Genomic DNA, 56,404 nt, shown 5'->3' with positions numbered 1-56,404 from the left:
GCGATCGTCGGCGCGGTGCTGGCGCTGGTGCTGAGCCGCTCGAGCCTGTCGGTGGTGGTCTTCATCGGCCTTATCCTGCTGGTGGGCATCGTGGTGAAGAACGCCATCATCCTGATCGACAAGGTGAACCAGCTGCGCATCGCCGGCGTGCCCAAGCACGAGGCGATCCTGCAGGGCGCCAAATCGCGCCTGCGCCCGATCGTGATGACCACGCTGACCGCGCTGCTGGGCTTCCTGCCGCTGGCGCTGGCCAGCGGCGAGGGCGCCGAGGTGCGCGCCCCGATGGCCATCACCGTGATCGGCGGCCTGGCGGTGTCCACGCTGCTGACCCTGCTGGTCATCCCGGTGGTCTACAACCTGATGGACCGCCGCAGCGACGAGAGCTACGTGGCCCGCGCCCGCCCGATCGACCTGGGCGACGCCGGCGAGCCCCAGGGAGCCCACGCATGACCATCGCCGAACTCAGCCTGCGCCGTCCGGTGACGGCGATCATGTTCTTCGTGTCAATGCTGGTCATCGGCCTGATCGCCGCCTTCCGGCTGCCGCTGGAGCAGTTCCCCGAGCTCAACGCGCCCTTCATCGCGGTCGAGCTGCCGTACCCGGGCTCGACCCCGCAGGAAGTGGAGCGCAGCCTGGTGCGGCCGGTGGAGGAAGCCCTGTCCACCCTGCAGGGCATCAAGAACCTCAATTCGCTCAGCCGCGCCGACGGCGGCAGCGTCTGGATCGAATTCTCCGACTGGGACCGCGACGTCGAGGTGCTGGCCTCCGAGGCCCGCGAGCGCATCGACGCCATCCGCGACGACCTGCCGGACGATTTCCAGCGCTACCAGGTGATCAAGTTCTCGACCAGCGACGAGCCGATCCTGCGCATCCGCCTGGCCAGCGAGCGGGACCTGACCGGCGAATACGACCTGATCGACGTCAAGCTCAAGCGCCAGCTCGAGCGCATGCCCGGCGTGGCGCGCGTGGAGATCTCGGGCGCCACCCCGAACGAGATCGAGGTGGCCATCGACCCCGACCGCCTGTCCGCGCACGGCCTGAGCCTCAACACCGTCGCCCAGACCCTGCAGGGCGTGAACTTCTCCGTGTCGGCCGGCACCATCGAGGACGGCGAGCGCCGCCTGCGCGTGCAGCCGGTGGGCGAGCTGCGCGACATTTCCGAACTGCGCGAACTGGTGGTGGGCCCGAACGGCCTGCGCCTGGAGCAGATCGCCGACGTGCGCCTGAAGCCGGCGCGCATGGACTACGGCCGCCGGCTCGAAGGTCGCCCGGCGGTCGGCATCGACGTCTTCAAGGAGCGCAACGCCAACCTGGTGGACGTGGCGCGCAACGCGCTGGTCGAGATCGACCGCATCGGCCAGCAGCCGGAGTTCAAGGGCATCCGCTGGACCCTGATCGACAACCAGGGCGAGAACGTCACCAGTTCGCTGCTCGAGCTCACCGAGGCCGGCATCATCGGCCTGGTGCTGTCGGTGGCGGTGCTGTTCTTCTTCCTGCGCCACTGGCCGTCCACGCTGATGGTGAGCCTGGCCATCCCGATCTGCTTCGTGATGACCCTGGGCTTCATGTACTTCCTGGACGTCACGCTCAACGTGCTCACCATGATGGGCCTGCTGCTGGCGGTGGGCATGCTGGTGGACAACGCGGTGGTGGTGGTGGAAAGCATCTACCAGGAGCGCGAGAAGAACCCCGCGAACCCGGCGCTGGCTTCCATCGTCGGCACCAAGCAGGTGGCCATCGCGCTGTCGGCGGGCACGCTCTGCCACTGCATCGTGTTCGTGCCGAACCTGTTCGGCGAGACCAACCAGATCAGCATCTTCATGGTGCAGATCGCCGTCACCATCACCGTGTCGCTGCTGGCGTCCTGGCTGGTCGCGATCAGCCTGATCCCGATGCTGTCGGCGCGCATGAAGACGCCGCCGGCGGCCACCGCCCGCACCGGCCTGATCGCCCGCATGCAGGACCGCTACGCCGCCTTCCTGGAGTGGACGCTGCGCCACCGCGGCGCCAGCGTGGCCGGCATCCTGCTGATCGTGGCGGTGAGCGTCATCCCCATGACCCAGACCAAAACCGACTTCTTCTACCAGGAGCCGAGCCGCGAGCTGGACATGTTCTACCAGTGGAAGGGCGCCTACTCGCTGCCGCAGATCTCCGAGGAAGTGGCCAGGGTCGAGCGCTACCTGGACGAGAACCGCGAGGAGCTGCAGATCGAGCAGATCTACTCCTGGTACAGCGAGCAGGGCTGGGCCGGCACCAAGGTCACCCTGCGCAGCGAAGGCCGCGGCCTGCGCGACCCGCTGGAGATCATGGAGCAGATCCGCAAGGAAATGCCCAAGTCGGCGCGCGGCACCGTCGGCTTCGAGCAAGGCGGCGGCCAGCAGGGCGGGCAGGGCGGCAACGACACCATCCAGGTGGGCCTGATCGGCGACTCGTCCGAGCAGCTCAAGCTGCTGGCCGAGGCCATCATCCCGCAGCTGGCCACCCGCAAGGAGCTGCGCGACGTGCGCGTGGACACCGGCGACCAGAACTCCGAGCTGGCGATCAGCGTCGACCGCGAGCGCGCCCTGTCCTACGGCTTCAGCGCCCAGGAAGTGGCGCAGTACGTCGGCATCGCCCTGCGCGGCACGCCGCTGCGCGAGTTCCGCCGCGGCGAAACCGAGGTGCCGGTGTGGGTGCGCTTCGACGGCGCCGAGCAGTTCGGCATCGAGGACCTCTCGGGCCTGAGCCTGCGCGCGCCGGACGGCACCGCCATCCCGCTGCTGTCGGTGGTGAACGTGGACATGCAGGCCTCGTCCACCCAGGTGTTCCGCCAGAACCGCCGCACCACCCTCAACATCCAGGCCAACCTGGCCGACAAGGTGACCGCGCCGGAAGCCCGCAAGGCCATGGAGGAGGTGCTGTCGGGCATGACCATGCCGGCCGGCTACCAGTGGAGCTTCGACGGCATGTTCCGCCAGAACGACGAGGCCGGCGCCCAGATGGCCTTCAACACGCTGATCGCGCTGGTGATGATCTACGTGGTGATGGCGGCGGTGTTCGAGTCGCTGCTGTTCCCGGCGGCGATCATGAGCTCGATCGTGTTCTCGATCTTCGGCGTGTTCTGGTTGTTCTGGATCACCGGCACGGTGTTCACGATCATGGCCTCGATCGGCATCCTGGTGCTGATGGGCGTGGTGGTGAACAACGGCATCGTGATGGTGGAGCACATCAACACGCTCAGGCGGCAGGGCCTGGACCGAACCGCGGCACTGGTGCAGGGCAGCCGCGACCGCCTGCGGCCGATCCTGATGACCATGGGCACGGCGATCCTGGGCATGGTGCCGATCGCGCTGAGCACCACGCAGATGGCCGGCAGCGGCCCGCCGTACTACCCGATGGCGCGCGCCATCGCCGGTGGCCTGGCGTTCTCGACCCTGGTGAGCCTGCTGTTCCTGCCCACCATCTACGCCATCCTCGACGACATGCGCGAGGCGGTGTCGGCGCGCATGCGCAAGGCCCGCGAAAAGGCGCCGCTGGCCGGCGCCGTGGCCCGGGCGGACTGACGCCCGGGTCTCAGGACAGCTTGCTGATCAGGTTGGCGCCGCCGATCCACACGGCGACGGCGGTGCCCAGGCTGGTGAGGAAGAAGTTCACCAGCACGCGCGCGACGCGGTTCTTCCACCAGCCGGAAAGATGGCCGGTGTCGTCGCGCAGGCGCAGGAAATCAGCGTAGGTGGGCTTGCGCGCCCAGGCTTCGACCAGGGCGCTCACGGTACCCGAGGCCAGCGCCGGGTGCAGCGGCGTGAGCGGCGAGGAGATGGCCGCCGCCAGGATGCTCAGCGGGTGGCCACCGGCCGCCAGGCAGCCCAGCGCGCCGCCCGCGGCGGTGATCAGCGCCCACTGCAGCACCAGCTCGCCACCCAGCTCGGCGCCGCCCTGCCAGTAGCCCCAGGCGAAACCGCCCAGCAGGAACACCGCCAGGAAGATCGTGAACCAGGGGACGTCGCTGGACTTGGGCAGCGCGTTGAGCGCGTCCAGCGCCGGCTGCGGCGCGTCCTGGTCGTTGCGCAGGTGTTCGGCCAGGCCCTTGAGGTGGCCGGCGCCAACCACGGCCAGCACTTCCTTGCCGCCTTCCGCGCCTACCTGGCGCAGGCGAGAGGCCATGAACCGGTCGCGTTCGGCGATGACCGCGTTGTACAGCGGCGGGCTGCCGGCGGCGAATTCGCCGAAGCTGGCCTCGAGGAAGTCGCCCTTCTTGAGCCGTTCGATCTCGTCCGCCTCGACGGTTTCGTCCGCCAGCAGGCTGGCGCCGAGCCCGGCAATGAGCTTGGTGCGGCCCCAGAAGCCCAGGCCGCCGAACGCGCGGCGCAGGGTGATGCCGACGTCGCGGTCGACCAGGGCCAGGCGCAGGCCGCGCTCGGTGGCGCCGGTGGCGGCGGCCTTGAGCTCGGCGCCGGGTTCCACCTTGAGCTGTTCGGCCAGCCGGCGCTGGTAAGCGGCCAGCGCCAGGTTCGCGGCCACCAGGCCGGTCTTGCCCTCGCGCAGGATCTGGAACAGGTCCAGCTTCGACAGCGCGTCGGGGTCGGTGAGGGCGCGGTGGCGCTGCTCGTCGAGTTCGACGGCGATGGTGTCGTAGCGGCCGCTGGCGAGCGCGGCGTTCACCGCGTCCACGCTGGCCTGCGACACATGCGCGGTGCCAAGCAGGGTGTAGCGCACGCCGTCGCGTTCGACGATGGCGTGGGGCTGGTCGTGCAGGCCGTCAGCCACGGCCGGGTCGGGAGCGTTCAATCGCGGTACCGCTTGAGCAGGTCGCCGTAGGCATCGATGCGTCGGTCGCGCAGGAAGGGCCAGATGCGGCGCACCTGCTCGCTGCGGCCCAGGTCCACCTCGGCCACCAGGATCGTGGCCTCGTCGGTGCCGGCCTCGGCCAGGAATTCGCCCTGCGGGCCCAGCACGTGGCTGCTGCCCCAGAAGCGGATGCCCGAGGCACCGAGCGGCGAGGGTTCGTGGCCGACGCGGTTGCAGCTCAGCACCGGCAGGCCGTTGGCCACCGCGTGGCCGCGGTGGCTGAGCATCCAGGCGCCGCGCTGGCGGTCCTTTTCATCCTGTACGTCGTCCGGGTCCCAGCCGATGGCGGTGGGGTAGAGCAGCAGGTCGGCGCCGGCCAGCGCCATCAGGCGCGCGGCTTCCGGGTACCACTGGTCCCAGCACACCAGCACGCCCAGGCGGCCGACCGAGGTGTCGATGGGTTCGAAGCCGAGGTCGCCGGGCGTGAAGTAGAACTTCTCGTAGAAACCCGGGTCGTCGGGGATGTGCATCTTGCGGTACTTGCCGGCGATGGAGCCGTCGGCTTCGAAAACCACCGCGGTGTTGTGGTAGAGCCCGGCGGCGCGGCGCTCGAACAGCGAGGACACCAGCACCACGCCGTGCTTCTTCGCCAGCGCGCCCAGCCTTTCGGTGCTGGGGCCCGGGATGGGTTCGGCGCGGTCGAACTCGGCGGTGGCCTCGTGCTGGCAGAAGTAGGCGCCGTTGTGCAGTTCCTGCAGCAGCACCAGCTTCGCGCCGCGGGCCGCGGCCTCGGCGACGCGGGCCTCGATGTTGGCCAGGTTAGCCTCGACGCTGCCGTGGTCGCGGTCCTGCACCAGGGCGACGCTCAGGGTTTTCTTGTTCATGCCAGCAGGCCTTCGGGAAGTTGCATGGTGACGCAGTGCAGGCTGCCGTTCTGCCAGATCAGCGGGCGGCAGTTCACCGGCACGATCTCGCGGCCGGGGAAGGCGGCGGCCAGCACCGCGGCGGCGGCGCCGTCGGCCGGGTCGCCGTAGGCCGGCATCAGCACCGCGCCGTTGATGATCAGGAAGTTGGCGTACGACGCCGCCAGGCGCCGTCCGTCGTCCAGGATGGGCTTGGCCCAGGGCAGCGGGAACAGCCGGTAGGGCTGGCCGTCGCGGGTGCGCAGCGCCGCGATTTCGCCGGCCATGGCGGTGAGCTCGTGGTAATGGCCGTCGGCGGGGTCGTCGCAGGCCTGGAACACGATGGCGTCGGGCGCAGCGAAGCGCGCCAGCGTGTCGATGTGGGCGTCGGTGTCGTCGCCCTCGAGGTAGCCGTGTTCGAGCCAGAGCGTGCGCGACTGCGCCAGCGCCTTCTCGAGGATGGCGGTGATTTCCTCGCGCGACTTGTCCGGGTGCCGTTCGTGCAGGCAGCGCCAGGTGCTGAGCAGGCTGCCCTGGCCGTCGGTCTCGATGCCGCCGCCCTCGAGCGCGAAATCGATGCGCTGGTGCGTGGCGGCGCCGAACACGCCGGCGGCGTGCAGCTTGCCCACCAGCTGGTCGTCCAGCCCGGCCTCGAACTTGCCGCCCCAGGCGGTGAAGTGGAAGTCGAGCAGGCGGAAGCCGGCGCCATCGCGCAGGGTGATGGGGCCCGAGTCACGCAGCCAGGTGTCGTCGTACTCCACCTCGAAGAAACGGACCCGGGCCAGGTCCACCCCGGCCGAGCCGAGCAGGCGGGCGGCGCGTTCGCGCAGGGACGGGCCGGCCACGCAGACCAGCGCCTGCTGGAAGCGGGTGACGGCGGCCACGAGGGCGACGTAGGTCTGTTCGACCTGGGCGAGCCGTTCGGCCCAGTCGGTGCCTTCGTGCGGCCACGCGATCAGGACGGCGGACTGGGGTTCCCATTCCGCCGGGAAGCGCTGGAGTTCGGACATGCTGGTTTACTGGACGGGCTTGGGGCCGATCTCGTTCGGGTTGGCCTTGGCGGCCACCGCGTCGATGACGTGGCTGTGCTCGAAGTACACCGAAAAACCGGCGTAGTCCCAGCGGGTGATCGGCGGGTTGTGCTTGCTGTCGCCCGGGCCGGCGATGGCGGCGTGCTTGCGCTCGGGGGCGCCGAAGCTGGCTTCGACCTGGGCCATGGACTGGCCCCGGGCCGGCATGGCCTGGGTCTCGGCCTTCACGCGGTCCACGAGCAGGGTGTCGGCGGATGCCGGCGCCTGCAGCAGCAGGCCGGCAGCGAGCGCCAGGGAAAGGGTCAGGGCCTTCATGGTGCACCTCCGCGGGTGCCGTCGGAATGACGGCTGGGCCCGGAATCATCGCAAAACCCGCCGGGGCGCGCCATGGCGGCTTCCCGGGGGCCACAACGGAAAACGCCGGCTTTCGCCGGCGTCTTCGCGGTAACCCGGTGGCGGCCTGCGCTCAGCGCTGGCGGGCCTTGAAACGCGGGTTGGACTTGCAGATCACGAAGACCTTGCCGCGACGGCGCACGACCTTGCAGTCGCGATGGCGGGTCTTCGCCGACTTCAGGGACGAAAGCACTTTCATGGCAATTCCTTAAAGGGGTTGGGGCGATAAAGAAGCGGAAGTATAGCCGAGTCCAAAACGGCTTGCAATACAAGCGTTTGGGCAGGCGCCGGGCGCCCGGCGGCTCAGTCCAGGTAGGCCTGGGTGAGGTTGTTGAGGTGCAGGCGCTCGGCGTCCCGGAGCAGGGGCGAGAGCAGCATCATCACCTGCACGATGCCCCGGCGGATGGCCTCGTGCTCGTCCCGGTCGCCGCGCACGCTGGCGTAGTTGAGCCAGAAGGTGGCCAGGACCAGGATGTTGGTGGCCGTGGCCTCGACTTCGGCGGCCGAGGCCCGCATGACCCCGGCCTGGACCAGCCCGCGCATGCCCGAGGTGGCGTTGTCGGCGGCCCGCTTGAGGATGCGGGCGAAGCGCAGGCGCAGGCGCCGGTTGCGGCTGAGGATGTCCACCAGGTCGCGGTAGAGGAAGCGGTAGTCCCAGATGGCCTCGAACACCAGGTGCAGCTGCAGCCAGATGTCCTCCAGGTCCCGCAGCCGGCCCTCGGGCGCCACCAGGGCGGTGTCCATGCGCTCTTCATAGCGCGCGAACAGTTGCTCGATGATGTCGTCCTTGTTGCGGAAGTGGTAGTAGAGGTTGCCCGGGCTGATTTCCAGCTCGTCGGCGATGTGGTTGGTCGTGACGTTCGGCTCGCCCTGTTCGTTGAACATGGCGAGGGAGGCGTCGAGGATGCGTTGGCGGGTCTGCCTGGCCATCGGCGGCGTCAGCCGCGCAGCTTCTTCACGAGGTCGACGTACTTCTTCATCGCGTCCTCGGGCTTGGTCCCGGCCAGCTTTTCCCAGGCCTCGTACTTGGCGGTGCCGACGAAGTCGAAGAACCCCGGCTTGGGGCCGCTTACGTCGCCCTCCGAACCCTGCTTGTAGAGGGCGTAGAGGCGGAGCATGGTGTCGTTGTCCGGCCGGTCCGGCAGGCTCATCACGTCCTGGGCGGCTTTCTGGAACTCGGCTTTCAGGTCGGCCATCTGGTGTTTCCCCACGGTTGGACCCGAGGTGATATCACGCCCCCCGGGGACGGTCAACGCGATGTTTGCCGGCGCACGGGCGCTCTGGCAAGTTAGTCGCATTCGCCCGGCCGCCCAGGCCGGCGCTCATCCAAGGGCAGGGGAGTTGTCATGGCATATTTCGTCACCGGCGCCACGGGTTTCATCGGGCGTTTCCTGGTCAGCAACCTGCTCAAGCGCAGGGGCACCGTGCACGTGCTGGTGCGCAAGGGCTCGGAGAAGAAGCTCGACGCCATCGCCACCTCGATGGGTTGGGACCGCAAGCGCATCGTGGTGGTCACCGGCGACCTGTCCAAGCCGAAGCTGGGCCTGGCGCCGGCCAAGATCAAGGCGCTGCAGGGCAAGATCCAGCACTTCTTCCACCTCGCCGCCATCTACGACCTGTCGGCCGACGCGGCCTCGCAGCAGGTGGCCAACATCGACGGCACCCGCAATGCGGTCGAGCTGGCCGCCGCGCTCAAGGCCGGCTGCTTCCACCACACCAGTTCCATCGCCGCCGCCGGCCTCTACCCGGGCGTGTTCCGCGAGGACATGTTCGAGGAAGCCGAGGGCCTGAAGGATCCCTACCTGCGCACCAAGCACGAGTCGGAAGGCATCGTGCGCAAGGAGTGCAAGGTGCCGTTCCGCATCTACCGCCCGTCGATGGTCATCGGCCATTCGAAGACCGGCGAGATGGACAAGATCGACGGCCCCTACTACCTGTTCACGCTCATCAAGAAGATGCGCCAGGCGCTGCCGCAGTGGGTGCCCACGCTGGGCATCGAAGGCGGTCGCATCAACGTGGTGCCGGTGGACTTCGTGGCCGACGCCATGGACCACATCGCCCACAAGAAGGGCCTGGACGGCCAGTGCTTCCACCTGGTGGACCCGGAGCCTATGCGCTTCGGCGAGCTGATGAACACCTTCTGCCGCGCCGCCCACGCGCCCGAGATGACCATGCGCCTGGACGCCCGCATGCTGGCCGTGGTGCCGGGCGCGGTGCGCAGCGCGGTCACCAACCTGCCGCCGGTCAAGCGCTTCACCAACATGATGCTGCGCGACCTGAAGCTGCCGCCGGCCACGCTGGCCTTCATCACCTACCCGACGCGCTTCGACACCCGCGTGGTCGAGCGCGCCCTCAAGGGCAGCAAGATCACCGTGCCGGCGCTCGACAGCTACGCCTGGCGCATCTGGGACTACTGGGAGCGCCACCTCGACCCGGACCTGTTCATCGACCGCACGCTGCGCGGCCACGTGGCGGGCAAGGTGGTGCTGATCACGGGCGGCTCCTCGGGCATCGGCAAGGCCAGCGCCATCAAGGTGGCCGAGGCGGGCGCCAAGGTCATCATCGTGGCGCGCGGCGAGGAAGAGCTGTTCAAGACCCGCGACGAAATCATCGCCGCCGGCGGCAAGTGCTGGGCCTACACCTGCGACCTCACCGACATGGCCAGCTGCGACCAGCTGGTGGCCACGGTGCTGGCCGAGCACAAGGCGGTGGACATCCTGGTCAACAACGCCGGCCGCTCGATCCGCCGCTCCATCGAGCTCAGCTACGACCGCTTCCACGACTTCGAGCGCACCATGCAGCTGAACTACTTCGGTTGCCTGCGCCTGATCATGGGCTTCCTGCCGGCCATGACCCATCGCCGCCGCGGCCACGTCATCAACATCAGCTCGATCGGCGTGCTGGCGAGCTCGCCGCGCTTTTCGGCCTACGTGGCCTCGAAGGCCGCGCTCGATGCCTTCAGCCGCTGCGCCCAGGCCGAGTTCAGCGGCAAGAACATCGCCTTCACCACCATCAACATGCCGCTGGTGAAGACGCCGATGATCGCGCCGACCAAGATGTACGACTCGGTGCCCACGCTCACGCCCGAGGAAGCCGCCGACCTGGTGGTCAAGGCCATCATCGAGCGGCCCAGCCGCGTCGCCACCCGCATGGGCATCTTCGCCGCCACGCTCAACGCGCTGGTGCCGAAGGCCTACGAGGTGATCATGAACACCGCGTTCGAGATGTTCCCGGATTCGGCCGCCGCCAAGGGCGACCGCAAGGCGCTCAAGGACGAGAAGCCGACCAACGAACAGGTGGCGTTCGCCGCGCTGATGCGCGGCGTGCACTGGTAAGGCTTACTGGCACTGCCTCCACCGCACGGGGGCGGTGGAGTCGCCGGGCGGCTCGAGCTGCAGGCGGGTGTAGCGCAGCTCCTCGTACTTGACGAGGATGGCGCAGGCGTCGTTCACCAGGCCGGTGTCGATGCCGTCGGCCTTGGCCATGCGGATCACCAGGGTCGACTGGGTGGACCAGATCGCGCTGTCGGCCTGCTCGAGTTCCGAGACTTCGGTGGCGGCGGCCAGGCGGCGCTGCATGCGCTCCTGTTCGGTGAGCTTGGCCACTTCCTCGAGTTCGCGCAGGGCCGCGTCGGCCTGCTGGGAGGCTTCGTCGGCGAAACGCGGCTCGGTTTCTGCGGGCGCCGCGGTTGCCGGCGCGTCTTCGGCGCTGGCCGCTGCGTCATCGGTGGTGGCGGGCGCGGCGGCGGCATCGGTGTCCGTGGCCACGGCAGGCGCGGGCGATTCGACCGAGGCCGGCGCCGTGGCCAGGTAGCCGCCGATGAAGACCACGATGCCCAGCAGCACGCTGCCGGCCATGCCGATGCGCTGGCCCTTGCGGATCTCGCGGGCGGCCTGGTCGCGGATGGAAGCAACCATGGCGGGCGGCGCGAAGGGCTCCACCTGCGGCCACAGGCTGCGGCCGTCCAACAGGTCCACGCCATAGCGGCGGGCCAGGTCGCGGGCGAAACCCTCGGCGCTGCCCAGGGTCACCAGGATGCCGCTGCCGGCGCCCTGGAGCTGCACGGCGTTGGCGAAATCGCGCACGTTCGCTTCGCCCAGGCGGTAGGCGGTGCCGTGTTTGTAACCCAGCAGGCAGCGCTCGTCGTCCTTGACCAGCAGGAACTCGGCGCCGCCGTCGCCGGGCTGGCGGCTGGACGGCAGTTCGGCATACCCCTTCTCGGCCATGGCCTGCAGCACCAGCCCGGCGCATTCGCGCCACTTCATGCCCGCCAGGGCCTGCACGCCGGCCCGCGTTTCCGCCAGGCGGCGACGATGCACGCCGAACCACCAGCTGCTCGCGAGCAGGGCGGCCACGGTGGCGACGACGGCGGCGATCAGGGGGCTGGAACCGAACATCCGGGAACTCCGCGCGGGGGCGACTGGGGGTGCCAGAGGATAACGCGGAAAGCCGCCGGCCAAGGCCCGGAAAAACAAAGGGCCCGGCGAGTGCCGGGCCCTTTGCCTGGATAAATTGTCCGCCAGCCGGAAACCGCAAGGGGAGGGAGCGAACGGGTTCCGTCAGTGGCTGGCGGACAAGAAGGGGCTCACTCGCCCTGCGGCGCCACCGGCTTGGGTGCCTTGGGCAGCGCGGCCTTGCGCGGCTTGGCCGGCTTGCGAGCCGCCGGCTTCTTCGCGGCCGGCTTCTTCGCAGCGGGCTTGCGGGCCGGCTTGGCGGCGGCCTTGGCCGGGCGCGAGGCGGCGGGCTTGGACAGCTTGCGCAGCTCGGCGTTGAGTTCGTTCACGCGCTTGGTGAGTTCGGCCAGGTCCTCGCGGCCCGGCACGCCGAGGCGGTTGAGGGCGCGCTGCACGCGGGTCTCGAACACGTTCTCGAGGCGATCCCAGGTGTCGACGGCGCGCTCGCGCACCACGCCCACGCGATCCTCGACGGCATCGCGCACGGCATCGACCTTGCCGGTGGCCAGCTTGCGGGTGGTCTGCTCGATGCTCATGCCTTCCTTGACCAGGGCCTCGAACATCTTCGAACCCTCGCCCTGGGCGCGGTGGAAGGCACCCATGCCGGCCATCCAGATCTGCTGCGCGGAGCCGACGATCGAACGCGACATCTGCTCGGCCTTGGCCTGCAGGTCGGCGGGCTTGGCGGACTTCGGGCGCTTGGCGCTGGCGGCCTTGGCACGGACGGTCTTCTTCAGCTTGGCCATGGTGTCTCGACTCCGGGGTGTCTGGGGTGGGCGAAGATGCCCGAGTGGCGCCAATCTGCGCGCCGTGTCTAGAGTTTTCACACCATTGCGCGGCGGTTCTGCTCAGCGCCGGCGGGGCGTGGCGGCGCGCCGGCGGTTCGGCCGGCGGGTGCGCAACAGCACTTCCACGTCGTCGAGCGCGCGGCGCAAACGGGCGGTGGTTTCGGTCGGCGCGGGCGCCAGGCCCAGGCCGTCCATGATCGATGCGGCGGGGTTGTCCAGCACCTCGTCGCGCAGGCGCAGGCCGTGCCTGGCCAACACCGGCGCCAGTTCGGCGCGGCGCTGGCGCAGGTCGTTGAGGGTGGAGCGGAAGGCGTGTTCGCAGACGCGCTGGCGCGAGGAGTAGCTGAAGACGTTGGTGAAGAACATCTCGCCGTCGTCCTCGTTGGGCTCGAACACCACCTGGTCCACGTCGGGGTAGCGCTCGGCGTACTTCTCCAGGCCCACGCGCATGCGCGACTGCAGCAGGGTGCGGAAGGTCTGCGACAGCACCACCGGAAGGCCGCCCTCGGACAGCTTGGCCATGCCCTCGGGCGGGCGCCCGGCGGTCTTGGCGTTGAAGGGCACGAACGGGTTCACGCCCAGCATCAGGTCGATGCCGTGGTCGAGCACCACGGAGGCGTGCATGGTCCGGCGCAGCGCGCCGTCGACGAAATGATGGCCGCGGATGTCCACCGGCGGGTACAGGCCGGGCAGGGCGGAACTGGCCTGCACGGCGAGCGAGATGGGCACGTCGTCCCAGTCCTTGCTGCCGAAACGCACGGCTTCGCCGCTGTCGAGGTCCACCGCCACCACGTAGAGCCTGGCGGCCAGTTCGCGGAAGTCGTTGCTGCGGCCGCGGATGGTGAACACCTGGCGCAGGAAGCGCTCGATGCCGCGGTTGTCGAACAGGCCCGTCGGGATCACGCCGCCGAAGCGCCCGACCAGCTCGCTCAGGTGCGAGCCGGTGGGGTCGGTCAGCAGGTCCTTCCACCAGTCGAAGGCCAGGCGCGGCACGGCGGCGGCGCGGCGAACGTATTCCATGAAGGCCGGGCGCAGGAACATCTGCGGCTGGAACTTCACCTGGTCGCTGTCGCCGGTGATGAAGATGCGGCACATCTCGGCCGTGTCGAGCCGGTTGGCCAGGCCGGCGGCGAGGAAGGCGCCGGAGCTGACGCCCACGTAGACCTCGAGCCGGGTCAGGTCCAGGCCCTCCAGGGCCACGTCCAGTGCGCGCAGCGCCCCCAGTTCGTACATGCCGCCGATGGGACCGCCGCCGGCGATGGCCAGGCCGATGCGGCCCTGGCTGGGCGGTTGGCGCTTCCGGGCGGGCTGCAGAACAAGCATGCTAGGGGGAACTCCTGCGAAGGCGCGGCGATTGTAGCCGCTCCGGCCATTCCCCAAGTGTGAACCCTTCCGACGCTTCCGTGACCATGACGTTCCCGGCGAGACGGCCATGAGCCATGCCCTGCAGCGCCACCGCCTGGGCCAGCGCCTGGCCTGGCAGCAGGCGGTCAACGACCCGCTGCGCGAGCCGCGCAACCGCCTGGCCACGCTGCCGCCGCTGCGCGCCTGGCAGGCGAAGCGGCTGGCCGACAGCTTCCGCGACTTCCTGGCCAGCCCGCGCATGCGCCCGGCCGCCGAATTCTTCCTGACCGACCTCTATGGCGAGCGCGATTTTTCCGCCCGCGACCGCGACGTGGCGCGCATCCTGCCGCTGATGGCGCGGCTGCTGCCCGACACGCTGCTGGTGGCGGCGACGGACGCGATCGAGCTGGCGGTGCTCAGCCATGCCTTCGACCTGCGCATGGCCGAAGCGCTGGCGGCGCGCCCCCGGCCCGGGGCGCCGATAACGGTGGACGACTACGCCGCGGCTTACCGCGCCGCCGGCTGCCCGCGCCTGCGCCGGCACCAGATCGAATTGATCCTGGGCGTGGGCTGGACCCTGGACGCGGCGGTGCGCAAGCACGGCGTCTACAAGCTGCTGCGGGCGTCGCGCCTGCCGGCGAAGGCGGCCGGGCTGTCCGAACTGCAGGGTTTCCTGGAACGCGGCTTCTCCGCCTTCGACGCGCTGGGCGGGGCGGGGGAGTTCCTGGAGGCGATCGGCCGCCGGGAGCGGGAGGTGTCGCGGCGGCTGTTCGCCGGCGAACCCGATCCGTTCGGCGAGGGGCCTAGCCGAACTCGCGGTCGAGGTACTGGTGGATCTCGCGCTCGATCGGACCCTTGATCGCGCCCAGCAGGAAACCCAGCTGCGCCGTCACGTGCACTTCCTTGGCCGACAGCGCGATGTGACCGTCGACGCCGCCGCGCGAGAATTCCATGGTGTTGCCGTCCCAGCCGTATTCGACGTCGAACTTCTCGGCCAGGTGCTCGGCGACGCGCTCGATGGCGGCGCGGGCGTCCTTGATGCTGCGGGTGTGCTTGCGGCGGATGTCGATGTGGGACATGGGGTCCTCCTGGACGGCCTATTCTGCTTGGCTTTGCCGTATCCACCAAGGGTGCGCGCGATGGCAGCCATGCTAGATTCGCGGGCGGAGGACCCCGGATGCAACTGACGTTTCCCAACGGCGAACACCCGAACGTGCCCCTGCAGGGCGAGGTCGCCGTGGGCAGCCGCGCCGGCCTGCGGGTGAGCCTGCCGGGCAGCGGCCTGGCCGCGCACCACGCCAGTTTCACCAGCGACCGCCGCGGCCTGTGGCTGCGGGTGCCGGCCGGCGCGCCCGGCGTGCACCTCAATGCGCGGCCGGTGCAGCGCCTGGCCCAGCTGCGGCCGGGCGACCTGGTCTGCCTGGACAAGCTGCGCGTGGTGGTCCGGGCCGACGACGAGCCCGCCATCGAACGCCGCATCCCGGCCTCGGCCCCGGCCGCCATGAACGAGGCCCAGCGCGTGGCCGCCGCCCGCGTGGTGCTGCGCGGCCTGAGCGGCCAGCATTTCGGCCGCAGCTACACGCTCACCGAACCGCGCACGCTGGGCCGCGCGCCCTCGGCCGACATCCGCCTGGACGACCCGGCCGTCGCCGACCGGCACGCCGTGGTGGAACTGCATGGCGACCGCGTGGTGCTGCGCGCCATCGGCAACGGCGGCGAATCGAGCCTGGTGAACGGCGTGCCGGTGCGCGACGCGGTGCTGTCGCCGGGCGACCAACTGGTGGTGGAACAGCACCGCTTCGTGCTCGAGGCCCCCGGCTTGCCGCTGCGCGGGCAATCGGGCGCGGGCAAGCCCGCCGCCTCCACGCATACGCAAACGCTGGCCGCGGTGAACGTGCCCGTCGCCCGCGACCCGGCCCCCGGCCCCGAACCGACGGCGCCGGTCCCGCCGGCCCGCGACCCCGGCGCGCTGTGGTGGTTGATCGCCGCGGCCACCGTGCTGGCGGCGGCCATGACGGCGCTGCTGGTCTACGCGCCCTGAGGCGCCGGGCGGCGCAGCCGCCACCACAGGCGCAGCCCCAGGAGCACCGCCAGGATCGCGGCGTAGATCGCCGGTTCGCGCAGGTCCGACTTCACCAGCCACAGGAAATGCAGCACCGCCAGTGCGCCGGCCAGGTAAACCGCCCGGTGCAACTGTCCCCAGCGCCGACCCAGCCGGCGCATCCAGCCGCGGGTGGACGTGAGCGCCAGCGGCAACAGCAGCAGCCAGGCGGTGAAGCCGGCCGTGATGTAGGGCCGCTTGGCGATGTCCTCGAAGACCTGCGCCCAGAAGCCGCCCAGGTCGAGCACCAGGTAGGTGGCCAGGTGCAGGCAGGCGTAGAAGAACGCATACAGTCCCACCAGTCGCCGGAACCGCAGCGGCCAGGGCTGTCCCAGCAGCCGCCGCAGGGGCGTCAGCGCCAGGCCCAGAAGGAGCAGGCGCAGGGCCCAGTCGCCGGTGAAGTGGGTGATGGCGGCGACCGGGTCGGCGCCCAGGCCGTCTTCGACCACCGCCCGTACCAGCCAGGCCAGCGGCCACAGCGCCAGCGCGTGCGCCAGCGCCTTCAGCCCGACCCAGCGCGCGTCGACGCGGCGGGCCGCTAGAACCATTTGCGCAGGTCCATGCCCGAATACATCGCCGCCACCTGCGCGCCGTAGCCATTGAAGGGCAGGGTGGCGATGCGCTCGGCGAACACCCGGTTGCCCTCGCCGGCGATCCGGCGCTCGCTGCGCTGGCTCCAGCGCGGGTGGTCCACGTCGGGGTTCACGTTCGAGTAGAAGCCGTATTCCGAGGGCTGGGCCAGGTTCCAGCTGGTGGCGGGCATCCGTTCGGTGAAGTCGATGCGCACGATCGATTTGATGCTCTTGAAGCCGTACTTCCACGGCACGACCAGGCGCAGCGGAGCGCCGTTCTGGTTCGGCAGCGGCTTGCCGTACAGGCCGGTCGCGAGCAGCGTGAGCGGGTTCATGGCCTCGTCCAGGCGCAGGCCTTCGCGGTAGGGCCAGTCCAGCGCCGGGAAGCGGATGCCGGGCATCTGCACGGGGTCGGCCAGCGTGGTGAAGGCCACGTACTTCGCCCGCGAGGTTGGTTTGAAGCGCCGGAGCACCTCGCCCAGCGGTACGCCCTGCCAGGGCACCACCATCGACCAGCCTTCGACGCAGCGCAGGCGGTAAATGCGGTCCTGCACCGCGTGCGGCCGCAGGAAATCCTCGAGCCCGAAGGTGCCGGTGAGCTCGGCTTCGCCGCCCACCACCACGGCCCAGGGCGAGGGCTTGAGGGTGTGGGCGTTGCGGGCCGGGTCGGCCTTGCCGGTGCCGAACTCATAGAAGTTGTTGTAGCTGGTGACGTCCTCCCAGCGCGTCGGGGCCTCGCGGGTGCGGAAACCGTCGGGGCTGTCGGTGGCCGCGACGGCGGTCGCCACGGGAGCGGCGTCTTCGGCCCCGGCGCAGCCGGCCAGGGCCAGCAGCGGGCTGGCCAGGCCCAGGCCCAGCAACTGCCGGCGGGCGCGGTAGACCGGTTCGGGCGTGATTTCCGACGGCGGCGGGGCGGGGTAGTCGAATCGGCGCATGGCGGGCTCCGGGGCCCCGTCTTGGGGGGCGAATGGGGTGGCTATACTCCGGACTGAGGGGTCCTGGGGGAAAAAGGATGCGCCTGGCCGAGGCGTTCGAATCATCCACCAGCGTGGTGGCGGTGATGCGCGGCAGCGATGGCGTCTTCCTCGGCGTCAACGCCGCGTTCGAGCGTAGCACCGGCTACCGTCGCGAACAGGTGATAGGCCGGCTGCCGATCGAAATCGGCCTGTGGCCCGACCCCGCCTTCCGCGCCCGGATCTGGAGCGTGCTGCGCGCCGAGCAGCGGGCCGTTGCGCTACCCATGAGCCTGGCCTGCGCCGACGGCCGGCTGCGCCCGGGCCACCTGAGCGTGGAGTTCGCCCGCGACGGCGGCGAAACGGTGGTGTTCTGCCTGGTGCACCTGGACCCCGACCAGGCGGCGCCGCCGACGGACGAGGCCGTGGTGCCCGACGGCTTCTACCGATCGCTTTACCTGGCGGCGTCGGAAGGCATCTACCGCAGCCTTCCCGGCGGCGGTTTCCTCGACGTGAACCCGGCGATGGCGCGCATCCTCGGCTTCGCCTCGCCGGCCGAACTGCTGGCCGAGCGGGGGCGCGACGCGGCTTCGATGTACGTCGACGCCGCGCACGGGGCGCGCGTGCACGCGCGCCTGCTGGCCGGCGAGCGCCTGGAGCGCGAGCGCGCCCGGGTGCGGCGCCGCGACGGCGCGGTGATCTGGGTGAGCGAGAACAGCCGCGCCATCTTCGGCGAGGCCGGCCAGGTGCTGTTCTTCGAAGGCTCGCTGGTGGACATCACCGCCCAGGTCGAAGCCGAGCAGGCGTTGCTGCGTTCGGAGAGCAAGTACCGCACCCTGGTCGAGCACAGCCAGGTGGGCGTGTTCATCATGGCCGGCGATCGCTACACCTACGCCAACCAGGCCTTCGCCCAGATGCTCGGTTACCGCGAGGACGACCTGGTGGGGCGTGGCTACCGCGAAATCATGGCGCCCGATGCCGTGCCGCAGTCCGAGCGCCGCAACCAGGACCGGCTGGCCGGCCGTCCCGTGCCGCCTGATTTCGAGACCGTGCTGATCCATCGCGAAGGCCGCCGCGTGCACGTGAAGGTGAGCATCGGGCCGGTGCTGCTGGACGGGGTGGAGCACCTCACCGGCACCGTGCTAGACATCACCCGCCAGCGCGAGGCCGAGGAGCGCCTGCGTTACCACGCCACCCATGACCCGCTCACCGGCCTGCCGAACCGCATGCTGTTCAACCAGCGGCTGGCCGGGGCCATGCTGGAGGCCAGCCGCGGCGGCGACCCGTCCTATGCCGTGCTCTTCCTCGACCTGGACGGCTTCAAGTGGGTCAACGACAGCCTGGGCCATGGCGCCGGCGACCGGCTGCTTGTGCAGATCGCCCGCCGGCTCGAGGACTCGCTGCTCAGGGACGTGCTGATCGCCCGCTACGGCGGCGACGAGTTCACCCTGCTGCCCGACGGCCGCTGCGACCGCGACCGCGCCATGGCGATCGCCCGCGCCGTGATCGGCCTGTTCGAGCAGCCCTTCGACGTGGGCGGCCAGCAGGTGTTTTCCTCGGCCAGCGTGGGCATCGTCGTGGGCCGCCGCGAATACGAATCGCCCGACCAGGTGCTGCGCGACGCCGACACCGCCATGTACCGGGCCAAGGCCGTCGGCAAGTCGGGCTTCGTGGTGTTCGACGAAGGCATGCACCAGGAGGCGCTGAGCCGCCTGCAGCTGGAAACCGACTTCCGGCTGGCCTTCGAGCGCGCCGAATTCCGCCTGCATTACCAGCCCATCGTCGAGCTGGCCAGCGGGCGGCTGGTGGGCGCCGAGGCGCTGGTGCGCTGGTGGCACCCCCGCCGAGGCCTGCTCACGCCCGCCGACTTCCTTCCGCTCGCCGAGGAGACCGGCCTGATCGTCGACCTCGATGCCTGGGTGCTGCGCGAGGCCTGCCGCCAGCTCGGCGACTGGCGCGCGCGGGTGCCGGACTTCGCCGCGCTGTCGATGAACGTCAACGTGGACGAGCGGCAGATGGTGTCGCCCGGCATCGTCGAGGAGGTGTTCACCTTGCTGCAGTCGCACCGCATCCCGCCCGACCGCCTGCGCCTGGAAGTGACCGAAACCGCCTTCCGCGCCGGCCGCGGCCAGGCCGAGCAGCGGCTGCTGTCGCTCAAGGCGCTGGGGGTGGGGCTGGTGGTGGACGACTTCGGCACGGGCTATTCGTCGCTGGAATCGTTCGCGGCCTCGCCCTTCGACGCCCTGAAGATGGACCAGGTGTTCATCCGCGACATCGAAACCAACCCGCGCCACCGCGCCATCGTGCGAACCATCACCAGCTTCGCCGACGAACTGGGCCTGGCCCTGACCGCCGAGGGCATCGAAACCCCGGCCCAGCGCGAGCGCCTGCGCGCCATCGGCTGCCAGTACGGGCAGGGGTATCTGTTCTCGCCGGCCCTGCCGGCCGACGAGTTCGAGCAATTGCTCTCCGGGACCGCGCGCATCGTCGGTTGAGTCGTCTTCCGAGGCGCGGCGACGCCGTGCTAATTTGCCAACGCATTCCCGCGAGGTGTTCCCCCATGTCACGCGCCTTCAACTTCAGCGCCGGCCCGGCCGCGCTGCCCGAACCCGTGCTTCGCCAGGTCCAGGCCGAACTGCTCGAGTGGCAGGGCGAGCGTGCCTCGGTCATGGAGGTCAGCCACCGCGGCAAGGCCTTCATCGACTGCGCCGCCGCCGCCGAGCGCGACCTGCGCGAGCTGATGGCGATCCCGGACGACTACTACGTGCTGTTCCTGCAGGGTGGCGCCACCACGCTCTCGGCGCTGCTGGCCCTGAACCTGGCCGGCCCCGCGCAGGGCGCCGACTTCGTGCTGACCGGCCACTGGGGCGAGAAAGCCCTGGAAAACATGAAGCCCTCGCTCAAGGCCCGCGTGGCCGCCAGCGCGAAGGACGGCGGCTATACGTCCATCCCCGACCGCGCCGGCTGGCAACTCGACCCCAGCGCTGCCTTCCTGCACTACACCCCGAACGAAACCATCCACGGCGTCGAGTTCCACGACATCCCCGACGCCGGCGGCGTGCCGCTGGTGGCCGACGTGTCCTCGAACTTCCTGTCGCGGCCGATGGACGTCTCGCGCTTCGGCGTGCTCTACGGCGGCGCCCAGAAGAACCTCGGCCCCTCGGGCCTGGCCATCGCCATCGTCCGCAAGGACCTGCTGGGCAGGCACGGCCGCGAGCTGCCGCCGATCTTCGAGCTGCTCAACCAGGCCAAGAACGATTCCATGTTCAACACCCCGCCCACCTTCGCCTGGTACGTGCTGGGCCTGGTGCTGCAGTGGGTGAAGGCCCAGGGCGGCGCGGCCGCGATGGGCGAGCGCAACGGCCGCAAGGCGGCCCTGCTGTATTCGGCCATCGACGGTTCCGGCGGTTTCTACCGCAACACCGTGCAGCCCTCGGCGCGCTCGTGGATGAACGTGCCCTTCTTCCTGCCCGACGAGGCCCGCGAGAAGGCCTTCCTGAAGGAGGCCGAGGCCGCCGGCCTGCTGGGCCTGAAGGGCCATCGCGCGGTCGGCGGCATCCGCGCCTCGATCTACAACGCCATGCCCGAGGCGGGCGTGCAGGCGCTGGTGGACTTCATGGCCGACTTCGCGCGGCGCCACGGCTGAGCCATGCCCAGCCGCAAGCCACCACCGGGCAAGTCGCGCAAACCGCCCGCCCCCAAGGCGCCGCCGGTGCTGTCGGAGGTGCGCGAGCGCATCGACGGCATCGACCGCCAGATCCAGGCGCTGATCGCCGAGCGCGCCCGCTGGGCGCACCAGGTCGGCAAGGCCAAGGGTCCGCTCAAGGCGGCGGTGGACTACTACCGCCCCGAGCGCGAGGCGCAGGTGCTGCGCCAGGTGCTCGACCGCAACGACGGCCCGCTCAGCGACGAAGTGCTGCTGCGCCTGTTCCGGGAAATCATGTCGGCCTGCCTCGCCCAGCAGGAGCCGCTCAAGGTCGGCTACCTCGGGCCCGAGGGCACCTTCTCGCAGCAGGCGCTGCACAAGCACTTCGGCCATTCGGCCAAGGGCCTGCCGCTGGGCAGCATCGAGGAAGTGTTCCAGGAGGTCGAGGCCGGGCATGCCGATTTCGGCGTGGTGCCGGTGGAAAACTCGGGGCAGGGCACCATCCAGTCCACGCTGGACATGTTCCTGACCTCGTCGCTGAAGATTTGCGGCGAGGTCGAACTGGCCGTGCACCAGTACCTGATGTCGCGCACCGGCCGGCTCGAGGACATCGAGCGGGTGTATTCGCACCCGATGTCCCTGGCCCAGTCCAAGGCCTGGCTGCGCCAGCACCTGCCCAAGGCCGAGAAGATTGCGGTCTCGAGCAATGCCGAGGCGGCGCGCCGCGCCCGTGGTGCCGACGACTCGGCCGCCATCGCCGGCGAAAACGCCGGCCATGTGTACGGCCTCAAGTCCATCGCCGGTCCCATCGAGGACCGGCCGGACAACACCACGCGCTTCCTGGTGCTGGGCCGAGAACTGTTCCCGCCCAGCGGCCATGACCGCAGCTCGCTGCTGGTGTACGTGCGCGACCAGCCCGGCGCGCTCTACAACGTGCTCAGCCCGTTCGCGCGCCACGGCGTCAGCATGAACCGCATCGAATCGCGCCCCGCGCACACCGGGCGCTGGCAGTACGCCTTCTTCATCGACGTCGGCGGCCACGTGCAGGACGGCCCCGTCGCCGATGCGCTGGCCGAGCTGGGCGAATACGCCACCGACATCAAGGTCCTCGGGTCCTACCCGGTGGCGCTGCTCTGAGCATGGACGAGGCCGCCTTCGCCGCCCTGGCCCAGCCGGGCCTGCAACGCCTGCGGGCCTACGACCCGGGCCTGGACCTGGTGGCCCTGCGCCGCGCCCACGCCAGCCTGGTCGAACTGGGCTCGAACGAAAACAGCCTGGGCCCCAGCCCGGCGGCGCGCGCCGCCGCGGCGGCCGCGCTGGCCGACATCCACCGCTACCCGGACCCGCTGGGCGGCGACCTCAAGCGCGCCATCGCGGCCCACCATGGCCTGGAGCCGGCGCGCGTGCTGCTGGGCAATGGCTCGCACGAATTGCTGATGATGCTGGCCCAGGCTTTCGCCGGCCCGGGCCTGGACGTGGTGGCCTCGCGCTATGGCTTCGCCGTGTACGCGCTGGCCGCGCAGGCGGCGGGGGCGCGCCTGGTGCTTGCCGAGGCCCTGCCGGCCGGGCACGCCATGGCCCGCGGCCACGACCTCGAAGCCCTGGCCGCCGCCATCACGCCGCAGACGCGCGTGGTCTACCTGGCCAACCCCAACAACCCCACTGGCACCTGGTTCACCGGCGCCGCCTTCGAGGGCTTCCTGGACCGGGTGCCGCGCACGGCGCTGGTGGTGGTGGACGAGGCCTACCTCGAATACGTCACCGACCCGGCGCTGCCCTCCGCGGTGCGGCTGCTGCCGCGCTTCCCGAACCTGGTGGTCACGCGCACCTTCTCCAAGGCGCACGGCCTGGCCGGGCTGCGCGCCGGCTACCTGCTGGCCGCGCCCGGCCTGGTGGCGGTGATGGAGCGGCTGCGCGAGTCGTTCAACGTCAACGGCCCCGCGCTGGCGGCCTGCGAAGCAGCGCTGGCCGACACCGCCCACGTCGAGTACGTGCGCCGCGCCAATGCCGCGGAACGCGAGGCCCTGGCCGATGCGCTGCTGGCGCGCGAGCTGGCCGTGTCGCCGTCCCAGGCCAACTTCCTGCTGGTGGATTTCGGCCGCGATGCGGCGCCGCTCGAAGCCGGCCTGGTCGCCCGCGGCGTCGTGCCACGGCCCATGGCGGGTTATGGCCTGCCCACCTGCCTGCGCCTGACGGTGGGCACGCGCGAGGAAAACCGCCGGCTTCTCCAGGCGCTCGACGAGGTGCTGGCGTGAGCGGCGCGCCGCTGGACTGGCTGGCCGGGCAGGGCAAGGCGCTTACCGGTGAAATCACCGTGCCGGGCGACAAGTCGGTCTCGCACCGCGCGGTGATGCTCGCGGCGATCGCCGAGGGAGAATCGTCGGTCGAAGGCTTCCTTGAAGGCGAGGACACCCGGGCCACCGCCGCCATCTTCGGCCAGCTGGGCGTGCGCATCGAGGCGCCCAGCCCGAGCCGGCGACGGATCCACGGCGTCGGCCTGCACGGCCTTCGCGCCGCCGCCGGCCCGCTCGATTGCGGCAACGCCGGCACCGGCATGCGCCTGCTGGCCGGGCTGCTGGCTGGCCAGGCCTTCGACAGCGAGTTGGTGGGTGATGCCTCGCTTTCGCGCCGGCCGATGGGCCGCGTGATCGAGCCACTGCGCCGCATGGGCGCCCGCATCGAGGCGCGCGAGGGCGGGTTGCCGCCACTTAGAATCCTCGCTAACAATGGCTTGCAAGCCATTGATTATGAATTGCCTGTTGCCAGCGCGCAGGTGAAATCCGCGGTCCTGCTGGCGGGCCTGTACGCCCGCGGCGAAACCGTGGTGCGCGAACCGCACCCCACCCGCGACTACACCGAGCGCATGCTCTCGGCCTTCGGCTGGCCGGTGCGCTTTTCGCCCGGCCTGGCCCGCCTCGAAGGTGGCCACCGCCTGCGCGCCACCGACGTGCAGGTACCGGCGGATTTCTCCTCGGCCGCGTTTTTCCTGGTCGCCGCCTCGCTGGTCCCGGGGTCCGACCTGCTGCTGCGCCGGGTCGGCATGAACCCGCGGCGCACCGGCCTGCTGGCCGCGCTGCGCCTGATGGGCGCCGACATCAGCGAATCCGGCGCCGGCGAGCAGGGCGGTGAACCGGTGGCCGACCTGCGGGTCCGGCACGCCCGCCTGCGCGGCATCGCCGTGCCCGAAGCCCTGGTGCCGGACATGATCGACGAGTTCCCGGCGCTGTTCGTGGCCGCCGCGCTGGCCGAGGGCGAAACCCGGGTCAGCGGCGCGGCCGAGCTGCGCGTGAAGGAGTCGGATCGCATCGCGGTCATGGCCTCGGCCCTGCGCGCCCTGGGCGCCGACATCAGCGAAACCCCCGACGGAGCCCATATCCGCGGCGGCCGCCTGGCCGGCGGGCAGGCCGACAGCCACGGCGACCACCGCATCGCCATGAGCCTGGCCATCGCCGCCCAGCTCGCCTCGGGCGAGGTGCGCATCGGCGACTGCGCCAACGTGGCCACGTCCTTCCCCGGTTTCGTCGAATTGGCCCGCTCGGCCGGCTTCGGCCTGCGGGCGGCCCCGCCCATCCTCTAGAATCCCGGCCATGCCCCGCATCCCCGTGCTCACCATCGATGGCCCCTCCGGTTCCGGCAAGGGCACCATCAGTCGCGCCGTGGCCGAACGCCTCGGCTGGCATTACCTCGATTCCGGCGCCCTGTACCGGGCGGTCGGCCTGGCCGCAGCTTGGGAGGGGGTGGACCTGAGCGACGCCGAGGCGGTGGCCCAGTGCGCCGCCCGCACCGAGATCCGGTTCGAGACCCAGGGCGCCGGCGAGCCCCACGTGATCGTCAACGGCAAGGACGCCACCCGCCAGCTGCGCATGGAAACGGCCGGCGCGGCGGCCTCGGCCATCGCCGCCCACCCCCCGGTGAGGGCCGCCCTGGTGGACCTGCAGCACCGGTTCCGGCGCGCCCCCGGCCTGGTGGCCGACGGCCGGGACATGGGCACCGTCATCTTCCCCGACGCCCCCTACAAGGTCTTCCTGACGGCAAGCGCCGAGGAAAGGGCCAAAAGGCGGCATAAGCAGTTGAAGGAAAAAGGGGTTTCGGTTAATCTTGACAGTCTGCTGCACGAAATCGCCGCTCGCGACGAGCGCGATGCCGGGCGTGCGGTGGCGCCCCTGAGACCCGCGGACGACGCGGTGGTCGTGGACTCCACCGGCACGCCCATCACCGAGGTGATCGAGCGCGTGTTGGCTGTGCTGCCGGAAAAACTCCGCCAGCCCCGCCAGGACTGATCCCCCGGCGCATCCCGTCCCCACGGGGGCGACTTCCCAGGCAGAAACGGTCCCGCGCCCGATGGCGCGGGGTATTCCCACGCGCATCCAGCGCCAACAGGTGGGTCGCGGCGGAGCCGCCGGCCCGTGTGTCCAACCGAGTATCCAACAATGACTGAATCTTTCGCTGAACTGTTCGAGCAGAGCCAGAACGCCCTCTCCAAGCTCAAGCCGGGCGCCATCGTCTCCGGCACCGTGGTCGAGGTGCGTTCGGACGTGGTCGTCATCAATGCCGGCCTGAAGTCCGAGGGCATCATCCCCATCGAGCAGTTCCGTAACGAAGCCGGCGAGCTCGAAGTCGCCGTCGGCGACACCGTCAAGGTCGCCCTCGAGTACCTCGAGAACGGCTTCGGCGAGACCGTGCTGTCGCGCGAGAAGGCCAAGCGCGCCATGGTGTGGGACGAACTCGAGGCTTCCATGGAAGCCGGCGAGATCGTCACCGGCCGCATCTCCGGCAAGGTCAAGGGCGGCTTCACCGTCGACATCCGCGACGTCCGCGCGTTCCTGCCGGGTTCGCTGGTCGACGTGCGCCCGGTCCGCGACCCGGGCTACCTCGAGGGCAAGGAACTCGAGTTCAAGATCATCAAGCTCGACCGCAAGCGCAACAACGTCGTCGTCTCCCGCCGCGCGGTGGTCGAGTCCGAGTCGAGCGTCGAGCGCGAGCAGCTGATGGAGCGCCTGCAGGAAGGTGCCGTCATCAAGGGTGTCGTCAAGAACCTCACCGATTACGGCGCGTTCGTGGACCTGGGCGGCATCGACGGCCTGCTGCACATCACCGACATGGCCTGGAAGCGCGTGCGCCACCCGTCCGAAGTCGTCAACGTCGGCGACGAGCTCGACGTGCGCGTGCTGAAGTTCGACCGCGAGCGCAACCGCGTCTCGCTGGGCCTGAAGCAGCTGGGCGACGATCCGTGGGACAACATCGCCCGTCGCTACCCGACCGGCGCCCGCCTGTTCGGCAAGGTCTCCAACGTCACCGATTACGGCGCGTTCGTCGAGATCGAGCCGGGCGTGGAAGGCCTGGTGCACGTGTCCGAGATGGACTGGACCAACAAGAACGTCAACCCGTCGAAGGTCGTCCAGCTGGGCGACGAGCTCGAGGTGATGGTCCTGGACGTCGACGGCGAGCGCCGCCGCATCTCGCTGGGCATCAAGCAGTGCACCCCGAACCCGTGGGAGGCCTTCTCGGCCCTGCACAAGAAGGGTGACAAGGTTTCCGGCCAGATCAAGTCGATCACCGACTTCGGCATCTTCATCGGCCTGGACGGCGGCATCGACGGCCTGGTGCACCTGTCCGACATCTCCTGGAACACCACCGGCGAAGACGTCGTCCGCAACTTCAAGAAGGGCGACAACCTGGAAGCCGTCGTGCTGGCCGTCGACCCCGAGCGCGAGCGCATCTCGCTGGGCGTCAAGCAGCTCGAGCAGGATCCGGTGGGCCAGTACATGGCCGGCACCCAGAAGGGTTCGATCGTCAACGGCGTGGTCAAGGAAGTCGACGCCCGCGGTGCGACCATCGAGCTCGAGGGCGGCGTCGAGGGCTACATCCGTGCCAACGACATCGCCAAGGAGCGCGTCGAGGACGCCACCCAGTACCTGAAGGTCGGCGACAAGGTCGAAGCCAAGTACATGGGCATGGACCGCAAGGGCCGCACCATGCAGCTCTCGATCCGCGCCAAGGACGAGGCCGAGCTGCAGGAGACGATGGCGGAGGTCAACAAGTCCTTCGACGCGTCCTCCGGCACCACCAAGCTGGGCGCCCTGCTGCGCGAGCAGCTGAACAAGGGCGAGTAAGCCCGCTGTACCGGCGCGTGGCCCGGGGAAACCCGGGCCACGCCGCCACCCCAGAACCGACCGAGGGACCGCCCGGAGATGACCAAGTCCGAACTGATCGAGGTGCTGTCGCGTCGCCAGGCCCATCTCAAGGCCGACGACGTGGACCTGGCCGTCAAGACCCTGCTCGAGATGATGAGCGGTGCCCTGACGCAGGGGGAGCGCATCGAGATCCGCGGCTTCGGCAGCTTCTCCCTGCATTTCCGTCCGCCGCGCCTGGGCCGCAATCCCAAGACCGGCGACTCCGTGGCCCTGCCCGGAAAGTACGTCCCGCATTTCAAGCCCGGCAAGGAACTGCGCGACCGGGTCAACGGCGCTCCGGTGGCCTCCGAAGGCTGAGCTTGGGGCCCGCAATGGGCTAAGCTTGCCGGTGCCCGGAACCGGACTTCCCGCGGATGCGACTGATCAAGGCCATTCTCGCGCTGCTCTTCGTTGCCTTCGGCGTGCTGTTCGGCGCGCTCAACCGCGACCCCGTCCGCATCGACCTGGGTTTCCTGAGCATCGACACCCTTTCCCTGGGCACCAGCCTGCTGCTGGCCCTGCTGGCCGGCGCCCTGCTGGCCGGCTTCGTGCTCACCGCCACCGTCATCTGGCCGCTGCGCCACCGCCTGCGGCGTGGCCAGCCCCTGGCCGCCACGCCGGCCTCCGGCACGGAATCCCATGACTGAACTGGCCTGGCTGTTGCTCCTGCTGCCGGTCGCGGCGGGTGGCGGCTGGCTGGCGGGCCGCCGTGGCGGCGAGCGTCGCGGCGGCGCCCGCGTCTCGCGCCTGTCGAACACTTATTTCCGGGGCCTGAACTACCTGCTCAACGAACAGCAGGACAAGGCCATCGAAGTCTTCCTGCAGATCGCCGCCGTGGACAAGGACACGGTGGAAACCCAGTTCGCGCTCGGCCACCTGTTCCGTCGCCGCGGCGAAGTGGATCGCGCGATCCGCCTGCACCAGAGCCTGGTGGCCCGGCCCGGGCTGAGCGACGAGCAGAAGACCCGCGCCGTGCTGGCCCTGGGCGAGGACTACATGCGCGCCGGCCTGCTCGACCGCGCCGAGACCCTGTTCACCGACCTGGTGCGCATGGGCGTGCTGGCGCCGCAGGCGCTGCGCCACCTGATCTCGATCTACCAGGCCGAGCGCGACTGGGGTAAGGCGATCGAACACGCGCGCCAGCTGGAAAGCGCCGGCGGCGAACCGATGGGCAAGCTCGTCGCCCAGTTCCACTGCGAACTGGCCGAGAAGGCGCGGCTGGCCGGCGACATCGACCAGGCGCGCCAGCACGTGGCCGATGCCTACGCCGCCGACAGCCACTCGGTGCGCGCGGGCCTGGTCGAAGGCCGCCTTGAACTGGCCGCGGGCAACGACGCCGCCGCCATCCGCGCCTTCGAACGCGTGGCCCGCCATGACATCGAATTCCTGCCGGAAATCCTGGAACCGCTGCTCGGCTGCTACGAGCGCCGCGGCGAAGGCGCGCGCGCCCGCGGTTTCCTGATGGAGATGATCGAACACTACCCGGGCGTGTCGCCGGTGCTGGCGATCTCGCGCATGATCGAGCGCGAGGAGGGCAAGACCGCCGCGCTGGCCTTCCTGTCGCGGCAACTCAAGGAGCGGCCCTCGGTGCGCGGCGAGGCGGCCTTCATCGAACTGAGCCTGCGTGACGCCGACACCGACCCGGCCGTCGCGCTCAAGACGCTCAAGCAGATCACCGAACAGCTGGTCGTGCGCACGCCGGGCTACCGCTGCCAGCGCTGCGGCTTCGGCGCGCGGGCGCACCACTGGCAGTGCCCGGGCTGCAAGTCCTGGGGCAGCATCAAGCCGGTGCACGGCGCGGTCAGCGAGTGAACCCCATGCCGCCCCTGTGGATGCTGGCGATCGCCTCGCTGGCGGCCTCCTTCCTGCTGGCCTGGGGCTGGCGCGGCTGGGCGCTGCACCGCGGCCATGTCGACCACCCGGGCGAGCGCCGCCTGCACCAGGTGCCCACGCCGCGCGGCGGCGGCATCGGCATCGCGGTGGTGCTGCTGCTGGCGTCGGCCTGGCTGGGCGAGGGCAGGGAGGCGTTCGCGCTGGGCCTGGTGCTGTGCGCGGGCGCCGGCCTGGCCGACGACCTGAGGCCACTGCCGCCGGCATTGAAGCTGCTGCTGCAGGCGGCCGGTGGCCTGAGCCTGGCCTGGGCGTTCCCGCTGCTGCCGGAATGGCTCGGGCATCCGCTCGGCACCGCCGTCGCCCTGCTGTTCGTGGTCGGCCTGGTGAACGTCTGGAACTTCCTGGACGGCAGCAACGGCATGGCCACCACGCAGGCGCTGCTGGCGGCACTGGGGCTGGCCTTGCTGGCGCCGTCCGCGCCGGGCCTGGGCTGGCTTGCCGTGGCCCTGGCCGCGGCGTGCCTGGGTTTCCTGCCGCTGAATTTCCCGCGCGCGCGGCTGTTCCTGGGCGACGTGGGCAGCCATGCGCTGGGTTACGGCGTGGCGGCGCTGGGCCTGGTGGCCGCGTCGCAGCTTGAAGCCGGGCAGGCCTGGCTGCTGCTGTTGCCGCCGTCGGTGATGCTGATCGACGCCGGCCTCACGCTGGTGGCACGGGCAGGCCGCCGGCAGGTGCTCTGGCAGGCGCACCGCGAACACCTCTACCAGCGCGCCGTCGCCCATGGCTGGAGCCATGCCGGCGTCTGCGCGCTTTACGCCGCCTGGACGGTGGCCGCCTGCGCGCTGGCGCTCGCGGTCGCGGGCCTCGCGCCGCCGTGGCCGCTGGCCGCCTGCGCGCTGGCCTACGTCGCGGGAACCTTGCTGCACGCCGCCCTGGGCCGCCGCTGGCCGCGCCCGGGCGAAACCCTGGAGTCCGTTGGATGAAGTTGAACCTGGGAGCCCTGTCGAGCCGGGTGCCGCGCCTGCTGATCGTGCTGCACGACCTGGTGATGGTGGCGCTGGTCTGGCTGGGCTTGCGTTGGCTGGCCGGCGTGGCCGGCGCGCCGCCGGCGCCGTCGCTGGGCATCGAGCTGCTGGTGGCGGTCGGCACGCAGGGCCTGGTGCTGCGCGCGGTGGGCCTGTACCAGGGCCTGTGGCGGTTCGCGAGCCTGCCCGACCTGGCCAACCTGGTGCGCGGCGCCCTGGCCGGCGTACTGCTCATCGTGGCGCTGCTGTTCCTGCTGGGCGTGCTGCCGGACGTGCCGCGGCGCGTGCTGTTCCCATACCCGATCGCGCTGGTGTTCATGCTGGGCCTGCCGCGCCTGCTGTACCGGCTGTGGAAGGACTACCGCCAGGCCTCGCACCGCGCCGACGCCAAGCGCGTGCTGGTGCTGGGCGCCGGCCGCACCGCCGAAACCCTGCTGCGCGACCTGCGCAGCGACGGCCGCTACCAGCCCGTGGGCCTGCTCGACGACAACGTCGCGCTCAAGGGTGCCAAGGTGCAGAGCGTGCCGGTACTGGGCACGCTCGACGAGCTGCCGTACCTGGCGCAGGAAACCGCGCCCAACCTGATCGTCATCGCCATGCCCTCGGCCAGCGCCGCCGAGATGCAGCGCGTGGTGGCCCTGTGCGACGAAACCGGCCTGCCGTTCCGCACCGTGCCGCGCCTGTCCGACATGCTCGCCGGCAAGCCGCAGCGGCTTGAACTCAGCGAAGTGCGCATCGAGGACCTGCTGGGCCGCCAGCCGGTGCAGTTCGACGCGCAGTCGGGCGCCGGCACCGTGGCCGGGCGCCGCGTGATGGTGACCGGCGCCGGCGGTTCCATCGGCTCGGAGCTGGCGCGCCAGTGCGCCGCTGCGGGCGCCGCCTCGGTGCTGCTGTTCGAACGCGCCGAACTGCCGCTCGACGAGATCACGACCGAACTCCAGCGCGAATTCCCGCAGGTCGAGGTCCGGCCGTTGCTGGCCGATTGCGGCGACGCCACCGCCTGCCGCATCGCCCTGGCCGGCGGCATCGATTACGTCTTCCACGCCGCCGCCTGCAAGCAGGTGCCGATGCTGGAAGGGCAGGTCCGCGAGGCGCTGCGCAACAACGTCGGCGGCACCACCGTGGTGGCGCGGGCCTGCCGCGAGGCCGGCGTCGGCCACTTCGTGCTGATCTCCACCGACAAGGCGATCTACCCGGTCAACGTGCTGGGCGCGAGCAAGCGTTTCGCCGAGCTCGCCTGCCAGGCGGAGCTGTGCGGCAGCGCGGTGCGGCTGTCGATCGTGCGCTTCGGCAACGTGCTCGATTCGGCCGGCAGCGTGGTGCCGCTGTTCCGCCGGCAAATCGCCGCCGGGGGGCCGGTGACGGTGACCCACCCGGAAGTGACGCGGTATTTCATGACCATCCCCGAGGCCTGCCAGCTGATCCTGCATTCGGTGAGCCTGGGCCACGAAAGCGGCGCGGTGTACGCGCTGGACATGGGCCGCCCGGTGGCCATCCGCGAACTGGCCGAGCAGATGATCCGGCTCAGCGGCAAGCGTCCCGGGATCGACATCGCGGTCAGCTACACTGGCCTGAGGCCGGGCGAGAAGCTGCACGAGATCCTGTTCCACCCCGACGAGCGCTACCAGCGCACGCGCCATCCGCGCATCCTGCAGGCGCAGCCGCGCGAGGCCGATGCCGCCGCCCTGCGGGGCCTGCTCGACCGGATGGATGCGCTGTTGCACGACCCGGGCGCGGAAGCGGCGCTGGCGGCCCTGCTGCGCGAGGCGGTGCCCGAGTACCGGCCGGGCGCGCCGCAGGGCGACGACCCGTACCCCGAAGACCTCAATCCCGTTTGAAGAGGGCCCCATGAGCCAACGCATCCGCAAAGCCGTCTTTCCCGTCGCCGGCCTGGGTACGCGTTTCCTGCCGGCCACCAAGACCGTGCCCAAGGAAATGCTGCCGGTGGTGGACAAGCCGCTGATCCAGTACGCGGTGGACGAGGCCATCGAGGCCGGCTGCGACACCCTGGTCTTCGTCACCAACCGCTACAAGCACTCGGTGGCCGACTACTTCGACAAGGCCTACGAGCTCGAGCAGAAGCTGGAGAAGGCCGGCAAGTCCGAGCTCCTGGCCGTCATCCGCGACGTGCTGCCACGGCATGTGCGCGCCGTGTTCGTCACCCAGGCCGAGGCGCTGGGCCTGGGCCACGCGGTGCTGTGCGCGCAGCCCGTGGTCGGCGACGAGCCCTTCGCGGTGCTGCTGCCCGACGACCTGATCTGGAACAAGGGACCCGGCGCCTTGCGCCAGATGGCCGACCTAGCCGAGAAGGAATCGGCGAGCGTGATCGCGGTGCAGGACGTGCCGCAGGAACAGACCGGCAGCTACGGCATCGTCGCCACCCGCGATTTTTCCGGCCGCCACGGCGAGATCACCGCCATCGTCGAAAAGCCCCGCCCGGAAGCCGCGCCCAGCAACCTGGCCGTGGTCGGCCGTTACGTGCTCAGCGGCCGCATCTTCGAGCTGCTCAAGCGCACGAAGCCGGGCGCCGGTGGCGAGATCCAGCTCACCGACGGCATCGCCGCCCTGATGGCGGAAGAACGCGTGCTGGCCTACCGCTTCCAGGGCCGGCGCTTCGACTGCGGCAGCCGCATCGGCCTGGTCGAGGCGACCATCGAGTTCGCGCTCGACCACGAGGACCTGGCCGAGCCGGCCCGCGAATACATGCGCGCCGCGCTGGCGCGCTGAACCACGGGACCCCGCCGCATGGATGCCGCGACCTTCTACCGCCACGCCGCGCCCGCGCCGGCCCCGTGCCCGGCGCTGTCCGGCCGCCGCGAGGCCGAAGTGTGCATCGTCGGCGGTGGTTTCGCCGGACTGAACACGGCGCTGGGCCTCGCCGAGCGCGGCATGCGCGACGTGGTGCTGCTCGAGTCGCAGACGCTGGGCCACGGCGCCTCCGGCCGCAATGGCGGCTTCGTGTTCGGCGGTTTTTCCCGCGGCGAGGACGCGCTGCTGGCCGAACTGGGCGAACAGCGCGCCCAGGCGCTGTACCAGGGCACCCAGGACGCCGTCGAACTGATCCGCCAGCGCATCGCCCGCCACGGCATCACCTGCAATGCCACCGACGCCGGCGTCATCTGGGCGAACTGGTTCCGCGACCCGTCGGTGCTCAAGGCGCGGCAGGCGCTGCTGGCCCGGCATTTCGGCGTGGAATGGGAATGGCTGGACCGTGCGCGCATGGCGGAGCTGATCCGCAGCGAGCGTTATACCGAAGGCTTGTTCGAAGCCAACGCCCTGCATTTCGATCCGCTGGCTTATGCCCGCGGGCTGGCCCGGGTGGCGGCGGGGCAGGGCGTGTCCCTGCACGAAGCCAGCCCGGCGCTGGCGTTGGACCGCGAAGGCCACGGCTGGCGCGTGCGCACGCCCGAGGGCGAGGTGCATGCGCGGCACGTGGTGCTGGGCTGCGGCGGCTACCTGGCCGGGCTGCGCCGGGAGGTGGACGCGGGCGTGATGCCCATCGCCACCTACGTCATGGTGACCGAACCGCTGGGGCCGCGCCTCGGCGAGGTGTTGCGCACGCGCGCGGCCATCTACGACACGCGCTTCGCCTTCGACTACTACCGGCCGCTGCCCGACACCCGCCTGCTCTGGGGCGGCCGCATCTCGGTGCTCGACCGCTCGCCGGCCGCCGTGCAGCGGCTGCTTCGCCGCGACCTGCTCAGGGTATTCCCGCAGCTGGCGGATGTGCGCATCGAACACGCCTGGTCCGGCCTGATGAGTTACGCCCGGCACCAGATGCCGCAGATCGGCCGGGTGGACGAGGGCCTGTGGCTGGCCCAGGCCTTCGGCGGCCACGGCGTGGCGCCCACCACCTTCGCCGGCGAAGTGCTGGCCTCGGCCATCGCCCACGGCGACCCGCGCTGGCGCGAGTTCGCCGACTACGGCCTGGTCTCGGCCCTCAAGCCCGCCGGCTTCGTCGGCGCCCAGCTCAGCTACTGGTGGTACCAGTCCCGCGACGCCTGGAAGGACTGGCGGGAAGGCCGTCGCAGTGCGTGAGTCACGCGAAAAAAACGGGCCCCGAAGGGCCCGTTTTCGTTCGCGGAGCGCGGACGGTCAGAGGGCTTCGAAGATGCCCGCGGCGCCCATGCCGGTGCCGATGCACATGGTGACCATGCCGTATTTCTGCTGGCGGCGGCGCAGGCCGTGCACGATGGTGGCCGTGCGGATCGCGCCGGTGGCGCCCAGCGGGTGCCCCAGGGCGATGGCGCCGCCCAGCGGGTTCACCTTCGACGGATCCAGTTCGCAGGTGCGGATCACCGCCAGGGCCTGCGCGGCGAAGGCTTCGTTGAGCTCGATCCAGTCCAGCTGGTCGGCGGTGAGGCCGGCCTGGCGCAGCACCTTGGGGATGGCGGCGATCGGGCCGATGCCCATCACTTCCGGGCGCACGCCCGCGACCGAGAAGCCGACGAAACGCGCCAGCGGGGTCAGGCCGTAGTCCTTGATCGCCTGCGCCGAGGCCAGCATCACCGCGCCGGCGCCGTCGGACATCTGCGAGCTGTTGCCCGCCGTCACCGAACCGCCGTTGCGGAACACCGGGCGCAGCTTGGCCAGGCCTTCGGCGCTGGTGTCGGCGCGCGGACCCTCGTCGTCCTTCACCAGCAGCTCGCGCAGCTTCACGGTGTTCGAACCGAGCACCGGCTGGCGCGAGACCACCTGGTAGGGCGTGATCTCGGCCGTGAACTCGCCGGCGGCCTGCGCCGCCATGGCCTTCTGGTGCGAGGCGAGGGCGAAGGCGTCCTGGTCCTCGCGGCTGACCTTCCACTCCTCGGCGACCTTCTCGGCGGTGATGCCCATGCCGTAGGCGATGGCCACGTTGTCGTCCCGGAAGACCTTGGGGCTCATGGCCACCTTGTTGCCCATCATCGGCACCATGGACATGGACTCGGTGCCGCCGGCCAGCACCAGGTCGGCTTCGCCCAGGCGGATGCGGTCGGCCGCCATCGCCACGGCCTGCAGGCCCGAGGAGCAGAAGCGGTTGATGGTCTGGGCGGCGATCACGTTCGGCAGGCCGGCCAGCAGCAGGCCGATGCGGGCCACGTTCATGCCCTGCTCGCCCTCGGGCATGGCGCAGCCGATGATGGCGTCGTCGATGCGGGTGGGGTCGATGCCGGGGCACTGGTCCACCACGGCGCGCAGCACGTGGGCCAGCATTTCGTCGGGACGGGTGTTGCGGAAGACGCCGCGCGGGGCCTTGCCCACCGGGGTGCGGGTGGTGGCGACGATGTAGGCGTCCTGGATTTGCTTGGTCATGGTCGGTTCCTTGTCGTCGCTCAGTTGCGCAGCGGCTTGCCGTTCTTGAGCATGTAGGCGATGCGTTCCTGGGTCTTGGGCATCTGCGCCAGGGCCACGAAGTGCTCGCGCTCGAGCTTGAGCAGCCAGGCCTCGTCCACCAGCGCGCCGCGGTCCACGTCGCCGCCGCACATCACGGTGGCGATGCGCTTGCTGACCTCGTAGTCGTGCTCGGAGATGAAGCGGCCCTCGAGCATGTTCTCCAGCATCATGCGGAAGGTGGCGATGCCGACGTCGCCGGCCACCGGGATGCCGCGCGCCGGCAGCGGCGGGCGGTAGCCCGACTCGGCCAGGGCGCGGGCCTGGGCCTTGGCCACGTGCAGCAGCTCGTACGCGTTGAACACCACCACGTCGCCCTCGCGGGCAAGCTTGAGCTCCTTGGCCTCGAGCGCCGAGGTGGACACCTTGCCCATCGCCACGGCCTCGAAGTACGGCTTGAGCTGGGCGAACACGTCGCCGCCCGGGCCGGCCGCCTGCGCGGCGCGCAGCGCGATTTCCTTCAGGCCGCCGCCGGCCGGCAGCAGGCCCACGCCGGCCTCGACCAGGCCGATGTAGCTCTCGAGCGCGAACACGGTGCGGGCCGAATGCATCTGGAACTCGCAGCCGCCGCCCAGGGCCAGGCCGCGCACGGCCGCGACCACCGGCACCAGCGAATACTTGATGCGCTGGCTGGCGGACTGGAAGGTTTCGACCATGGCCTCGAACTCGGCCAGCTTGCCGGCCTGCAGCGAGGCCATGGCGCCGGACAGGTCGGCACCGGCCGAGAACGGCTCCTTCGGCTGCCAGATCACCAGGCCCTGGAAGTCCTTCTCGGCGCGGTCCACGGCCTCGAGCACGCCGGCCAGCACGCCGTCGCCGACGGTGTTCATCTTGGTCTTGAAGCCCAGCACCGCGATGCCGTCGCCGTCATGCCACATGCGCACCGCGTCGGTTTCGAACACGGTTTCGCCCGGCGCGGCGCGTTCGCCCAGCACGGGGTCGGGGAAACGCTGGCGCTGGTAGACGGGCAGGGCGGAGCGCGGCAGCTTGCCGCCGCGGGCCGGGCTGAAGCTGCCGTCCGCGCCATGCACGCCGTCGCGGCCGTCGAACACCCAGTCCGGCAGCGGCGCGCTGGACATGGCCTTGCCGGCCACGATGTCCTCGGCGATCCACTCGGCCACCTGCTTCCAGCCGGCGGCCTGCCAGGTTTCGAACGGGCCCAGGCTCCAGCCGTAGCCCCAGCGGATGGCCAGGTCGACGTCGCGCGCGGTCTCGGCGATCGAGGCCAGGTGGTAGGCGCTGTAGTGGAACAGGTCGCGGAACACCGCCCACAGGAACTTCGCCTGCGGGTGCCCGCTGGCGCGCAGCTGGGCGAACCTGGCGGCCGGGTCCTTGTTCTTGAGGATGGCCACGACCTCCGGGTCGGCGACGCCGGTGGCCGGGCGGTAGTCCTGGGCCTTGAGGTCCAGCACCACGATGTCCTTGCCCTTCTTCATGAAGATGCCGGCACCGGTCTTCTGGCCGAGCGCGCCCTTGGCGATCAGCGCCTGCAGCCAGTCAGGGGCCTTGAAGTACTGGTGCCAGGGGTCGTCGGGCAGGGTGTCGGCCATGGTCTTGATGACGTGGGCCATGGTGTCCAGGCCCACCACGTCGGACGTCCGGTAGGTCGCCGACTTCGGGCGGCCGAGCAGGGGGCCGGTCAGGGCGTCCACCTCGTCGAAGCCCAGGCCCGACCGGGCCGTGTGGTGCAGGGTGGAGAGGATGGAAAACACGCCGATGCGGTTGCCGATGAAGTTCGGCGTGTCCTTGGCGTAGACCACCCCTTTGCCCAGGGTGGTGACCAGGAAAGTCTCAAGCCCTTCAAGCACTTGCTTGTCAGTCTTCGCGCAAGGGATGAGCTCGGCGAGGTGCATGTAGCGCGGCGGGTTGAAGAAGTGCACGCCGCAGAAGCGGGTGTGCATGGACTCCGGCAGCACCTCGGCCAGGCCGTTGATGCTCAGGCCCGAGGTGTTCGAGGCCAGGATGGCGTGCGGGGCCACGTAGGCCTCGATGCGGTCGTAGAGCGCCTTCTTCCAGTCCATGCGCTCGGCGATGGCCTCGATGATCAGGTCGCAGTCGCGCAGCAGTTCCAGGTGCTGGTCGTAGTTGGCCGGCGTGATCGCCGCCGCCTTGGCCTTGCTGGCGAAGGGGGCGGGGGAGAGCTTGCCGAGGTTGGCGATGGCCTTCTCGACGACGCCGTTGGGACTGCCTTCCTTGGCCGGAAGGTCGAACAGGACGGTGTCCACGTCGGCGTTGGCGAGGTGGGCGGCGATCTGCGCGCCCATCACGCCGGCGCCGAGCACGGCCACCTTGCGGATGCGAAGTTGCGGCATGGTTGAAGCTCCGTGGGAGGAGGAAACGGGGGCCTCAGCCGGCCCGGAGGCCGGCGGCGGCGAAGCGGATCAGGCCCTGGGCGGCCTTTTCGCAATGGGCCTTCTCGGACACGCCCGAGGGCCGCTTGATCAGGCCGAAGTCGGCCATGGCGTAGGTCAGGGCGCCGGCGGTGAAGTCCAGGCGCCAGTACAGGTCTTCCTTGGCCAGGTCGGGAAGGGCCTGGCCGATGGCCTTGGCGAATTCACGCAGCACGTGGCCGTAGTTGTCGGACAGGAACTTGCGCAGGCGGTCGTTCTTTTCGGCGAAGGCGCGGGCCAGGACCCGGACGAAGGCCGAGCCGCCGTGGCGGTCGAGGGTGAGCGCCAGGGGCGGTTCGATGAAGGCGGCCAGGATGGCCTCCAGGTCGCCCGGCTTCTCGGCCTGGGCCTTGCGCAGCAGGGCCAGGCGGCGTTCGCTCATGTCGTCCATCCGGCGCCGGAAGACCTCGTTGACCAGGTTTTCCTTGCTGCCGAAGTGGTAGTTCACGGCGGCGATGTTGACGTCGGCGCGGCTGGTGACCTGCCGCAGCGACGTGCCGGCGAAGCCGTGCTGGGCGAAGAGCTCCTCGGCGGCGCCGAGGATGCGTTCCTTGGTGTTGAAGTGGGTCGTCGTCATGGCCTGCCAGCGTTCGATTCAAACGTGTGTTGGCGAGTGTACGCCGGCCGCGGCCGCCGTCAAATGGGCAATTGAAACAAGCGCAGGGCGGGAGGGTCCCCGGGCGGGGGTGAGGGGCGGGTGCCGGATGCTGCTGGAAATATTCAGGGATTTGCGCTAAACCCTCGATTGGACGGGGTTTTGTGTTAAATTCAGCGGCCCGATAAACCCCTGCAACCTACGGAGTTAGACCATGGCGCTGGAGCGCACCATTTCCATCATCAAGCCCGACGCGGTCGCCAAGAACGTCATCGGCGAGATCTACAGCCGCTTCGAGAAGGCCGGCCTCAAGGTCGTCGCCGCGAAGATGAAGCACCTCTCCCGCAAGGAGGCCGAAGGCTTCTACGCGGTGCACCGCGAGCGCCCGTTCTTCAACGCGCTGGTCGAGTTCATGATCTCCGGCCCGGTGATGATCCAGGTGCTCGAGGGCGAGAACGCCGTCGCCAAGAACCGCGAGCTGATGGGCGCCACCAACCCGAAGGAAGCCGCGCCGGGCACCATCCGCGCCGACTTCGCCCAGTCCATCGACGCGAACGCCGTGCACGGTTCGGACAGCCTGGAGAACGCCGCGATCGAAACCGCGTACTTCTTCGCGGCCACCGAGCTCTGCCCGCGCTGAGGGAAACCGTGACCGAGGTCGTCGCCAAGACCAACCTGCTCGACCTCGATCGCGAGGGCATGGAGCGCTTCTTCGCCGAAACCCTCGGCGAGAAGCGCTTCCGCGCCCACCAGGTGATGAAGTGGATCTACCACCAGCACGTCACCGACTTCGCGCAGATGACCGACGTGGGCAAGGCGCTGCGCGCCAAGCTCGAAGCCCACGCCGAAATCCGCCCGCCGAGCGTGCAGTTCGACAAGCCCTCGGCGGACGGCACCCACAAGTGGCTGCTGGGCATGGACTCGGGCAACGCCATCGAGACCGTGTTCATCCCCGACAAGGGCCGCGGCACGCTGTGCGTGTCCAGCCAGGTCGGCTGCGGCCTGAACTGCCAGTTCTGCTCCACCGCCACGCAGGGCTTCAACCGCAACCTCAGCACCGCCGAGATCATCGGCCAGGTGTGGGTGGCGTCGAAGCACCTGGGCAACAAGACCCACCTGCACCGCAAGCTCACCAACGTGGTGATGATGGGCATGGGCGAGCCGCTGCTGAACTTCGACAACGTCGTGCGCGCCATGAACCTGATGCGCGACGACCTGGGCTTCGGCCTGGCGAACAAGCGCGTCACCCTGTCCACCGCGGGCCTGGTGCCCATGATCGACCGGCTGGGCGAGGAGAGCGACGTGTCGCTCGCGGTCTCGCTGCACGCCCCGAACGACGAGCTGCGCACCCAGCTGGTGCCGCTCAACAAGAAGTACCCCATCGCCGAACTGATGGCCGCCTGCGTGCGCTACCTGCAGCGCCGCAAGAAGGGCGAATCCATCACCTTCGAATACACGCTCATGAAGGGCGTGAACGACACCCCGGAAATCGCCCGCCAGCTGGCGCGGCTGATGAAGCAGTTCTGCAACCAGGTGCAGTACTCGGAAGCGGGCAAGGTCAACCTGATCCCGTTCAACCCGTTCCCGGGCACCCGCTTCGAGCGCAGCGACGAAGCGACCATCCGCGCCTTCCAGAAGATCCTGCTCGACGCCGGCGTGCTTACCATGGTGCGCCGCACCCGTGGCGACGACATCGACGCGGCCTGCGGCCAGCTCAAGGGCCAGGTCATGGACCGCACCCGTCGCCAGGCCGAATTCAAGCGCAAGCTCGAGGAAAAGGGAGTGTCCGATGCCGCGTGATTCCTTCCCGGTGCTTTCCGCCCTGGTGCTGGCCCTGGCCCTCGCGGGCTGTGCCTCCGGCGGCGGTGCCCCGAAGCAGGTGACCACCGAGGCCACCATGAGCAACAAGGGCCTGGCGAACCTGCAGCTGGCGCAGAACTACCTGCGCGCCGGCAAGCTCGACCTGGCCATGGACCGCGCCAACCGCGCGCTCCGCCACGACCCCGACTCGGCCGACGTGCAGATCGTGCTGGGCATGATCCGCCAGTCGCTCGACGACGAGGCCCGCGCCGGCGAACACTTCGCCCGCGCGGTGAAGCTGGCCCCGGAAAGCGGCCACGTGCTCAACGTGCACGGCGCCTGGCTGTGCGAGCACGGCAAGCCCGACGAGGCGGACGCGCTGTTCGCCCGCGCGGTGCGCGACCCGTTCTACGAGGCCAAGGCGCAGAGCTATTACAACGCCGGCCGCTGCGCCATGCAGGCCGGCAACCTCGAGCGCGCCGAGCCGCCGCTGCGCAAGGGCCTGGAGCTCGCGCCGGAAGATCCGCTGCTGCTCGAGCAGATGGCCCGCCTGCAATTCCGCCAGGGCAATTTCCTCGGCGCGCGCGCCTTCGTGCAGCGCCGCGAGGCCCTGGGCGAGGTCGGCGCCGAGATGCTCGAACTGGCCACCGCCATCGAAGAAGGCGCGGGCGACCGCGCCGCCGCCGAACGCTACCGCAGCCGCCTGCGGGAGCAGTTCCCGGACCACACGCCCAACTCCCCGGAGGGGACGCCGCAGTCATGAGCACCGAAGGCATGCAGGAAGCGTTGTTCCAGGATCCGATCGGCATGCGCCTGCGCGCGGCCCGGACCCAGGCCGGCCTCAGCGTCGAACAGGCCGGCCAGCAGCTGCGGCTGCCGGTGGCGATCATCGAAGCGATGGAGCGCGAGGACTGGGCCCGCCTGGGTGCGCCCATCTACGTGCGCAGCTACCTGGGCAGCTACCTGCGCCTGGTCGGCCTGCCTGACACCCTCGCCGAACAGGTGGCCACGACCAAGCCGGCGCCGCAGCTGGTGACCATGGCCTCGCGCTCGCGCATGCGCCGCACTTTCGACCGCTCCGTGCGCAACCTGGTCTACCTGGTGATGACCGCGGTGCTGGTGGTGCCGGTGGTGCTGGTGGCCCGCCACTACCAGGCCGGCGAACGCGCGCCCCTGCTTACGCTCGACACCGATCCGGCCACGCTGCCGGCGCCGGTGGGCGAGGTGGCGGCCCCGTCCGTGCCCGAACCGCTGGTGGCCGCGCCTGCCACCACGTCGCCGGCCCCGCCGGCCACGGACGACGCCGGTCCCGACCCGGTGATGGCGTCGATGGCGCCGTTCCAGAAGCAGGCCCCGGCCGTGGCCGAGGCGGCCGACGACCTGGTGCTGCGCTTCGCCGGGCAGAGCTGGATCGACGTGACCGACGCCAGCGGCGCGCGCGTCGAGCGCGGCCTCGTCGACGCCGGCGCCGAGCGTCGTTACGCGCCTGGACAGGTCGCGCACATTACGCTCGGGAACGCCGAGGCGGTGGAAGTGCTGCACGGCGGGAAACCGGTGGACCTGGCGCCTTACCGCGCCGCGAACGTCGCCCGCTTTACGGTATCCTCTGACGGCGAACCCGCTCCCGCCCGGCACTGACCGCGGCCGCAGCCTCCTTACCACCCGCCCGCGCGCCTGCGCCGGGCCCGAAGAAGCGATCCATGGACCAGACCGACGAATACGAACAGGGCGAACGCGTTCGCGCCTGGCTGCGAAACAACGGCTCCTCGCTCATCACCGGCATCGCCCTGGGCCTGGCGGCCCTCGGCGGCTGGCAGTGGTGGCAGGGGCAGGGCGAGCTGCGCAAGGTAGAGGCCGCCGCGGAATACCTGGCCTTCAACAAGGCCGTCGAGGCCAACGATGCCGCGAAGGCGTCCGCGCACGCCCAGGCCATCCGCCAGAACCACCCGAAGACGCCTTACGTCGCGCTTGCCGCGCTGGCCGAGGCGGAAATGCTGCACGCGGCCGGCAAGGCCGACGAAGCTCTGGCGCTGCTCGACGGCGTGCCCACCGCCGACACCGACCCGGCCCTGGCCGAACTGGTGAAGCTGCGCGCGGTGCGCCTGCTGGCGGGGCAGGGCAAGCACGAGGAAGCCATCAAGCGCCTCGATGCCACGCCGTTCCCCAGCTACGTCGGCGTTGCCGAAGAACTGCGCGGTGACGCCGAACTCGCGCTGGGCCGCCGCGAACAGGCCCGCGCCGCCTACGAGAAAGCGCTCGCCGCGCTCGACCTGGGCGCGCCGACCCGCGGCATCGTGGAAATGAAGTACACCGAGGCCGGCGGCCGCCTGCCCGAACAGCCGGAGGCCTGAGCGCATGCTGCGTCGTTCCCTGATCATCGCGGCGATCCTCGCCTTCGCCACCGGTTGCACCACCATCAAGGGCATCTTCGGCGACAAGGCCAGCAAGGCGCTGGAACCCGCCGAGCTGGTTGAAATCGAAAGCCCGCTCGCCATCAAGGCCAGCTGGACCCGCAAGCTCGGCGACGGCAACGCCGCGCTGGGCCTGCGCCAGCGTCCGGCCATCGAAGGCGACCGCCTGTACGTCTCCAACGACGAGGGACGCGTGCTGGCCCTGGACGCCAACAGCGGCGACACGCTGTGGGACTCCGAGGTCGTCAAGACCGGCAAGCAGGGCAGCCGCGTGTTCTTCTGGCGCCGCAAGGCCATCGACGGCGGCCTCACCGGCGGCCCGGGCGTTGGCAACGGCCTGGTCGTGGCCGGTGGCCGCAATGGCGAAATCGTCGCGCTCGATGCCGAGACCGGCGCCGAGCGCTGGCGCGCCCGCGCCACGTCCGAAGTCATCACCGCGCCGCTGGTCACGCCCGACCGCATCGTGGTGCGCAGCAACGACGGCCGCGTGTTCGGCCTCGACCCGGCCGACGGCACCCGCAAGTGGGTGTTCGACCGTGGCGTGCCGGCGCTGAGCGTGCGCGGCAACGGCGCACCGGTGAGCGACGGCCAGCTCGTTTACCTGGGCTACGACGACGGCACCGTGGTCGCGCTGCGCCTGCAGGACGGCATGGTGGGCTGGACCCAGCTGGTCGCCGAATCCGACGGTCGCAACGAACTCGACCGCATGGCCGACGTGGACGGCGAATTGGCCCTGGGCTACCAGGAAATCTACGCCACCAGCTTCCGCAGCCAGACCATGGCCATCTCCACCGCCAACGGCCGCCCGCTGTGGAACCGCGACGTGGGCGGCTACGCCGGGCTTGCGCTGATGGCCGACCGCCTGATCGTCACCGATCCGGCCGGCACCGTCTGGGCGCTGGACCGCAACAACGGCTCGGCGCTGTGGAAGCAGGAGGCGCTGGCGCGCCGCTGGCTCACCACCCCGGCGCTGCAGGGCGACTACATCGTCGTCGGCGACGTCGAAGGCTACCTGCACTGGATCCGCGCTTCGGACGGCGTCATCGCCGGCCGCGACCGCGTCGCCAAGGAAGCCATCCGCGGCACCCCGCAGGTCACGCCCACGGGCACCCTGCTGGCCCTCACCATCGACGGAAAGCTGGCCGCCTACCCGGCGCCGGCGCAGTAACGCGGCTTCGGCCGATCGGGAGAGATCCACGTGTTGCCTTTGGTCGCTCTCGTTGGCCGTCCGAACGTCGGCAAATCCACGCTGTTCAACGCGCTCACGCGCAGCCGCGACGCGCTCGTCCACGACGAGCCCGGCGTCACGCGCGACCGCCACTACGGCATCTGCCGCCTGGTCGAGGACCACCCCTTCGGCCTGTGCGACACCGGCGGCCTGTCGGGCGAGGAAGAAGGCCTGGCCGGCGCCACCGCGCGGCAGTCGCGCGCCGCGGTCGAGGAAGCCGACCTGGTGCTGTTCGTCGTGGACGGCCGCGAAGGCCCGTCCGCGCTCGACGAATCCATCCTGGCCTGGCTGCGCAAGAGCGGCCGGCGCTTCTTCCTGGTGGTCAACAAGGTCGACGGGCTCGACCTGCAGGCGGTGCTGTCGGAATTCGCGCGCTTCGGCGTCGAGAAGATCATCCCGGTCGCGGCCGCGCACCAGCGCGGCGTGCCCGAGCTGCTGGACGAGGTCATCCCCGAACTGCCGGAAGACGGCGACGCCGAAGTGCTGGCCGACGACCCGGACCGCATCCGCATCGCCTTCCTGGGCCGCCCGAACGTGGGCAAGTCCACGCTGGTGAACCGCCTGCTCGGCGAGGAGCGCATGATCGCCTCCGACGTGCCGGGCACCACCCGCGATTCGATCGCCGTGGACCTTACCCGCGACGGCCGCGAGTACCGCCTGATCGACACCGCCGGCCTGCGCCGCCGCTCCAAGGTCGAAGAGGCGGTTGAGAAGTTCAGCGTCTTCAAGACCCTGCAGGCCATCGAAAACTGCCAGGTGGCGGTGGTGCTGCTCGACGCCGGCGAAGGCGTGACCGAGCAGGATTCCACCGTGCTCGGCCACGTGCTCGACGCCGGCCGCGCGCTGGTGATCGCGGTCAACAAGTGGGACGGCCAGACCAAGTACCAGCGCGAGCAGACCGAAGCCCTGATGACGCGCAAGCTCGCCTTCTGCGAGTGGGCCGAGCGCATCACGATCTCGGCCAAGCACGGCACCGGCATGCGCGAACTGTTCCGCGCCATCCACCGCGCCCACGCCTCGGCCACCCGCGAATTCAGTACCTCGGAAACCACCAAGGCGCTGGAAATCGCCTACCAGAGCTTCCCGCCGCCGGCCGTGCGTGGCCACGTTTCCAAGCTGCGTTACGCGCACCCGGGCGGCAGCAACCCGCCCACGTTCATCGTGCACGGCACCCGCCTGCGCGTGCTCACCGACAGCTACCGGCGTTACCTCGAGAACTTCTTCCGCAAGCGCTTCAAGCTGGTCGGCACGCCGATCAAGTTCGTCTTCAAGGAGGGCGAAAACCCCTATGAAGGCAAGAAGAACGTGCTCACCGAGCGCCAGGTCGCGAAGAAGCGCCGGCTGATCCGGCACATCAAGCGCAACAAGTGATCCCGCCGGGCGCGGTTACGCTGGGCATCCTGGCCGGCGGCCGGGGCGAGCGCTTCGGTGGCCGCGACAAAGCCTGGATCGAACACGGTGGCCGCCCGTTGCTGGCCCACGCCACGGAGCGCCTGTCGGGTGGTTTCGCGGCGAGGTTGGTCAGTGCCCGCGACGCCGACCCGCGCCATGGCGAACTGGGCCTGGTGCCGATATTCGATCGCCGTCCCGCCTTCGCCGGCCCGCTGGCCGGCCTCGAGGCGCTTGCCCACGCATGCCCCACGCCCTGGCTGCTGACGCTGCCGGTGGACCTGGCCGGCATGCCGGAAGACTTGCCGGCGCGCCTGTGGTCCCTGCGTGGCGAACACGGCGCGGGCACGCGTGATGCCGGCGGCCCACAGCCCCTGCTCACGCTCTGGCATGCGCCCACGCTGGCCCGCGCAGCCACCGCCGCGCTCGAAGCGGGGCAGGGCGCCGCCTGGCGCCTGGTGGAAACGCTGCGTCTGCCCGCGCTGGACTTGTCGCCGCGGGTGCTGTCGAACTTCAATACCCCCGAATCGCTGCCGCAGGACGCAGGCCCGTGACCGAAGCCAACCGCATTTCCTTCGCCGAAGCCCTGGCATGCATCGACCGCGTCGCCGCGGCGGCGCGTCTGCCGGCGGAATCCGTGCCGCTGTCGCGTGCCCACCGGCGCGTGCTGGCCGAAGACCTGGTCGCCGACCTGGCGCTGCCCGGCTTCGACAACTCGGCCATGGATGGTTTCGCCGTGCGCGCCGCCAACCTGGAGCGTGCCTCTGGCGAAGGCCTGCGCCTGGCGGCCGAACAGTTCGCCGGCCGCGACCTGGCGCACGCGCTGGCGCCGGGCGAATGCATCCGCATCACCACCGGCGCGCCGCTGCCGGCCGGCGCCGACACCGTGCTGATGAAGGAAAACGCCGCGCTGCGCGACGGTCGCGTGTTCCCGCTCGCCACGCCCGCGCCTGGTACGCACGTGCGCCGCGCGGGCGAGGATGTCTCGCCCGGCGAGACGGTGCTGCGCGCCGGCCAGGTGCTCGACGCGGCGAGCCTGTCGCTGGCGGCGGCGCTGGGCCGGGCCGAGCTGCGCGTGGCGAGGCGGCCCACCGTGGCCGTGTTCACCACCGGCGACGAACTGCGCCCGCCCGGCCAGCCGCTGGCGCCGGGCGAGATCTACGACAGCAACCGCGTGCTGCTGCAGTCGCTGCTGATGGCCGAGGGCTGCGAACCCGTGGCCTGGCCGGTGCTGCCCGACGACCCGGCGCGTTTGGCCAGCGCGCTGCGCGACGCGGCCTTCTCCTTCGACGTGGTGCTCACCTGCGGCGGCGTGTCGGCCGGCGAGAAGGACTACCTGCCGGGCCTGCTGCGCGAGGAAGGCGAGGTGCATTTCTGGAAGGTGCGCATGAAGCCCGGCATGCCGGTGCTGTTCGGCCGCCTCGGCGAGGCGCACGTGCTTGGGTTGCCGGGTAATCCCGTGTCGGTGCTGGCCACTTTCCTGGGCCTGGGCCGGCGCCTGCTGGACGGGCTGCAGGGCAGGGGAGCGCCGCGCCCCTCGCTCCGGGCCAGCCTGCAGTCGCCGGTGGCCAAGAACCACGAGCGCCTGGAGTTCATGCGCGGCGTGCTGGCCTGCGGCGACGACGGCCAGCTGCAGGTGCGCCCGAATCCCGCGGTGGCCTCGCACCGGCTGCGCGCCGCGGCGGATTCGAACTGCCTGATCGTGCTGCCCGAAGGCATCGCCGATTACGCGCCGGGCGAGGTGGTCGACATCGTGCCGTATGCCGGCGGACTGGGCGGGGGCTAGACTCGCACCATGCCCGGCATCGAAGAAATCAGCCCCGCCGAAGCACGCCGCCGGCAGTTGGCCGGCAGCCGGCTGGTGGACGTGCGCGAACCCGGCGAACACGCGCTGGGCCTGCCCGAAGGCGCCTTGCCGCTGCCGCGCGCCGAGCTCGAGGCCGACCCCGCGCGCGTGGCGCCCGACACCGACGCCGAACTGCTGCTGATCTGCGCAGCCGGCGTGCGTTCGATGTTGGCCGCCCGGGCATTGCAGGCCCGCGGCTACCGCCGGTTGGCCTCCGTGTCGGGCGGCTTCGACCGCTGGCGCGCCGAGGGGCTGCCGGAGAGCGCCGGTGCCACCGAGGACGCCGATTTCCTGGAGCGCTATTCGCGCCACCTGCGCCTGCCGCAGGTGGGGCTGGAAGGCCAGCGCAAGCTCGCGGCCTCGCGCGTGCTGATGGTGGGCGCGGGCGGCCTGGGTTCGCCGGCGGCGTATTACCTGGCCGCGGCCGGCGTCGGCACGATCGTGCTGGCCGACGACGACGTGGTGGACCGCAGCAACCTGCAGCGCCAGATCCTGCACGCCGAGGCGCGCATCGGCGTGCCGAAGGTCGAATCGGCGCGCCAGGCGCTGGCCGCGCTCAACCCGCGCGTGGACGTGCGGGCCGTGCCGGTGCGCGTCACCGCCGACACGGTGGATGCGCTGGTGTCCGGCGTGGACCTGGTGGTGGATGGCGCCGACAATTTCCCCGTGCGTTACCTGCTCTCGGACGCCTGCGTGCAGCATGGCAAGCCGTTGGTCTATGGCGCCGTGCACCGCTTCGAAGGGCAGGTGAGCGTGTTCGACGCCGGCCGCCATCGCGGCGAGGCGCCGTGTTACCGCTGCCTGTTCCCGGAGCCGCCGGCGCCCGAGGATGCGCCCAACTGCGCCGAGGCCGGCGTGCTGGGCGTGCTGCCCGGCGTCATCGGCCTGCTGCAGGCCACCGAGGCGCTGAAGCTGCTGCTGGGCCTGGGCCAATCGCTCAGCGGCCGGCTGCTGCATTTCGACGCGCTCGCCATGCGTTTCCGCGAAACGCGCCTGCGCGCCGACCCGGCCTGCCCGGGCTGCGCGCCGGGCCGCCCGTTCCCGGGTTACGAAGCGCTTGAACTGGCCTGCCGTGCGCAGGCGAGGGGAGGGGCATGAAGCCCCAGAAGAACTACCGCGAGATGGGCTGCCGGGAATGCCTGGGCGGCGGCGGCCTGCACTTCGATTTCAGCATGGCGTTCCAGCCGATCGTGAGCCTGTCGCGGCGCGAGGTGTTCGCCTACGAGGCGCTGGTGCGCGGCACCGACGGCGCACCGGCGGACGAGATCTTCAGGCACGTGGACGAAAACACGCGCTACCGTTTCGACCAGGCCTGCCGCGTGAAGGCCAGAAGCGCGGTTTCCTGACCGCCATCGACGATTTCGGCGCGGGTTTTTCCGGCCTGAACCTGCTGGCCGACGTGCGTACCGACCTGGTCAAGCTCGACATGGCGCTGATCCGCAACGTGCACGAGGACGCCGGCCGCCACGCCATCATCCGCGGCGTGGCCCTGATGTGTGCCGACCTGGGCATGAAGCTGATCGCCGAGGGCGTGGAGAGCCGGGAGGAGCTGGAATCGCTGCAGGCAATGGGCATCGACCTGTTCCAGGGTTACCTGCTGGCGCGGCCGGCGTTCCAGGCGCTGCCGTCGGTGGACTGGCCGGGCTGAGGCCTCAGCGGAACAGCACGATCGCCAGCGCGGCCGCCGACACCAGCAGGCCCGCGGCACCCAACAGCATGGACACCTCGGTGCGGCGCGAGGCGGCATCGCGCTCGGCTTCACCGCGGATCGGTTCGGCTGGCTGGCCCGAATCCTGGGTGCCCAGCAGCAGGGCCACCATGCCGTCGACCAGCTCCGGCGAGAAGGAATACGGCTCGAAGCCGATGCGGCCGTGCCGGGCCATCAGGGCACGGACCTCGGGGGCGTCGGGCACGTGCTTCATGGCCCAGCCGCGGAATTCCGGTTCGCGGATCTCGCGGCGGTCGAGCACCCGCAGGTCTTCGTGGCGCGGATCGTCCTGCAGGCGCGCGTACAGCGCCTCGACGTCTTCCTCGCGGCCTTCGAGCACCTGAAAGAAGCAGCCGTCGGCGAAGTACAGGCCACCGACAAGCCGGGTGCGTGCGTTGTTGCGCCTGGACTGCACCAGGATGCCGCCGACTTCAGGGTGGAAGCCGGCGCCGTCCCGGACGGGCGGAAAGGTGGCGCGGCTGACGTAGGTGAGGCGGAGGTATCGGGGCATGGCGACGCGGGGGCTGTCCGGGAGCGCGCTAGGCTCCCAAAAGGCGCGTGATAGGCGCGTGGCCTGGGTTTCGCGGCCCCGTGATGGGATATTCCGCATTGCGCATAATGTATATTATGTCCACTCAAGGTAGAGGCTCGGACTGCCCCAGGCAGCACCTGTCCCCGTCCAACTTACCCCGACAGTCGCCCGCTAGCCTTGTCGTGTCGTGTAAGTCCGACGCAGAAATCACGCACTTTGCCCAACTTTCATGGACTTAGCGCTTCTCCTCGCGGATTTGGCCCCAGAGGGACGCGGGATCGAAATCTGGGTAATCGTGTCGTGTCGCGTAACCGCGTCGCTGGGTGAAAGTGTCCTGCTGGCGCCGGCAGGCGTCCGCTCCCGTCTCGCAGCGAAGCTTCGCAGACCTGCCAAGCGCCTGGATTAATGTGGGACAGGATGGCGATTGATTAAATTAATGAGATCGGGTGAAACGCAACCGTAAAGCCCGTCCCTACGCCTTCCGCGGATAGGCGGTCGTGCTGTAGGTGAACTGGGACTCCTTGCACACCTTGCGCCCGCCGCTTCTCTCGCCGCTGGCGGGGCTGGCTTCGCCAACTTTGAAAATGGCAGATCTGTGATTCCTTGGAAGGCCCACTGCCCGTCCAGAGGAACCCAATATGCCTCGTCCCCGACTACCGCCGGCCCAAGAACGATTCGAACGGTTGATTGAAAAATGGTGCGTCCAGTGCCTTGGCGAGGGTCCTGATTTCGGCAAGTTGACCTCTGAGGTTGCCGGCGGCTTCGCCCGGACGCGGGGAACCCGCGGTATCAGGCAAGCCTACTCGGAGATTCGCCAGTGGATGACTTGGTGGGAGACCACCGACCGGAGAGAAAGCCCAAGCACCGCGGTCAGCGTCGAGGCGTATCTGAGGTACCTAGAGGCCAGCGGTCGGGTGCCCTGCTCCAGGCGGAAGGCGATCGACTTTGTATTTCGGTTTCTGGCGGCCTTGGGTTGGCCGGATCGGGGCGCCGCGAGCGTCCTGAGGTGCAGCGCCCGACGTCATGCAGTGCTTAAGCGAGAAGCTGCCCGCCGGAGCGCACGTGCCGCGCCAGTGGGTTGGACTGAAATTCAATCCTGCTTGGACGTTGTGGACGCGAAGAACGATCGAGAAGTGCAGGCCGCTGCTGCGATGCTCATTCTTTATGACAGCATGGCTCGGGAGGACGCGCTATTTGGCCTTCGCGATGGCCCCAATTGGCGGTTATCCCCGCCAACTGTTGCAGACCTCCGGTTCCAGCCTAATGGGGGTGGTCGCCTGCGACTTCGTGCTCCGACGAGTTTCGCGAGCTACTTCGAAGCGGCTCTCAGTCCACTGACGATGACGTGGCTGGGTCGCGCCGTTCGACCTAGTCGGGATGCGGACGGTGCCCTGTTCCTTTCTCCCTTGGGCCTGCCTTGGAGTATGGAGCGTTGGCGTTTGACCGCCACTGAGCTCCTCAGACGCGCTCAGATCGCGGATCGCATCGTCACTGGACGTTCAATTCGAGTCGGAAAGGTGCTGGATCTCGCAGCTTCGGGTCTGTCGGTGGAGGAAATTCAACGGGCGGGGTTCTGGGCCATAACTAGACCAGTAGAGAGGATTCTGGCGCTAAGCGGTTCGAATTCTGATGCCAGGCCGATGACGGGAGACTTATTCGCCAATGTGGATTAATTAACCCACGAATCCCGACTCGATCGAGGCAAGGTACCCGATCACGTCCTCGGTTCGGCCCTCGCCCACCAGTTGAAGAGCCGTCTTGTGGTCAAAGCTCGGAATCGGTTGGTTGCGAATGAAGAAAGCGGCCTTCTGAGGATCGTGGTTCACCACCATGGCCGCGGAGCGAACGCGCAGCAAATTCACCAGCGTCGCTTGTAATTGATTGTTCTCGGGATGGGTGCGGACGGTGTGTCTATGCACACGCGAGAGATCGGCCAGGTCTTGGATCCCCAGCAGAAACTCCTGGCCGACCCGTGTAGGCGAGAGGATCGGCCTTTCGCCGTCCTGGAACGGCGTGATGTCAGGCAACTGGGTCGTGGTGGCGGACACGGCGCCTCCTACCTAGAGCACCTTGTATGGACAGTATAAGCGCACCCCTACTCCGGCGGGGGTGGCGGCAAGCGCGATTGAGCCCTTACCGCGGCAAGGCCAGTACAGAATCGATATCGACCGCCAAGGGCGCCGGTGTAGCGACGCCGGTCAGGCATAGGCCGTCGAACCGCGTGGCAATAAGTTCGCGCGCGATCGTCTCGCGACGCTGGTCTTCATGTGCAAGAAGTACATTGCGAACCCACGCGACATGGGGCTCGAGCTGGCGGGCGATATCGGTCCCCAAGGAAATAACTCGGCGTGCGGGTCCATGCATTCCGATTTCGAGACTTGAGCGTGGGGGTGACGGCGGCAAGTAGATCGCGACGGTCTTGTCCTCGCCGAGCCCGTCGTCGTGCGCCGCCCAACGATGGCGCAAGCGGCGCAGGTACTCGTGAAGCCGACGTCCCTCGTCACTCAAACGCGCATTGAGAAAGGCATTGGCGTCGAAGGCGCCGCGGGCGTCGTTGCGACCGAACGGTTTGGCGTAGAAGACGACGGCGGCGACCCACAAGCTTTCCTCACACTCACCTGGGCGCTCGCCGTCGTTGTCGTCGAGGCAACGGGTCAGGAAGTCGTAGGCCTTGGCGACATCACGCCGGGCATACCCAATCTCGGCCAACTCCCGTACCCGTGAATCCTCGACACAGTAGCTGGCCCCCGTCCGCACGGTGTATGCGCCCTGTGCGTCAAAGACGGCCCGTGGATAGGTGTCGTTCGACCCGCTCATGGCGTCCGACGCCCCGTGGTCCGTCGGGCTGGTCGCCGCGCCGGCGACGGGACTTTTGGGGGCGGCTCGCGACGACTTTGCTTGGCGGCACCGCCCGGTTTCGCCGGCGGCGTTTCAAGCAACGCGTCGAGGCGGCCGCGCAATATCGCCGCTTCACGCTGGGCGCGCTGTGCGTCTGTTTCGGCCGTCCGCCGGGCTTGTTCCGCGGCGCGCAGAGCCGTGGCGTGCTCGCGGGCTAGACGCTCGGCCTGGGCCTTGAGCCCCTTGACCTCCTGGCGCAGCCGGTCAATCTCGGCATGGCTGCGGTCTTCGACCTGGCGCACGTGGGCCTGCAGTGCCGAGCGTTCCGCCGCCGCCGCCGTGCGCGCGGATTCCGCCTCCTGGAGCGTGAGCTGGAGCCGGGCGTCCAGGGCATCGCCTCGGACGGTCAAATCCTGTATCCGGGCTTCGAGCTGGGCGATCTGCCGGAGCAGGTCGCTGACCCGCTGATCGCTGATGGCCAGCGCCGCCTGGGAGCCCTCGGCGGCGGCCACGGCGGCCTGGCGGGCGCGATCGGCCGCTTCGGCCGCGGCCCGCTCCGTGGCGATGGTCGACTCCATGGCGGCCAGGGCCTCGGCCAGGGCGGCGCGCTCCGGGGCCACGGCCGCCTCGGCTTGGGCCTGCCCCGCCGCGAGCGCGGCCTCCCAGAGCGCAGACGCCGCGTCGACCACGGCCGCCGGCGCCTCGGGGATAGCGGCGGAGCGTCGCTGCGCAGTGAGCCGCTCGCCCAGTCCCTGCCACCAGACGTCGAGCATGCGGGTAAGCGTGTTGGGCGAGCCGGTGCCGAGGGCTGCCCGGACCCGCTCGATGGTGGGCCGTTCGCCGGCGAGCAGCAGCTGCTCGATGGCGCCGTTGACCTGCTCCTGGGTAACGCCTCGTGCCATGGAAATCGCCTCCGGCTGCCGCGCCCTGCCCCGTTGATTCACTACATCCGATAAGATATATTTATCGGCAGTATCGCCCCCTCGTTGTATTAAAACATACGTAATATGTAGCATAACTATGGCCAAATCTCGCCTCCCCGTGTCCCCCGCCGACGCCGCCCGGCTCCCGGCCGATCTGGCCGCCAGTGCCGCCGCCGCCGTGCAGGACATCCTGGCCGAGGCGGCCTCGGCCAACACCACCCGCAGCTATGCCAGCGCCCTGCGCTACTGGGCCGGCTGGCACCTGGTGCGCTTCGGCCAGCCGATCGCGGTCCCGGTGTCGGAGGCGGCGGTCGTGCAGTTCATCGTCGATCACGTCGCCCGCAAGGCCAAAACGGGCCTGACCTGGGAACTGCCGCCGGCCGCCGACGCCGCGCTGGTCGCGGCGCGGATCAAGGCCCAGCCGGGGCCGCTGAAGCTGAGTTCGGTCACGCACCGCGTTGCCGTGCTCTCGAGCCTGCACGCGCTCAAGAAGCAGCCCAACCCCTGCGAGCAGCCGGCCGTGCGCCATTTGCTGTCGCGAGCCCGCCGCGCCGCCATCAAGCGCGGCGAGCGGCCAACCAAGAAGACCGCGATCACGGCCCCCGAGCTCGAGGCCATGCTCGCCACCTGCGATGACTCCCTGGAGGGGCGGCGGGACCGCGCCCTGCTCTGCTTCGGCTTCGCCACCGGCGGCCGACGACGCAGCGAGATCGCCGCGGCGCAGCTGGCGGATCTGCGCCAGATCGATGCCGACACCTACGTTTACCGCCTCGAGCACAGCAAGACCCAGCAGGCCGGCCCGACGGCGGGCTCCACGCCCGACAAGCCCCTGCTGGAGGTGGCCGCGCACGCGATGTCCGCCTGGCTGGCGGCGTCGGGCCTGACCGACGGACCGATCTTCCGCCGGCTGTGGGACAGCCGGCTCGGCGACGGGCTCTCGCCCAAGGCGGTCGGTGCCATCGTGCAGCGCCGGGCGGCCTTGGCGGGACTGACCGGGGATTTCGGGGGACACAGCCTGCGTTCGGGCTTCATCACCGAGGGCGGCCGCCAGGGCATTGCCCTGCCCGCCCTGATGGCCATGACCGAGCACCGCTCGCCGGCCAGCGTCATAGGCTACTTTCAGGCAGGGACGGTCACCGACAACCCGGCCGGACGTCTGCTGCGGCCTAAGCAGAACCAGGCGCGGCCCTCGGAATAGATCTCCACTGTCAGGCGCCGCGAAAACCAAGGCTGCCGAGCGCGCTTGACGGCGACTGAAGCCTGCCTGAGCTGTCCTGCGCCGGCGCTTGCTCGAGTTTGGGGGCTGTGCTTTAATCCGCTCAACAACTAACCCGGTCTGACCGCTTCGACAAGAACGAAGGGGCGGCCGGGTGCAAAAGCCGCCGAAAGGCGGTTTTTGCGTTTCTGGCCCGGCAACGAGGATGGTTGTTTCGATGACGCTGCGTACCCGGGTCTACGTCGATGGCTTCAACCTCTACTACGGCTGCGTCCGCAAGACAGCGTACAAGTGGCTGGACATCCGTGCCCTCGCGGTGCACATCCTCGCCACGATCCGGCTCGATGTCGACGGCGTGCCGGCCACCTTCGCCCTCGATCCGCTGGCCATCAAATACTTCACGGCCGCGATCTTGAAGAACTTCGCACGCCACCAGGACTCAGTGCCCAGCCAGGCGGCGTATCACCAGGCCTTGCGTGGCCACCTGGGTCCCGCCGTGAGCCTGATCGAAGGTTACTTTGCCGCGGAGCCGGCGCGAGCGCATCGCCATATCAAGGGGCGACCCGCGCGGGACTGCGAACTGGTGGACATCTGGAAGCTGGTCGAAAAGCAGTCGGACGTGGCGCTGGCCCTGCATGCCTACAGCGATGCCCTCCGGGGCGAGGTGGACCATGTGGTGCTGGTGACCAACGACACCGACGTGGTGCCATGCCTGGAGCTGATCCGGACACACACCGCCGCGAAGATCGGCCTGATTGTTCCGACCCGGGACAAGCAACGGCCCGTCAATGGCGATCTCTCACGACGCGTGGATTGGGTGCGCGAGCATGTTCTCGATGACGAGCTGGCCTCAAGCCAGATGCCTGCGATGGTACGGTTGGACGGCAAGGCGGTGCACAAGCCGCTCAGTTGGTACCCCCGGCCCGATCTGCTTGCCCCGCTGTTGGCCGAGGCGATCCGCGTCAAGCGCAGTCGGGGCGCGGCGCTGAAGTGGATGCACTCGCCGTGCGCTCATCTAGGTGGGCAATGCCCGATCGATATGGCCCAGACCGATGCGGGGGCCCTCGCCCTGCAGGCCTACATGGCGCAGTACGCGATGGACTTTGGCGCCTAGCCACCCCCGGAGCAAGGTACTGATCGGGGCGTGCTGATTTCCAACGGTGTCCCCTCTTGCAATGGGCGAACTACAGTACCCGTCCGTGCAGAATGCAATAGACGCGGGATATCTCACCGACGGATGTCGGGCGCGGTCGGGAAACGTTCACGTCGGCATTGATTGGCACGAAGCATGCTTGATATGGATGTTGGTGCGCGCCACGACTCACTCCAGAAAGGAAGTCAGATGAGAGAAAGTCATATGAATCCATACGTTCGTTTCGCCCTGATGCTCCTCACGTCCGGGCTGGTCATGTTCGGGCTGATGTATTTGCATACGTATGCAATCGACCACGTTTTCTTCAGTGAGACACGTGCCTACATGACGGTAATCATGGTGGCCGGCATGGCAGTCGTGATGCTTGCCTTCATGAAGGACATGTACCGCGACAAGCGCATGAACCTCGCCGTCCTGAGTATCGCCGTCCTCGCCTTCTCAAGCAGTCTCTGGCTGGTTCGAAGCCAAGTTACCGTAGACGACGTGTCGTACATGAAAGCGATGATCCCCCACCACTCCATCGCAATCCTCACCAGCAAGCGCGCCAGGATCGAAGACCCACGCGTGCGCGACTTGGCGGACGAGATCATCGCAGCGCAGGAGCGCGAAATTGCAGAGATGAAGACATTGATCGCCGAACTTGAGTCGCGCTGACGCCTTCGTTCCAGGGGGCGGCGACATTTGATCGTTGCACCACGGAGCAACGCCTCTGGTGTTCACCGGGCCATCCGGTGGGCGAAGGCGCTGGCCGGCGGAGGGGAGATTGCGGTCCAGCCGCGCCCGCTGAATGCTTAGGCTTCCACCCGGTTTTCAGCCAGGCGTAGTTTCGGCCTGACGAAAATCGATCGGCCACTCCCGTGTCGGCCGTTCATTGTTTTGGGCATCTTGGTAGCCATAGCCAGATGCCCGTCTGCGGGTGCGCCCCGGTTGCGCTGCACGCCGCGGTGGTCAGGCAGCTTTGTCGTCCTGGTCCGGCGCGTTCAAGCGCCATTCGACATCGTCGGTAAAATCCAGCGGCATCACGAT

General features: G+C 69.7%; 51 protein-coding genes and 3 pseudogenes (2 of these 54 cut by a window edge). 33 read left to right on the top strand and 21 right to left on the bottom strand.

Going from position 1 to position 56,404, the window contains the following annotated elements; all coding sequences use genetic code 11:
- Window positions 1-450, top strand: partial view of an efflux RND transporter permease subunit gene (locus N790_RS00795; protein WP_052385559.1) — the final stretch only. It extends 2,991 nt beyond the left edge of the window; the window shows 450 of its 3,441 coding nt (coding positions 2,992-3,441); its start codon lies beyond the left edge, outside the window; the stop codon is at window positions 448-450.
- Window positions 447-3,542, top strand: a complete 3,096-nt coding sequence (locus tag N790_RS00790) for an efflux RND transporter permease subunit (protein WP_043799589.1) — start codon at window positions 447-449, stop codon at window positions 3,540-3,542. Before N790_RS00795 ends, N790_RS00790 begins: the two co-directional genes overlap by 4 nt.
- Window positions 3,543-3,552: 10 nt before the next feature.
- Here N790_RS00790 and N790_RS00785 read toward each other — a convergent pair whose 3' ends face one another.
- The 7 genes from N790_RS00785 to N790_RS00755 all read right to left on the bottom strand — a co-directional run bounded on the left by N790_RS00785 (window position 3,553) and on the right by N790_RS00755 (window position 8,289).
- Window positions 3,553-4,767, bottom strand: a complete 1,215-nt coding sequence (locus N790_RS00785) for a TraB/GumN family protein (protein ID WP_043799586.1) — start codon at window positions 4,765-4,767, stop codon at window positions 3,553-3,555.
- Window positions 4,764-5,651, bottom strand: a complete 888-nt coding sequence (locus N790_RS00780; protein ID WP_043799584.1) for a carbon-nitrogen hydrolase — start codon at window positions 5,649-5,651, stop codon at window positions 4,764-4,766. The genes N790_RS00785 and N790_RS00780 overlap by 4 nt, the downstream gene beginning before the upstream one ends.
- The gene (locus tag N790_RS00775) at window positions 5,648-6,679 is read right to left on the bottom strand and encodes an agmatine deiminase family protein (RefSeq protein WP_043799582.1); all 1,032 of its coding nucleotides are present in this window, start codon (window positions 6,677-6,679) and stop codon (window positions 5,648-5,650) included. The genes N790_RS00780 and N790_RS00775 overlap by 4 nt, the downstream gene beginning before the upstream one ends.
- A gap of 6 nt (window positions 6,680-6,685) precedes the next feature.
- Window positions 6,686-7,015: a hypothetical protein gene (locus N790_RS00770; RefSeq protein WP_043799580.1), complete on the bottom strand. Its 330-nt coding sequence runs from the start codon at window positions 7,013-7,015 to the stop codon at window positions 6,686-6,688.
- Between the two features lie 151 nt (window positions 7,016-7,166).
- Entirely contained in the window at window positions 7,167-7,292 is a 126-nt protein-coding gene (gene ykgO, locus N790_RS00765; protein ID WP_005913193.1) for a type B 50S ribosomal protein L36, read from the bottom strand.
- Between the two features lie 104 nt (window positions 7,293-7,396).
- Entirely contained in the window at window positions 7,397-8,023 is a 627-nt protein-coding gene (locus N790_RS00760; RefSeq protein WP_043799577.1) for a TetR/AcrR family transcriptional regulator, read from the bottom strand.
- A gap of 8 nt (window positions 8,024-8,031) precedes the next feature.
- Complete coding sequence (locus N790_RS00755) at window positions 8,032-8,289, bottom strand: acyl-CoA-binding protein (RefSeq protein WP_043799575.1); 258 nt, start codon at window positions 8,287-8,289, stop codon at window positions 8,032-8,034.
- A gap of 150 nt (window positions 8,290-8,439) precedes the next feature.
- Here N790_RS00755 and N790_RS00750 point away from each other — a divergent pair, with 150 nt between their 5' ends.
- Complete coding sequence (locus N790_RS00750; RefSeq protein WP_043799573.1) at window positions 8,440-10,428, top strand: SDR family oxidoreductase; 1,989 nt, start codon at window positions 8,440-8,442, stop codon at window positions 10,426-10,428.
- Window positions 10,429-10,431: 3 nt separating this feature from the next.
- Here N790_RS00750 and N790_RS00745 read toward each other — a convergent pair whose 3' ends face one another.
- From N790_RS00745 to N790_RS00735, 3 genes are all read right to left on the bottom strand, one after another.
- Entirely contained in the window at window positions 10,432-11,490 is a 1,059-nt protein-coding gene (locus N790_RS00745) for a restriction endonuclease (protein ID WP_043799571.1), read from the bottom strand.
- Window positions 11,491-11,678: 188 nt separating this feature from the next.
- On the bottom strand, window positions 11,679-12,293 hold the full coding sequence (locus N790_RS00740) for a phasin family protein (RefSeq protein WP_043799569.1): 615 nt from the start codon (window positions 12,291-12,293) through the stop codon (window positions 11,679-11,681).
- Window positions 12,294-12,395: 102 nt separating this feature from the next.
- Window positions 12,396-13,658 carry a patatin-like phospholipase family protein gene (locus N790_RS00735; protein ID WP_043799566.1) on the bottom strand — a complete coding sequence of 421 codons (1,263 nt, stop codon included), beginning with the start codon at window positions 13,656-13,658 and terminating at the stop codon, window positions 12,396-12,398.
- Window positions 13,659-13,767: 109 nt separating this feature from the next.
- Here N790_RS00735 and N790_RS00730 point away from each other — a divergent pair, with 109 nt between their 5' ends.
- Window positions 13,768-14,538, top strand: coding sequence for a DUF8198 family protein (locus N790_RS00730; RefSeq protein WP_245593717.1), 771 nt, complete (start codon window positions 13,768-13,770; stop codon window positions 14,536-14,538).
- Here the strand turns inward: N790_RS00730 and N790_RS00725 are convergent.
- Window positions 14,483-14,758 carry a polyhydroxyalkanoic acid system family protein gene (locus tag N790_RS00725; RefSeq protein ID WP_043799564.1) on the bottom strand — a complete coding sequence of 92 codons (276 nt, stop codon included), beginning with the start codon at window positions 14,756-14,758 and terminating at the stop codon, window positions 14,483-14,485. The two genes, N790_RS00730 and N790_RS00725, sit on opposite strands and share 56 nt — an antisense overlap.
- Window positions 14,759-14,856: 98 nt before the next feature.
- Between N790_RS00725 and N790_RS00720 the strand changes: the two genes are divergently transcribed.
- A complete protein-coding gene (locus N790_RS00720) occupies window positions 14,857-15,720 on the top strand; it encodes an FHA domain-containing protein (protein ID WP_043799562.1) in 864 nt (287 codons plus the stop codon).
- On the opposite strand, the pseudogene N790_RS00715 reads toward N790_RS00720, so the two are convergent.
- Together N790_RS00715 and msrP are read right to left on the bottom strand one after the other, a co-directional pair.
- Window positions 15,677-16,328: pseudogene (locus tag N790_RS00715) on the bottom strand (protein-methionine-sulfoxide reductase heme-binding subunit MsrQ); the annotation flags it as partial. The gene N790_RS00720 and the pseudogene N790_RS00715 overlap by 44 nt on opposite strands.
- A complete protein-coding gene (gene msrP / locus N790_RS00710) occupies window positions 16,319-17,287 on the bottom strand; it encodes a protein-methionine-sulfoxide reductase catalytic subunit MsrP (RefSeq protein ID WP_043799560.1) in 969 nt (322 codons plus the stop codon). The pseudogene N790_RS00715 and the gene msrP, both read right to left, overlap by 10 nt.
- 77 nt (window positions 17,288-17,364) lie before the next feature.
- On the opposite strand from msrP, the gene N790_RS00705 reads away from it, so the two are divergent.
- From N790_RS00705 to N790_RS00640, 14 genes and pseudogenes are all read left to right on the top strand, one after another.
- Complete coding sequence (locus tag N790_RS00705; protein WP_052385557.1) at window positions 17,365-19,800, top strand: sensor domain-containing protein; 2,436 nt, start codon at window positions 17,365-17,367, stop codon at window positions 19,798-19,800.
- A gap of 65 nt (window positions 19,801-19,865) precedes the next feature.
- Window positions 19,866-20,951: a 3-phosphoserine/phosphohydroxythreonine transaminase gene (gene serC, locus N790_RS15810; protein WP_043799559.1), complete on the top strand. Its 1,086-nt coding sequence runs from the start codon at window positions 19,866-19,868 to the stop codon at window positions 20,949-20,951.
- Between the two features lie 3 nt (window positions 20,952-20,954).
- Window positions 20,955-22,088, top strand: coding sequence for a prephenate dehydratase (gene pheA, locus N790_RS15805; protein WP_043799557.1), 1,134 nt, complete (start codon window positions 20,955-20,957; stop codon window positions 22,086-22,088).
- A gap of 2 nt (window positions 22,089-22,090) precedes the next feature.
- Window positions 22,091-23,206: a histidinol-phosphate transaminase gene (hisC, locus tag N790_RS00690; protein WP_156969863.1), complete on the top strand. Its 1,116-nt coding sequence runs from the start codon at window positions 22,091-22,093 to the stop codon at window positions 23,204-23,206.
- Window positions 23,203-24,528 carry a 3-phosphoshikimate 1-carboxyvinyltransferase gene (aroA, locus tag N790_RS00685; protein ID WP_043799553.1) on the top strand — a complete coding sequence of 442 codons (1,326 nt, stop codon included), beginning with the start codon at window positions 23,203-23,205 and terminating at the stop codon, window positions 24,526-24,528. The genes hisC and aroA overlap by 4 nt, the downstream gene beginning before the upstream one ends.
- 10 nt (window positions 24,529-24,538) lie before the next feature.
- Entirely contained in the window at window positions 24,539-25,231 is a 693-nt protein-coding gene (gene cmk / locus N790_RS00680; RefSeq protein WP_043799551.1) for a (d)CMP kinase, read from the top strand.
- Window positions 25,232-25,381: 150 nt separating this feature from the next.
- Entirely contained in the window at window positions 25,382-27,064 is a 1,683-nt protein-coding gene (rpsA, locus tag N790_RS00675) for a 30S ribosomal protein S1 (protein WP_043799548.1), read from the top strand.
- 69 nt (window positions 27,065-27,133) lie between these two features.
- A pseudogene (locus N790_RS00670) lies at window positions 27,134-27,442 on the top strand (integration host factor subunit beta); the annotation flags it as partial.
- 56 nt (window positions 27,443-27,498) lie between these two features.
- On the top strand, window positions 27,499-27,771 hold the full coding sequence (locus N790_RS00665) for a lipopolysaccharide assembly protein LapA domain-containing protein (protein WP_052385556.1): 273 nt from the start codon (window positions 27,499-27,501) through the stop codon (window positions 27,769-27,771).
- On the top strand, window positions 27,764-28,936 hold the full coding sequence (lapB, locus tag N790_RS00660; protein ID WP_043799544.1) for a lipopolysaccharide assembly protein LapB: 1,173 nt from the start codon (window positions 27,764-27,766) through the stop codon (window positions 28,934-28,936). The genes N790_RS00665 and lapB overlap by 8 nt, the downstream gene beginning before the upstream one ends.
- A gap of 5 nt (window positions 28,937-28,941) precedes the next feature.
- Window positions 28,942-29,937: an MraY family glycosyltransferase gene (locus N790_RS00655; protein ID WP_156969862.1), complete on the top strand. Its 996-nt coding sequence runs from the start codon at window positions 28,942-28,944 to the stop codon at window positions 29,935-29,937.
- Window positions 29,934-31,817, top strand: coding sequence for a polysaccharide biosynthesis protein (locus N790_RS00650; protein ID WP_043799542.1), 1,884 nt, complete (start codon window positions 29,934-29,936; stop codon window positions 31,815-31,817). The genes N790_RS00655 and N790_RS00650 overlap by 4 nt, the downstream gene beginning before the upstream one ends.
- A 10-nt stretch (window positions 31,818-31,827) precedes the next feature.
- Entirely contained in the window at window positions 31,828-32,706 is an 879-nt protein-coding gene (gene galU, locus N790_RS00645; protein WP_043799540.1) for a UTP--glucose-1-phosphate uridylyltransferase GalU, read from the top strand.
- Between the two features lie 18 nt (window positions 32,707-32,724).
- The gene (locus N790_RS00640; protein ID WP_043799539.1) at window positions 32,725-34,017 is read left to right on the top strand and encodes an NAD(P)/FAD-dependent oxidoreductase; all 1,293 of its coding nucleotides are present in this window, start codon (window positions 32,725-32,727) and stop codon (window positions 34,015-34,017) included.
- A gap of 57 nt (window positions 34,018-34,074) precedes the next feature.
- Here N790_RS00640 and N790_RS00635 read toward each other — a convergent pair whose 3' ends face one another.
- Genes N790_RS00635 through N790_RS00625 form a run of 3 tightly spaced genes read right to left on the bottom strand, consistent with a single transcriptional unit; the run spans window position 34,075 to window position 38,316 of the window.
- Entirely contained in the window at window positions 34,075-35,271 is a 1,197-nt protein-coding gene (locus N790_RS00635; RefSeq protein ID WP_043799536.1) for an acetyl-CoA C-acyltransferase, read from the bottom strand.
- A gap of 20 nt (window positions 35,272-35,291) precedes the next feature.
- Window positions 35,292-37,661, bottom strand: a complete 2,370-nt coding sequence (locus N790_RS00630; RefSeq protein WP_043799534.1) for a 3-hydroxyacyl-CoA dehydrogenase/enoyl-CoA hydratase family protein — start codon at window positions 37,659-37,661, stop codon at window positions 35,292-35,294.
- Between the two features lie 34 nt (window positions 37,662-37,695).
- Window positions 37,696-38,316, bottom strand: coding sequence for a TetR/AcrR family transcriptional regulator (locus N790_RS00625; RefSeq protein ID WP_043799531.1), 621 nt, complete (start codon window positions 38,314-38,316; stop codon window positions 37,696-37,698).
- A 232-nt stretch (window positions 38,317-38,548) separates the two neighbouring features.
- Here N790_RS00625 and ndk point away from each other — a divergent pair, with 232 nt between their 5' ends.
- From ndk to N790_RS15435, 11 genes and pseudogenes are all read left to right on the top strand, one after another.
- Window positions 38,549-38,974, top strand: coding sequence for a nucleoside-diphosphate kinase (gene ndk, locus N790_RS00620; RefSeq protein ID WP_043799529.1), 426 nt, complete (start codon window positions 38,549-38,551; stop codon window positions 38,972-38,974).
- An 8-nt stretch (window positions 38,975-38,982) separates the two neighbouring features.
- A complete protein-coding gene (gene rlmN / locus N790_RS00615; RefSeq protein WP_483756955.1) occupies window positions 38,983-40,134 on the top strand; it encodes a dual-specificity RNA methyltransferase RlmN in 1,152 nt (383 codons plus the stop codon).
- Window positions 40,124-40,897 (top strand): type IV pilus biogenesis/stability protein PilW, encoded by a 774-nt coding sequence (pilW, locus tag N790_RS00610; RefSeq protein WP_052385553.1) that lies wholly within the window; start codon window positions 40,124-40,126, stop codon window positions 40,895-40,897. The genes rlmN and pilW overlap by 11 nt, the downstream gene beginning before the upstream one ends.
- Window positions 40,894-41,772 (top strand): RodZ domain-containing protein, encoded by an 879-nt coding sequence (locus N790_RS00605; RefSeq protein ID WP_052385552.1) that lies wholly within the window; start codon window positions 40,894-40,896, stop codon window positions 41,770-41,772. The genes pilW and N790_RS00605 overlap by 4 nt, the downstream gene beginning before the upstream one ends.
- A gap of 62 nt (window positions 41,773-41,834) precedes the next feature.
- Window positions 41,835-42,485 carry a YfgM family protein gene (locus tag N790_RS00600; protein ID WP_043799523.1) on the top strand — a complete coding sequence of 217 codons (651 nt, stop codon included), beginning with the start codon at window positions 41,835-41,837 and terminating at the stop codon, window positions 42,483-42,485.
- Between the two features lie 4 nt (window positions 42,486-42,489).
- Entirely contained in the window at window positions 42,490-43,713 is a 1,224-nt protein-coding gene (gene bamB / locus N790_RS00595) for an outer membrane protein assembly factor BamB (protein ID WP_043799522.1), read from the top strand.
- Between the two features lie 30 nt (window positions 43,714-43,743).
- Complete coding sequence (gene der / locus N790_RS00590) at window positions 43,744-45,144, top strand: ribosome biogenesis GTPase Der (RefSeq protein WP_043799519.1); 1,401 nt, start codon at window positions 43,744-43,746, stop codon at window positions 45,142-45,144.
- Entirely contained in the window at window positions 45,141-45,716 is a 576-nt protein-coding gene (gene mobA, locus N790_RS00585; protein ID WP_043799518.1) for a molybdenum cofactor guanylyltransferase, read from the top strand. The genes der and mobA overlap by 4 nt, the downstream gene beginning before the upstream one ends.
- On the top strand, window positions 45,713-46,948 hold the full coding sequence (locus N790_RS00580) for a molybdopterin molybdotransferase MoeA (RefSeq protein WP_043799515.1): 1,236 nt from the start codon (window positions 45,713-45,715) through the stop codon (window positions 46,946-46,948). The genes mobA and N790_RS00580 overlap by 4 nt, the downstream gene beginning before the upstream one ends.
- A 9-nt stretch (window positions 46,949-46,957) precedes the next feature.
- On the top strand, window positions 46,958-48,106 hold the full coding sequence (gene moeB / locus N790_RS00575; protein ID WP_043799512.1) for a molybdopterin-synthase adenylyltransferase MoeB: 1,149 nt from the start codon (window positions 46,958-46,960) through the stop codon (window positions 48,104-48,106).
- Window positions 48,107-48,129: 23 nt separating this feature from the next.
- Window positions 48,130-48,656: pseudogene (locus N790_RS15435) on the top strand (EAL domain-containing protein).
- Window positions 48,657-48,660: 4 nt separating this feature from the next.
- Here the strand turns inward: N790_RS15435 and N790_RS00565 are convergent.
- The 4 genes from N790_RS00565 to N790_RS15005 form a co-directional block, all read right to left on the bottom strand.
- Window positions 48,661-49,227, bottom strand: coding sequence for a BLUF domain-containing protein (locus N790_RS00565; protein WP_043799510.1), 567 nt, complete (start codon window positions 49,225-49,227; stop codon window positions 48,661-48,663).
- A 1,694-nt stretch (window positions 49,228-50,921) separates the two neighbouring features.
- Window positions 50,922-51,296, bottom strand: coding sequence for an antitoxin Xre/MbcA/ParS toxin-binding domain-containing protein (locus tag N790_RS00560; protein WP_245593716.1), 375 nt, complete (start codon window positions 51,294-51,296; stop codon window positions 50,922-50,924).
- 85 nt (window positions 51,297-51,381) lie between these two features.
- Window positions 51,382-52,065, bottom strand: coding sequence for a hypothetical protein (locus N790_RS00555; protein ID WP_156969861.1), 684 nt, complete (start codon window positions 52,063-52,065; stop codon window positions 51,382-51,384).
- Complete coding sequence (locus N790_RS15005) at window positions 52,062-52,988, bottom strand: DNA-binding protein (protein ID WP_169742123.1); 927 nt, start codon at window positions 52,986-52,988, stop codon at window positions 52,062-52,064. The genes N790_RS00555 and N790_RS15005 overlap by 4 nt, the downstream gene beginning before the upstream one ends.
- Before the next feature lie 118 nt (window positions 52,989-53,106).
- Between N790_RS15005 and N790_RS00545 the strand changes: the two genes are divergently transcribed.
- From N790_RS00545 to N790_RS00535, 3 genes are all read left to right on the top strand, one after another.
- Complete coding sequence (locus N790_RS00545; RefSeq protein ID WP_043799504.1) at window positions 53,107-54,207, top strand: site-specific integrase; 1,101 nt, start codon at window positions 53,107-53,109, stop codon at window positions 54,205-54,207.
- A gap of 235 nt (window positions 54,208-54,442) precedes the next feature.
- Complete coding sequence (locus tag N790_RS00540) at window positions 54,443-55,339, top strand: antitoxin Xre/MbcA/ParS toxin-binding domain-containing protein (RefSeq protein ID WP_052385548.1); 897 nt, start codon at window positions 54,443-54,445, stop codon at window positions 55,337-55,339.
- Between the two features lie 243 nt (window positions 55,340-55,582).
- A complete protein-coding gene (locus tag N790_RS00535) occupies window positions 55,583-56,032 on the top strand; it encodes a DUF305 domain-containing protein (RefSeq protein ID WP_043799498.1) in 450 nt (149 codons plus the stop codon).
- 294 nt (window positions 56,033-56,326) lie between these two features.
- On the opposite strand, the gene N790_RS00530 is transcribed toward N790_RS00535, so the two are convergent.
- Window positions 56,327-56,404, bottom strand: partial view of a hypothetical protein gene (locus N790_RS00530; protein ID WP_043799496.1) — the 3' portion only. 405 nt of this gene lie beyond the right edge of the window; the window shows 78 of its 483 coding nt (coding positions 406-483); its start codon lies off the right edge, out of view — the gene reads right to left on this strand; its stop codon occupies window positions 56,327-56,329.

The organism is Arenimonas malthae CC-JY-1 (assembly GCF_000747075.1).
Classification (GTDB): Bacteria; Pseudomonadota; Gammaproteobacteria; order Xanthomonadales; family Xanthomonadaceae; genus Arenimonas; species Arenimonas malthae.
The sequence above is the reverse complement of the archived record's forward strand: the minus strand, read 5'-3'. Positions and strand labels throughout refer to the sequence as shown.

Coding starts and splice junctions, on each gene's coding strand:
- N790_RS00790 (WP_043799589.1), top strand. CDS start 447: ATGACCATCGCCGAACTCAGCCTGCGCCGTCCGGTGACGGCGATCATG.
- N790_RS00780 (WP_043799584.1), bottom strand. CDS start 5,651: ATGAACAAGAAAACCCTGAGCGTCGCCCTGGTGCAGGACCGCGACCAC.
- N790_RS00775 (WP_043799582.1), bottom strand. CDS start 6,679: ATGTCCGAACTCCAGCGCTTCCCGGCGGAATGGGAACCCCAGTCCGCC.
- N790_RS00770 (WP_043799580.1), bottom strand. CDS start 7,015: ATGAAGGCCCTGACCCTTTCCCTGGCGCTCGCTGCCGGCCTGCTGCTG.
- ykgO (WP_005913193.1), bottom strand. CDS start 7,292: ATGAAAGTGCTTTCGTCCCTGAAGTCGGCGAAGACCCGCCATCGCGAC.
- N790_RS00760 (WP_043799577.1), bottom strand. CDS start 8,023: ATGGCCAGGCAGACCCGCCAACGCATCCTCGACGCCTCCCTCGCCATG.
- N790_RS00755 (WP_043799575.1), bottom strand. CDS start 8,289: ATGGCCGACCTGAAAGCCGAGTTCCAGAAAGCCGCCCAGGACGTGATG.
- N790_RS00750 (WP_043799573.1), top strand. CDS start 8,440: ATGGCATATTTCGTCACCGGCGCCACGGGTTTCATCGGGCGTTTCCTG.
- N790_RS00745 (WP_043799571.1), bottom strand. CDS start 11,490: ATGTTCGGTTCCAGCCCCCTGATCGCCGCCGTCGTCGCCACCGTGGCC.
- N790_RS00740 (WP_043799569.1), bottom strand. CDS start 12,293: ATGGCCAAGCTGAAGAAGACCGTCCGTGCCAAGGCCGCCAGCGCCAAG.
- N790_RS00735 (WP_043799566.1), bottom strand. CDS start 13,658: ATGCTTGTTCTGCAGCCCGCCCGGAAGCGCCAACCGCCCAGCCAGGGC.
- N790_RS00730 (WP_245593717.1), top strand. CDS start 13,768: ATGAGCCATGCCCTGCAGCGCCACCGCCTGGGCCAGCGCCTGGCCTGG.
- N790_RS00725 (WP_043799564.1), bottom strand. CDS start 14,758: ATGTCCCACATCGACATCCGCCGCAAGCACACCCGCAGCATCAAGGAC.
- N790_RS00720 (WP_043799562.1), top strand. CDS start 14,857: ATGCAACTGACGTTTCCCAACGGCGAACACCCGAACGTGCCCCTGCAG.
- msrP (WP_043799560.1), bottom strand. CDS start 17,287: ATGCGCCGATTCGACTACCCCGCCCCGCCGCCGTCGGAAATCACGCCC.
- N790_RS00705 (WP_052385557.1), top strand. CDS start 17,365: ATGCGCCTGGCCGAGGCGTTCGAATCATCCACCAGCGTGGTGGCGGTG.
- serC (WP_043799559.1), top strand. CDS start 19,866: ATGTCACGCGCCTTCAACTTCAGCGCCGGCCCGGCCGCGCTGCCCGAA.
- pheA (WP_043799557.1), top strand. CDS start 20,955: ATGCCCAGCCGCAAGCCACCACCGGGCAAGTCGCGCAAACCGCCCGCC.
- hisC (WP_156969863.1), top strand. CDS start 22,091: ATGGACGAGGCCGCCTTCGCCGCCCTGGCCCAGCCGGGCCTGCAACGC.
- cmk (WP_043799551.1), top strand. CDS start 24,539: ATGCCCCGCATCCCCGTGCTCACCATCGATGGCCCCTCCGGTTCCGGC.
- rpsA (WP_043799548.1), top strand. CDS start 25,382: ATGACTGAATCTTTCGCTGAACTGTTCGAGCAGAGCCAGAACGCCCTC.
- N790_RS00665 (WP_052385556.1), top strand. CDS start 27,499: ATGCGACTGATCAAGGCCATTCTCGCGCTGCTCTTCGTTGCCTTCGGC.
- lapB (WP_043799544.1), top strand. CDS start 27,764: ATGACTGAACTGGCCTGGCTGTTGCTCCTGCTGCCGGTCGCGGCGGGT.
- N790_RS00655 (WP_156969862.1), top strand. CDS start 28,942: ATGCCGCCCCTGTGGATGCTGGCGATCGCCTCGCTGGCGGCCTCCTTC.
- N790_RS00650 (WP_043799542.1), top strand. CDS start 29,934: ATGAAGTTGAACCTGGGAGCCCTGTCGAGCCGGGTGCCGCGCCTGCTG.
- galU (WP_043799540.1), top strand. CDS start 31,828: ATGAGCCAACGCATCCGCAAAGCCGTCTTTCCCGTCGCCGGCCTGGGT.
- N790_RS00640 (WP_043799539.1), top strand. CDS start 32,725: ATGGATGCCGCGACCTTCTACCGCCACGCCGCGCCCGCGCCGGCCCCG.
- N790_RS00635 (WP_043799536.1), bottom strand. CDS start 35,271: ATGACCAAGCAAATCCAGGACGCCTACATCGTCGCCACCACCCGCACC.
- N790_RS00630 (WP_043799534.1), bottom strand. CDS start 37,661: ATGCCGCAACTTCGCATCCGCAAGGTGGCCGTGCTCGGCGCCGGCGTG.
- N790_RS00625 (WP_043799531.1), bottom strand. CDS start 38,316: ATGACGACGACCCACTTCAACACCAAGGAACGCATCCTCGGCGCCGCC.
- ndk (WP_043799529.1), top strand. CDS start 38,549: ATGGCGCTGGAGCGCACCATTTCCATCATCAAGCCCGACGCGGTCGCC.
- pilW (WP_052385553.1), top strand. CDS start 40,124: ATGCCGCGTGATTCCTTCCCGGTGCTTTCCGCCCTGGTGCTGGCCCTG.
- N790_RS00605 (WP_052385552.1), top strand. CDS start 40,894: ATGAGCACCGAAGGCATGCAGGAAGCGTTGTTCCAGGATCCGATCGGC.
- N790_RS00600 (WP_043799523.1), top strand. CDS start 41,835: ATGGACCAGACCGACGAATACGAACAGGGCGAACGCGTTCGCGCCTGG.
- bamB (WP_043799522.1), top strand. CDS start 42,490: ATGCTGCGTCGTTCCCTGATCATCGCGGCGATCCTCGCCTTCGCCACC.
- moeB (WP_043799512.1), top strand. CDS start 46,958: ATGCCCGGCATCGAAGAAATCAGCCCCGCCGAAGCACGCCGCCGGCAG.
- N790_RS00565 (WP_043799510.1), bottom strand. CDS start 49,227: ATGCCCCGATACCTCCGCCTCACCTACGTCAGCCGCGCCACCTTTCCG.
- N790_RS00555 (WP_156969861.1), bottom strand. CDS start 52,065: ATGAGCGGGTCGAACGACACCTATCCACGGGCCGTCTTTGACGCACAG.
- N790_RS15005 (WP_169742123.1), bottom strand. CDS start 52,988: ATGGCACGAGGCGTTACCCAGGAGCAGGTCAACGGCGCCATCGAGCAG.
- N790_RS00545 (WP_043799504.1), top strand. CDS start 53,107: ATGGCCAAATCTCGCCTCCCCGTGTCCCCCGCCGACGCCGCCCGGCTC.
- N790_RS00540 (WP_052385548.1), top strand. CDS start 54,443: ATGACGCTGCGTACCCGGGTCTACGTCGATGGCTTCAACCTCTACTAC.
- N790_RS00535 (WP_043799498.1), top strand. CDS start 55,583: ATGAATCCATACGTTCGTTTCGCCCTGATGCTCCTCACGTCCGGGCTG.